Here is a 57,671-nt window from a genome sequence, read left to right on the forward strand (position 1 = left end):
CCTCGAAGCCGACCGGCCCGACCCCGATCCACCGCACCGAGCCCGTGCCGTTGGGGTCGGCCTGATCACTGTCGCGAATGCGCCTTATGGGCAACCCCACCAGCCGACCCAGGCGATTATGATCCGCCAGCAGCTGGAATACTCGGTCGCGGGGAAAGGGCAGCTGTTCGGTGAGTTCGATGCGAAATTTGGGCATTGGCAGTGGCAACCATTATTTTTGTTCGCAGGATATCCCGATTACCAGATTAGCCCGTTTGTGGCGCCAGAAAAAGCTGCATCCAGCCTTATCCCTGTCTGATATACCGTCCTACCCCGGAAATGCGCCAGTAGCACCCGGCACCCGGTGGAAATGACACCCCTCGGCCATTTCTTGCGGATTTTCCCCGGTGAGTTCCGTGACCGCTTCCGGATTAACGGTTTCAGGAAGGCCATCAATCCCGTTATTATTCTGGTTTCGTTCGTCTTCTGGGCTACATTGAACACAGTCCCGGCGATTGCCATGCCGGATCTTCCGGTTGCCGTATTCTCACAGGGCTCACCAGTCCGGGTTCAAGGCCAGGAAGTACACTGGCAAGATCGTGGGTGGTCGTCCCCGACAGTCTGTGACAGAAGAAAGGAGCTGCCTATGCTGGTGTCTGAATTACGCAGGACACCTCATGATCGTACCCGCGCCATCCAGCTGGTGGACATGCAGTCCGGTGGCGATGTCAGCCGCATTGTGACCCGTGGCGTCGGGCATTTGCCCGGTGGGTCGGTGCTGGAGCAGATGCGCTACCTCCAGAAACATGGCGATGGCTTTCGCCGCTGGCTGCTGAATGAACCCTATGGCGACCCCTTTATGTCGGTGGATCTGATCGTGCCACCGGATCACCCTCAGGCCCAGGCCGGCTATATCATCATGGAGGCCATGGGCTACCCGCTGTATTCCGGCTCCAACACCATCTGCACGGCGGCCGCGATTCTAGAGAACGGCGTGGTGCCGATGGAGGATGGCGAGCAGACCCTGGTGCTGGAGTCACCCGCTGGTCTGGCCTGGGTAACCGCCCATAACGAGAATGGCCGGGTGCAGTCGGTGACCACCCGCAGCGAGCCCGCCTTTGTTTGTGAGCAGAACATGAAAGTGGAGGTGCCCGGGTGGGGTGAAGTCCGTTTTGATCTGGTCTGGAGTGGGGCCTACTTCGCGCTGGTGGATGCCGAGTCCCTGGGCTTTGCGCTGATGCCCGGTGAAGTCAGGCGGATGGAGGAGTTCGGCCTGGCCCTGGTGGAGGCCGCGCGACCCGTGGTCACCGACCAGCACCCGGAGCTGGGCGATGTTGGGCCGCTGCCATTTGCCCACTTCATGGGGCCACTGGAACCCGTGGAAGGTGGTTACCGTTCCCGTTCCGCCACCTACGTTCACCCCGGCGTTATCTGTCGCAGCCCCACCGGCACCGGAACCACCGCGCGTATGGCGGTGATGTACGAGAATGGCCAGTTGCAGGTGGGGGAAACCCTGGAAACAGTGTCCCCCAAGGGCAGTTCGTTCCTGGGACGACTGCTGGGGGAGGCCGCGGTCAGTCATTACCGGGCGGTCAGTACCGATATCACTGGCCGCGCCTGGACCCTGGCCCGGTCAGAAGTCCTGTTGGACCTGGATGATCCGCTGGTGGATGTGTCTGACCTGGAGGGTGTGCTGAATTCCGGCCCGAGCGCCTGACTGGCCGGCCGTTGAAACTCAGCCCCAGAGAGCTCCGACTCCTGTTCGCAGTGGTAACGAATCAGCGCAGCAAGTCGGTCATCTCCAGCACCGAGCGGGCAACCTCGGTCAGTTTGCGGCCCTGGTCCATGGCCACCTTGCGCAATTGCTTGTGGGCTTCATCGTCGGAAATCTGCTGGTGCTTCATCAGCAACAGCACCGCTTTCTCCAGGGTTCGCCGGTCATCCAGCGCTTCCCGGGCGATACGCAGTTCACCGCTGAGCTGGTCGAGCCGAAGCGCCTGCTGCTGAACCAGGTCGAACACCGAGCGACCGAGTTTCCGACCCACACCATCACTTCGATACTGGCTGGTGTCACCGCCATTTTCGCTGGAACAGACGACCAGTACCGGGTCCGGTGAATGACCACTGTCATCCAGGCTTTCCATGAGGTTCTGCTCATGGGTGAGAGCGTTTCGGGCCTCGGTGTAGCGGCCGATGCAGCGACGATGAAAATGCTCCTCCAGCAAGCATTCGATGTTCTTGAGTTCGTCAATGCGCCGGGTCATCAGGTCGAACCACTGGTCGGCCAGATCGGTATCCAGTTCCCTGTAACGACCCACTGAACAGGCAAGCCCTCGCAGGTACTTCAGTTCCTGCCAGAAATCCTCCCGGTTGTGTTGTTTCCAGAGCGCCAGCATTTCTTCGTCGGCAAAGCGTTCGAATACCGGGAAGGCTCGCTCCTGTGCATCGATCAGGTGCATGATGCGCTGTGACAGTGCGTGATCAAAATGCCCCCGGGAGAACCCCAGTGACCCGGCGGCCCGCTCCTGTCCCGCCATTTCCTTGCCCTGCATCAGGTTGACCATGGCCACCATCATGCCGGCAATAGTGGGATCGACCACGGTTTCCGCCGCTTCGAACACCACTGTCAGCAGGTGCCTGATGCGCTCTATATAGGCATCAATGGCGGCTTCCGCCGAGATCGACTGATGCCGGATCTGCTGACGGATGGCCGGCAGTGACTCCAGTCCGTGCAAAGCGGCAGCCAGGCTATTGAGCAGGCTGGTGCTGGCGGGGTCCTGGGTCAGTTCGCCCTGTATCTCCATCAGTTCATGCTCGAAGGCGTCCTGCTGGCGCAGACTGCTGTCGATCATTTCCACCAGCTCCTCCGAGAATCGCCTGCCGCCAGAGCCGAGGAATACGTTGGAGGCGCCCCGTTCCCGCTGCAGCTCATGGATCAGGTTGCCAATGCTGAGCACCAGCTTGCCCATCTGCAGGAAGCGCTCCAGGTTTCTGAGTTCGCATCGTTTCGAGGCAATGAGGTAGTCGGTTGCCCGGGGTCTTTGATGGGGATGCGGGGATAGCCTGGCTGCTGACATAGTGTTTTCTCCCTGGGATCATTCCTTTGAGGGGTGGAATCCTGACGGCCGGATACCGTCTCCGGGATATCGAAACGGTTGTGCTGTCCTTTGCAATTAACAGGCCAGTGGCGTCTCTACCACCCCGTATGTACGCCCCGAACGATCGTTTGATGAGGATGCGACTTTCTGTAAAAATGTTTGAATTTCCGGGGAAAAGCGTGGAGGCTCTGCCTTCAGGTTTAAGGACACCGCAGCCAGGGAGCAATTGCCGGTATGTCGAGAATAAAATGGAGCTCCATGGGCCTTTCCGTGATATTGCTCGTGGCACTTGTCATCTGGATGGTGACCGGTGACATCCGGTCGGCGCGGGACCAGGCGCCGGACACGCCGGAAGAGCAGGTTGCGGACCTGCCATTGGTTGAAGTGGATGTCCGCCAGGCCCGCACATTCCATCCCGCCGTACGCCTGCAGGGGCAGGTGGAACCCTGGCGCAGGGTGGACGTGAGAGCCCGTATCGGCGGTGTGGTGGAAGACATCGCCGTGTCCCTCGGGGATGAGGTCAGTGAGGGAGACACATTGCTGACGCTGTCCGAGGAGGACCGGCCGGCAGCGGTTGCCGGCGCCCGGGCCCGGGTCCGCCAACTGGAGGCAGACCTGGCGGCGGCCAACCGGCTGCGCTCGCAACGGCTGGTATCGGAAACCGAACAGATGCGGCTGGAGTCGGAACTGGCGTCGGCCCGGGCCCAGCTCCGTCAGGCCAGCCTGGCCATGACCTACCTGAAACCGACGGCTCCCTTCGATGGCATGGTCAATGCCCGCCATTTGGAAACCGGCGCCTTTGTGCAGGTGGGAGAGCCTTTATTCGAGGTGGTGCAGGTGGAATTGCTGAAAGTGACCGGGTTTGTGCCCCAGAACCAGGCGGGGCGAGTCGCGCCGGGGCAGAAGGTTACGGTGAGTATGCTCGATGGCCGTGAACTGGAAGGGGAGCTGACCTTCGTCGCCAGCGCCGCCAACCCGGAGACGCGCAGCTTCCGGATCGAGGCCCGGGTAACCAATCCGGAGGGTTACCGTATTGCCGGGGGCAGTGCTTCCGTCAACATCGAGCAGCCGCCGGTGGAGGCGCTGTTCCTGTCGCCGGCCCTGCTCACTCTGGGCGACGACGGACGGCCCGGGGTCCTGCATGTGACGTCTGATGATACCGTGGCTTTTACCCGGGTCAGTCTGCTCAGTGTGGGTACCGAGGGGGCCTGGGTCTCGGGCATGAGTTTTCCGGTGCGGCTGATTACCCGCGGAGGCGGGTTCGTGGCCAGGGGCCAGAAGGTCCGCCCTGTTGCTGCGGACGCCGGGAGCTGATCAATGCGGACCCTCATTTTTGCGGCCATGGATCGCAGCCGCACCACTTTGCTGCTCCTGCTGTTCCTCTTGCTGGGCGGCGCGGCGGCATTCGTTACCATCCCCAAGGAATCCAACCCGGACGTTACCATTCCCACCATCTATGTCTCTGTCACTCTGGAAGGCGTCAGCCCCGAGGACGGGGAGCGTTTGCTGGTAAGGCCTCTGGAACAGGAGCTGCGATCCCTCGAGGGCATCAAGGAAATGCGCAGCACGGCAGCGGAGGGCTACGCCGCCGTCATCCTCGAGTTTGATGCCGGTTTCAACCCGGACAAGGCGCTGCAGGATGTTCGCGAGAAAGTGGATACCGCCCGGGCGGAACTGCCCACGGAAGCGGATGAGCCCCGGGTGCACGAAATCAACGTGTCACTGTTCCCGATACTGTCCATCGGCCTGTCCGGGCCGCTCTCGGAGCGGGAACTGATTACCATTGCGCGGGAGCTGCAGGAGGCCATCGAGGGCATTCCCGAAGTGCTGGAAGTGGAAATCGGCGGCGACCGGGAGGACCTGCTGGAAATTGTGGTGAATCCCCAGGTGCTGGAGAGCTACGGTGTCGATTATGACCAGCTGGCCAGCCTGGTGCGGCGCAACAACCAGCTGGTGGCGGCTGGCAGCCTCGACAACGGCCAGGGTCGTCTTTCCATCAAGGTTCCCGGCGTGGTGGAGAACGTCGAAGACGTCATGGCCATGCCGGTCAAGGTGAGTGGTGACCGGGTGGTGACCTTCGGCGATGTGGCCATGTTGCAGCGAACCTTCAAGGACCCCACCGGTTTCGCTCGCATCAACGGTGAGCCGGCGGTAGTGCTGGAGATTTCCAAGCGTGCCGGCGCCAACATACTGGAGACCGTGGCAAAGGTGCGCGGGCTGATGGACACTGCTGGCCCCCGTCTGCCGGAGGAACTCGAGGTCCGCTATACCATGGACCAGTCAGAGGATGTCCGGAACATTCTCTCGGACCTGCTCAACAACGTGCTCACGGCGATTGTGCTGGTGGTGATCGTGGTCATCGCGGCCATGGGTCCCAGGTCCGCAGCTCTGGTGGGTATTACCATTCCCGGTGCCTTTCTCAGCGGCATCCTGATGATCTGGGCGCTCGGTTACACCCTTAACATCGTGGTGCTGTTCAGTCTCATTCTGGTGGCCGGGATGCTGGTGGACGGGGCCATCGTGGTCTCGGAACTGGCGGATCGGAACCTGTCTCAGGGCATGCCCGCGCCGGAAGCCTGGGCCGAGGCGGCCAGCCGTATGGCCTGGCCGGTGATTGCATCGACCGCCACCACCCTGGCGGTGTTCGTGCCGCTGCTGTTCTGGCCGGATACCGTGGGCGAATTCATGAAGTACCTGCCGGCGACGGTAATTTTATGTCTGAGCGCCTCCCTGGCCATGGCACTGGTATTCCTGCCAGTGATGGGGGGTGTCAGCGGCGGCCGGCGCGCCAGGGATATCGGCGGGGAAGGAGCCTTCGTGCGGGGTTACCGGCAGGTACTGGCGACCCTGCTGCATGCGCCCTGGCTGACCCTGCTGGGGGCGCTGCTGATCATTGCGGCGATCGGTTGGAGCTACAAGGTATTCAACCATGGCCTGGAGTTCTTTCCTGAGGTGGAACCCGAATCGGCCCAGGTTCACGTGCGGGCCAGGGGAGATCTGTCGGTTCACGAGCGGGACGCCATCGTGCGGCAGGTGGAGCAACGTCTGAGTGGTCTGCCCGAGGTGGCGTCGTTGTACGCCCGGTCCATGGTCAGCACCGACCAGCAGATGGCTCCTGATGTGATCGGCACACTCCAGTTCCAGTTCGTGGACTGGGATCAGCGAAGGCCAGCGTCGGAGATTCTTGCCCAGTTCCGTGAATTGACCGCAGACATACCGGGTATCGTGCTGGAATTTCGTCAGCAGGAGGAGGGGCCTGGCGGCGGCAAGCCCATAGAGATCATGATTACCGGTGATGACTACAGTGCCCTGGAGACTTATACCACGGAGGTCCGGGAGACCATGCGGGACATGGGCGGGTTTACCGATGTGGAAGACAACCGCAGCCTGCCTGGTATCGAGTGGCGCCTGGAGGTGGACCGCGAGGCTGCGGCGCGCTTCGGAACCGACGTGGTCAGCATTGGCAGTTCGGTGAGGTTGGTCACCAATGGCCTGGTGCTGGCCACCTATCGACCGGCCGGGGTCCGCGATGAAGTGGACATTGCCGTGCGGGTACCGTCAGCCTGGCGGGAGCTGGATCAGTTTGATCGCCAGACCCTGAATACCCCCCGGGGGCAGGTGGCCCTGTCAGAGTTCGTTGAAGTGGAACCCGCTCCCAAGACCGGCACCATCGCCCGGCTGGATGGTGAACGGGCCATCACCGTGAAGGCGGATGTGGCGCCGGACACCAATGCCAATGAACAGCTGAACCAGTTAAGGGGAGGTCTGCCGGAGCGGCCGGCCGGGGTCAATGTCATGTATGGCGGCGAGGATGAAGAGCAGCGTCGTACCATGTCATTCCTGGGGCTCGCCTTCATGGTGGCAATCGGCCTGATGACCCTGATTCTGGTGACGCAGTTCAATTCTCTCTACCAGACAGCGCTGATCCTGTCCGCGGTTGTACTGTCGACCGCTGGCGTTCTAATCGGCCTGTTGCTCAATGGTCAGTCGTTTGGCGTGGTCATGGTGGGCATGGGCATCATTGCGCTGGCGGGTATTGTGGTCAACAACAACATCATTCTGATTGATACCTTCAACCGGATGCGGGCCGATGGTGCGGCGCCCCTTGAGGCAGCCCTGGAAACCGGGTGCCTGCGTCTGCGGCCGGTGTTGCTGACGGCGGTTACCACCATCCTTGGGCTGATGCCCATGGTGCTTGGCGTCAATGTCGATCTGCTGACGCCATCCCTGGGCATCAATGCGCCTTCTACCCAGTGGTGGACGCAGCTCTCCAGTGCCATTGCCGGCGGACTGGCCTTTGCCACCTTCCTGACCCTGCTGCTGACACCGGTATTACTGCTGGTGGGGGCTCGGTTCGGGCCGGCATCAAAGCGGACCGGAACCCGGGCCTGAGGTTAAACAGCAGCGGGATGGGAATGACGGGGTGCCCTTATCCGAAAGGCCGAAAGCTATGACGTAGCGACTTCAGGCCGGGAGTGAGCGATCAGTTGGTGGCTTGCTCGCCTTCGCCGGATTGCTCCCCGTCTGACTCGCCGCCGTTGGGCATCACTTCCGCATAGTCGGATGCCAGCTCCTGCTGCTTTTCCTTGCGCTGCTCCGGTGTCAGGTCCGGGTCCGCCTGGAGGGCCATCACCTCCAGAGTGTACCGCGTCAGCTGTTCCTCGCGACCGTATAGCTGGTCCGCCAGTTCGGGGCCAAGATGGGTGCGGCGCAACCGGGCAATCTGGTCGTAATCGTTACGCAGGGACTGTGGATCCCCCCGAACAGCAAGGGTGTCCGAGATTTCCCGGAAGGCATTGCTGTAGCGATAGAACTTTTCGGTGATCTGCACCGCCTGCTCGCCGGCCTGTCCCCCCAGGCCTGCTTCGATCATGGTTTTCAGTTCCTCCAGCTGCTGCTCGTTCAGGGTGGTGCCGGAATCCATAAAGGCCTGTTCCAGCACCATCTGGGCACTCTCGTTGAGCACGATATCTCCGTTCTCATCCAGCTCCACTCTGCTCAGGGCGTAGGCCACCTCTTCCAGCTTGAAGGGTATGTTGCCCCCATCGTCAGGCTTCTCCGCCTCTGCCGACTCTGCTGGCTCGTCCTCTTCTGCGGTCAGCATGGAGTCCGAAAACAGCCTGGCGTCCGGCTCATCATTGGCGGACTGCGTTTCCGTGACCGTCTGTGGCTCGTCGGCCTGCTCCACTGGCGGTGTGGTTTCGTCTGGAATCAGAGCCTTTCCGCCCGCCCAGATGGCAATGGCTACCGCGCCCAGCACCGCCGCGCCGGTGGCAAACAGTGTGGTACGGCTTTTCGAGCGGGAGTGTGGGGTATTTTTTTTCGGTTGGTTTACGCGAGTGCTCACGGCATCAGCTCCTCAATGCCCTGTCGTTCGCGAATATGGGAGATGGTCGTGCCTGACCACTTCTTCATGGCCCGACGCAGGCTGGAGGCACAGGAGAAACCGACTATTTCAGCGACCTCATCAACGCTCAGGCCGGACGACCGGAGCTGATGGGTGGCAATTTCCATCCGGACGGAGTGGAGTAGTTTGCGAAAGGATGTTTTCTCCGTCGCCAGCCGCCGCGTCAGCGAGCGGGGGGGCATCTGCATGCCCTGAGCCACCTGCTCAAGGTCGATAGCCGGATTGAAGTGCGAGCGGATGTGCCAGCGCACCCGGTCAGTAAAGGTGATGTCCACTGGCGCCTGGTTCAGCTCCTGCTCGCACTGCTGGATCAGCTTGCGATAGGCCCGTCGACGGTAGGGCCGGAAAGGCTTGATCACATAATTGTAATCTGCCGAGATGGCGGTCTGGTCGGAATCGAAGGTAACAGACTTGCAGGGAAGTTCGCTGTACAGGTCAACGTGGGCAGGCTCCGGATAGTCCAGCGTCACGTGAACGTCGGTGTCGCGGGCATCGGGGTTGCCGCAGAGGGTCCAGAGCCGTGCTGTGGTGGCGACACGAAACTCCAGCGTAAACATGCGCACATCGTCATCGTAGATCTCATCCGCAGAGTAGACCAGAGGATCCACGACGCGACGGTTGCAGTCGATATAGGTGGTTGGCTGGGAGACCATCATTGCGTAATAGGGTTGTGAAATCACCAGATATCGTCGGAAGGCTTCGCCGGCCTCTTTCAGGCTGGGGCTGGAGTGGATGGTGTACCCCAGCGTGCCCCAGAAACTCCAGTCCAGCTCCATGCCGACAATGAGGCCGATTCCGGGTTTGCGACAGTGCTGGATACCATTGCGTACCAGTGTCTGCTGCTGCATGTAGCTGATACGGATGTCCTGCATGTCGAACATGGCAGGTGAAATGCCGGTGCCCCTGAGCAGGTCGCTGAGACTGGCCCCGTGACGGACGAAAACCTCGATGAATCCGAGAGGATGCAGGTGGAGCGGGATCACTCTGGCGTTGAAGTCCATTTTGCGAGCCCCTTGATTGTCAATGTCATTATTGTGTTGGTGTTGTAACGATTGTTTACAGTGTGCCCCGATTCGCATCGGGGTAACAGGAACCCCTTAACAAAAACGGATGTCCGCAAACCTGATGAAAAAAGCCGGGCACAAGGCCCGGCTTACAGCTCGAGTTGAAAACTGCCTGATTTACAGGCCATTGCGCTCGATATCCCAGCCGCTGATGTCACAGGCGGAGCAGGGGCCCGTGAACAGCTCGGCCGCCGCTTCGTCGCCCTGCAGCTGATACAGCCACCAGGCGGTGCTCATGCCGCGGAAATCACCAAGGTCTCCCGTGGGCTCGAAGTGGCCGGCGCCGTCGAGCGTCGCCCAGAAGACCGGTACATCAACACGGTTGAACACCGGACGCTGGTTCAGTGTCGGGCCTGCAAGGTTGTCGGAACTGCCGGACAGCAGCAGCATGGGAGCGGTTTGCTCGTCCTGCGAATCGGAGTCGTGCCCCAGGCCCAGGATGTACGGCTGGACGGGCGCAGTCGCTGTGATACGGCTGTCACGTGCCGCCATCAGGGTGCCGCCACCACCCTGGGAGTGGCCGGAGGCGCCGACTTTCGAGAAATCGACATTGCTGCCATAGCTGGTGCCGCGAACAGCGTCGATGCAGTCCAGCATTTCTTCACCGGAGCCGGCGTTGGAGGTGTTGGCTGCGGCTACCACAAAGCCGTAAGAGGCCCAGTGCTCCAGGCCATCCCCGTAGGTGGACGGGCTACCACCGGTGCCGTTGCCCCACAGAATCAACGGCGCGCCTTCCGGTACGTTGCTCGGGCGATAGACCGTGCAGGAGAGACCTGCGCGATCGGATGTGGTGGCGTAGGATCCCGACGAGGCATACTGGTCCGTGGGGTCACCGCCACCAATACCGCCGCCACCGAGTGCGAAGGCGGAGCCGGAGATCAGCAGTGCGCCGGCAGCAGCCACTGATCGGGTCAGGACTGACTGTTTGGGTATCGCGAGTGTCATATTGTTTTTCCCTGATCGTCAGAAATTGATTGTTGGAGTTTGTTGCTTCGGCTGTTAGCAGGATTGGAGCCTGTGATTGTCTGGTGGCTCCATGAATCAGCCTGACTCGATGGTAGAAGGTTGCCAGAGATGTCACCCATAACAGCAAGTACAAATTGTGATCGATTCCGGGAGGTGAGGTGGAGTGACTGTGACGAGGGTCGTCCTTGTCCGGGTGTTTAATGATCAGGCAATGTTGCCGGCCGCGACCGCGGAGGCCCAGGCCCACTGGAAGTTGTGGCCGCCGAGATGACCCGTTACATCGACCACCTCGCCAATGAAGTAGAGTCCCGGAACGTCTCTCGCTGCCATGGTTCTGGAGGAAAATTGCCGTGTATCCACGCCCCCCAGGGTGACTTCCGCGGTGCGGTAGCCTTCGGTGCCGGCGGGTTGAAGCGTCCAGTGCGACAGGGTCTCTGCGGCGGATTCCAGATCATTGCTCCGGTATTCCTGCAGGGGCCCCTGCCAGCCGTGCATGATGGCAAAGGACTGGGCAAACCGTTTGGGCAGAATCCGGCTCAGGTAGCGCTCCAGGCTCAGAGATGGCTGTTGCTGCTTGAGTGTCTGCAGTTCAGCCAGTGGGTCATGCCCCGGCAGCAGGTCGATGGACAGAACATCGCCGGGTTGCCACAAGCTTGATATCTGCAGCATGGCAGGCCCGCTCAGGCCACGGTGAGTCACCAGCATGGGTTCGAGGAAATGCTCTCCGTTACAATGGACATCCACCGGGCAACTGATGCCGGCCAGGGGGGCCAGCTGCTGTTTCAGCTCCGCGTGCAGGGTAAAGGGTACAAGGCCGGCGCGGGTGGGCAGCACCGACAGCCCGAACTGGCGGGCAAGGTCATAACCAAAGCCGGTGGCTCCCATGGTGGGTATGGACAGGCCGCCGGTTGCAACAACCAGGGCTTCGCACTCTATGGCACCGCCGCTGGTCTTCAGGTGATAGCCGCCGGCTGTCTGCCTGACCGACTCGACACTGGTCTTGAGCCGAAGCTCGGCGCCGGCCCAGTCGCATTCCGTGAGCAGCATATCCAGCAGGTCTCTGGCGCTGTGGCGGCAGAACAGCTGTCCCTCGGCTTTCTCTTCATGTTCGATGCCGTGGCGCTCCACCAGATCCAGAAAATCCTGTGGTGTGTACCGCTTGAGTGCGGAGATGCAGAAATGGGGGTTGTCGGACAGGAAGTTGGCCGGCGTGCTGTTGAGGTTGGTAAAGTTGCAGCGTCCGCCACCGGACATCAGGATCTTCTTTCCGGGTTTGGCCGCGTGTTCGATGATCAGCACCCTGCGACCCCGATATCCGGCGGCGGCAGCGCACATCAGTCCCGCCGCGCCGGCGCCGACAATCACCACATCATAGGTCTGAGCCATGGTTTCGCACATCCTGTCCTGTCACAGTGTGGCGGCAGTATACCGGGCCGGGCTGGCCGGGTGATACCGGGGTGCCGTTGCCGGTGTCATCGGCGAATTTCATGGAGATGCGAAAGCTTGTCATTTCTGAAATGGCGATCCATGGAAGAAGGGGTTACCATGGCCCCGAACGACTGTTCCAGACAAGGGTGTATGTCTGGACGCGAAAATAACAAGAGCCCGGCACGACGCCTTCAGATTAAAGAAGGGCCCGGATACTGGAGGACATAATGAAAGTTGGCCTGATCGTGGATTCCGCCTGTGACCTTCCCCATGATTTTATACGGAAGCATGGCATTTTTATCCTGCCGTTGACCGCAAAAATCGATAATCAGACTTTTATCGACGACCACAATCCGGACACCACGGAAGACTTCTATCGGCAGGGCCTGCTGGGTAAGGGTCACCATGCGGAGACCGAGGCTTTTTCCGCTGCACAGATTCGCGACCTGTTTCTGGAAAAGGTCGTCCCGAACTACGATATCGCCATTTGCGAGACCGTTGACCGATCCCGCAGCCAGATCTACAGCAACGCTTCGGAAGCCATGAATATGGTCATGGCCCATGCCAAAGCGGTTCGGGAAAAGGCAGGTGTTGAAGGCAATTTCACCATGCGGGTCATCGACAGCGGCCAGCTGTTCGCCGGCCAGGGGTTATTGGCCGCTTACACCATCAGCCTGTTGGGCAAGGGGCTTTCCAAGAATGCGTTACGCCATGAGGTGGAAAAGTTTGCCCAGAACGTGTGGATCTGCGTGGTACCAAACGATCTGAGCTATATTCGCGAACGTGCCCGGCGACGGGGTGACAAGAGTGTATCCGGCCTGGTTGCCTTTCTGGGCAAGGCCCTCAACATCACCCCGATTATCTGGGGCAAGGGCGTTGTCGCCAAGCCAGCGGCCAAGACCCGGTCCAAGGATGCGGCGGTGGAGAAGGTGATGAATTACGCCGTGACTCGTGTGAAAGCAGGGCTGCTGGCGCCGGTGGTCTCCCTCTCCTGCGGCATGAGTTGGGAGGAGATCGAGGCACTGCCGGGTCTGGACCGCCTGCGCGAGGTCTGCAAGGAGCACAATGTGGAGCTGTTGCTCTCGCGTATGGGTATAACCAGCAGCATTTATATCGGCCCGGGCAGTGTCTGCCTCTCACTGGCGGCCGAAGAGCATGAGTTTGAGGGCTGACACCGACGAGAAAGGGGAGCCGTGGCTCCCCTTTTGCTTGCGCTCTCGCTGCCTCACTCCCGTTCCCGGATGATGTGTGGTTACGGGCCACCCGGTGTCGGGATGCTGGTGCCTCAGCGCTCCAGATACTGCAGCTTGTCCGGCTTGCCATCCCATTCTTCCGCGTCGGGAAGCGGGTCTTTCTTCTCGGTGATGTTGGGCCACTTGCCGGCGAGGTCCGCGTTCAGCTCGATAAAGGGCTCCTGACCCGCAGGCAGTTCGTCCTCCGAGAATATGGCCTCGGCCGGGCATTCCGGCTCACACAGAGCGCAATCAATGCACTCGTCAGGGTCAATCACCAGAAAATTGGGGCCTTCGTAAAAGCAGTCCACCGGGCATACTTCCACGCAGTCCGTGTATTTGCACTTGATGCAGTTGTCGGTAACCACAAACGTCATAGTCAGATTCCTGGTCTGGTGGTCTGTCTCATCAGTGGGGTGTTTCCGCTGCCCTCGCCGCAGACAGGCTCCGCAGTCCGAAGACCTGTTGTGGCGGGCCCGCCGTCACCCTTCGTGCTGATCTTTGGTAATTTGAGGCCGATATTGTAGGGAGGCCCCGCCCGCCCCGCAAGCGCCGCATCACTATATGCTTATGAGCTGGATCAACGGGTAGCGGAATCAGTCTTTATCCGTCATCAACTGACGTAGTTCGTAAAGCCGCTCCAGAGCCTGTCGAGGCGACAGATCATCCGGGTCCATTTCCGACAGGGCCTTTTCCACTGCACTGGGCTCCAAGCTGGCAAACATGTCGCCCTGGAAGGCCTCGTGCTGCGCCGGACTGGCCGCTTTGCGCTCCGGGGCGGGGGAGGCAGACAGGGTGACCGGTTCCCGGTTCTCGCCTTCCAGCCGCTGCAGCTGTGAACGGGCCTGGGCGATCACCGGCTGTGGCACGCCTGCCAGCTGGGCCACCTGCAGGCCGTAACTCTGGCTGGCCGGGCCATCGTGCACTGTGTGCAGGAACACAATACTGTCGTCATGCTCGGTAGCGGTCAGGTGCACATTCACCGCATGGTCGAGCTGGTCCGCCAGTTGAGTCAGCTCGAAATAGTGGGTGGCGAACAGGGTGTAGCAACCAATCTCACGGGCCAGGTGCTCCGCCGTGGCCCAGGCCAGCGACAGACCATCGAAGGTGCTGGTGCCGCGACCTACCTCATCCATTAACACCAGGCTGTGGCGGCTGGCGTTGTGGAGGATGTTGGCGGTCTCGGTCATCTCCACCATGAAGGTGGAGCGGCCACCGGCGATGTCATCGGACGATCCCATGCGGGTGAAGATGCGGTCCACCGGCCCCAGTACCGCCCGGTCCGCCGGTACGAAACTGCCGCAATAGGCGAGCAGGGCGATCAGCGCCGTCTGGCGCATGTAGGTGGATTTGCCCCCCATGTTGGGGCCGGTAATCACCAGCATCCGGCGTTGCTCGTCCATCAGTACGTTGTTGGGCACGAAAGGTTCGTCCAGAAGCTGTTCCACCACGGGGTGCCGGCCGGCATCGATATCCAGCCCGGGCGCCTCGCGGAATTCCGGGGCGGTAAATCGCAGGCTGGTGGCGCGCTCGGCAAAGTTGGTCAGTACGTCCAGCTCCGCCAGGGCCTGGGCACTGTCCTGCAACTGCGCCAGCTGTTCCGCCAGGGCTTCCAGCAGATCATCGTACAGCCCCTTTTCCCGCGCCAGGGCACGGCTTTTGGCGCTCAGGGCCTTGTCCTCGAACTCCTTTAGTTCCGGGGTGATGAAGCGCTCGGCATTCTTCAGGGTCTGGCGGCGGATGTAGTCCACCGGCGCGTGGCCCGATTGCGCCCGGCTGATCTCGATGTAATAGCCGTGTACCCGGTTGTAGCCCACTTTCAGCGTACTGATGCCGGTTCGCTCCCGTTCCCGGGTTTCCACATCCAGCAGGTACTGGCCGGCGTTCTCGCTGATGTTGCGCAGCTCGTCCAGCTCGCTATCGAAGCCCTCACGGACAACGCCACCATCGCGGATCACCACCGGCGGGTTATCAACCACCGCCCGTTCCAGCAGGTCCGCCAGTTCAGGGTATTCACTGACCAGTGTTGCCAGCCGGACCACGTGATGGGAGTTGACCGGCTTCAGGGCATGCTGCAGGTCCGGCAGGGCGGCGAAGGCATCCCGCAGGCGGGCCAGATCCCGGGGCCGGGCAGAGCGCAGGGCCACCCGTGCCAGGATACGTTCGATGTCACCCACGCGCTTGAGCAGGTCATGTACCGGTTCGTAGTGGAAACCATCCAGCAGGGCCGTCACAGCATGCTGGCGCTGGTAGACCTGCTCCGAGTCCCGCAGCGGGCGGTTGAGCCAGCGTCGCAACTGGCGCGCGCCCATGGCGGTGGCGGTACGGTCCATGACCCAGGCCAGGGTATGCTGGTGACCACCGAGCAGGTTGGTGTCGATTTCAAGGTTGCGTCGGCTGGTGGCATCCAGCACCACTGCGTCTTCCCGTCGCTCCCGGGTCAGTTTGCGGATGTGGGGCAGGGCGGTGCGCTGGGTTTCCCGGGCGTACTGGAGCAGGCAGCCGGCGGCACAGATGGCCAGGGACATATCCTCGCAGCCGAAGCCGGTCAGGTCCCGCACCTGCAGTTGCTGGGTCAGCAGGCGATGGGCGGTGTCGGCCTCGAACAGCCAGGGACCCTGGCGGCGGATGCCACTGCGGCCGCTGAGAATGTCCTCGAAAGGGAAGTCCTCGCTGATCAGGACTTCCGCGGGCTGCAGGCGCTGGATTTCTTCCTGCAGGGCGTCGATACCCTCGATTTCCGAGACCGCAAAGCGGCCACTGGAAATGTCGAGCGTCGCAATCCCGAAGTTTTCCCGGTGGTGGAAGATGGACAGCAGCAGGTTGTCCCGCCGGTCCTCCAGGAAGGCCTCGTCGCTGAGGGTGCCGGGGGTGATGATGCGCACCACCTTGCGTTCCACCGGACCCTTGGCGGTGGCCGGGTCACCAATCTGCTCACAGATGGCAATGGACTGGCCGGCCCTTACCAGGCGGGCGATATAGTTCTCGGCAGCGTGATAGGGCACACCGGCCATGGGAATCGGGCTGCCACCGGACTGGCCCCGGGCGGTCAGGGTGATGTCGATCAGCTCGGCGGTTTTCTTGGCATCATCGTAGAACAGTTCGTAGAAATCGCCCATCCGGTAGAACAGTAGTTCGTTCGGATGTTCGCCCTTGATCTTCAGATACTGCCGGATCATCGGGGTATGGCCGGATAGATCTTTCTGTGCTGCCGACATGTTGTGTGCCCAGTTGGTGGAGTCTGCGGAATCCCGGTGTAGAATCGGCAAAAATAAAGCCGGTGCCTGACGGGCTAGCGTCACGCAGTAGGTCAACGAATTAACCAGACGGGACGCCGGGGATTGTAAGAAAATATGAAGCCGGATGAAACGAGGAGGCTCTGGATGCTGAAAGACTCGACCATGGAACAGGCCGCCAACCACCTGGGAGATCTGCTTTCCCTGCGGGGGCAGACCGTGGTGACGGCCGAGAGCTGCACCGGTGGCTGGGTGGTAAAGGCGCTTACCGACCGGGCGGGCTCATCGGCCTATGTTCTGGGTGGCCTGATAACCTACAGCAACATCATGAAACGTGAACTTCTGCACGTTTCCGCGGAAAATCTGGCGCGGGAGGGTGCGGTCAGTGAATCCGTGGTCCGGCAGATGGTGACCGGAGCCGTAAAGGTCAGTGGCGCCGATTTTGCCATTGCCATCAGCGGTGTTGCCGGCCCGGGGGGTGGCAGTGACGACAAGCCGGTAGGCACGGTCTGGTTCGCCTGGGGCACACCGGCCACCGGAATCGTTGCCCACTGCTGCCACTTTGACGGCGACCGGGATGCGGTCCGGCGGCAGAGTGTGGTCTATGCCCTGCAGGGCCTGGCCGATTATGTCCAGAAGCTCTGACAGGTTGCGATCAGATGATTTGGTCATTGGGGTTGGTCTGACACCGGGACTGTGATTTAATACTGTTCAAGTATACAGTAAACGGTCCGGATGCCTGGCCGGGAACATTGAGGGTTTGCACTGATGGAAGACAAACGCAACAAAGCACTGAGCGCCGCACTTAGCCAGATCGAACGCCAGTTCGGCAAGGGCGCTGTCATGAAAATGGGCGACCAGCCCCGGGAAGCCATTCCTGCTGTTTCCACCGGTTCGCTTGGCCTGGATGTGGCCCTGGGTATCGGTGGCTTGCCCTACGGCCGGGTCTGTGAAATCTATGGGCCGGAAAGCTCCGGCAAGACCACGCTGACCCTTCAGGTGATCGCCGAAGCCCAGAAAGACGGCAAAACCTGCGCCTTTATCGATGCGGAGCACGCCCTCGACCCCATCTACGCTGAAAAGCTGGGTGTGAACGTGGACGAGCTGCTGGTCTCCCAGCCGGATACCGGTGAGCAGGCGCTGGAAATCGCGGACATGCTGGTGCGTTCCAATGCGGTAGACGTCATCATTGTGGATTCCGTTGCGGCGCTGACAAGCCACGTGGGCCTGCAGGCCCGGCTGATGTCCCAGGCCTTGCGCAAACTGACCGGTAATATCAAGCACGCCAACTGCACTCAAGTTCTATTCCTCGGTGCGCCTGGATATCCGCCGTATCGGTTCCATCAAGGAAGGCGATGAGGTGGTAGGCAATGAAACCCGGGTCAAGGTGGTGAAGAACAAGGTATCGCCGCCGTTCAAGCAGGCCGAGTTCCAGATCATGTACGGCAAGGGCATCTACCACATGGCAGAGGTGGTGGATATGGGCGTCAAGGAAGGCTTTGTGGACAAGTCCGGTGCCTGGTACGCCTACAAGGGCGACAAGATCGGGCAGGGCAAGGCCAACGCCGCCAAGTTCCTGGAAGAGAATCCGGAAGTGGCCAAAGAGATCGAAGCCGCCATCCGTGACAAGCTGATGCCCAAGCCGGTATCGAAGGACAAGGCGTCTGCGGAAGCGGCGGAAACCGCTGAAAAAGCGGAAACCAACGACGAGCTGCTCTGAGTGATCTGACTGACCGGGAGGAGCCATGGCACACGGGAAGAAACTGCTGATCGTCGCTCATGCGCCCTCTCCCAATACCCGTAAGCTCAGGGATGCGGTTGCCGAGGGTGCCAGCCATCCGGATATCGAGAATGTGGACGTCCGGGTGCTGGCGCCATTGGATGCCGGCCCGGATGACGTGCTGTGGTGCGATGCCATCGTGCTCGGTACCACGGAAAATCTGGGTTACATGAGTGGCGCTCTGAAGGATTTCTTTGACCGCAGCTACTACCCCTGCCTGGAAGAAACCCAGGGCTTGCCGTTCACCTTCTACATACGCGCCGGCCGTGATGGCACAGGCACCCACCGGGCTATTGACAGCATCACCACCGGGTTGCGCTGGCGGCAGGTGCAGGAACCCTTGTTGTGCCGGGGCGAGTTTCAGGACGCCTTTGTGGATCGGTGCCGGGACCTGGGCATGACCATGGCCGCCAGCCTGGATGCCGGGTTGCTGTAAGTCCTGATCGATGCCCTGTGTTGGGCCCGGTGTCAGGACTCATCGGTGCCCTGCCAGCATCATGCGCTGGTGCGAATGTTGCGCCCCCGGCGGTCTTCCAGGCTGGTTTCCTTGCCGGTTCGCGGGTGCAGCAGCAGGGCGCGCCGGCGACTGCTTTTCCGGCGCCGGTCGGGCCCCTTGAAAGGTTGCTGGCGGCGACGCCGGTCAGGCTGCATCCTGCGATCCCTTACCGGCTCGGCTGGCGCTGGTCGGGTGTCGTCCACCCTGACAACTTCCTTTGCCGGTGTTCTGGCCGGCCGATCAAGCGCCGACAATGAATGGGTCAGTGTCTTGAGTATGTCCACCTTATTGACCTCCCTGAAAATGATTCCCTGACCGCCCTGGTCGACTACGGAATGATGGTGCCGTGACCTGGTTCCCGGGGAACATCGTGTCTAAGTTATCGGCCCTGTTTGCACAAGCTTTAGTCATGAACTGTACAAAAAGTGTGCGCAGGCTCTCAATCAGACCACTCAGCCACACCGCAGGCGACAGCCGTTTCCGAACACCCTACAATGTCGGTTTTCCCCGGGAAGACAGTGGCGCGCCACTCGTTATCATTCATCCGGTAACCATACAGGACATTACATTGAAGGCTTTGCCCCTGAATCAGCTTTACAAGGCTTGCGTTCTCAAGGACCTCCCCTTCAAGACCACCCGACAGCTGGACCCCCTGGCTGAAATCGTCGGCCAGAACCGTGCCCAGGAAGCGGTCCGCTTCGCGCTCTCCATGCCCCATGGTGGCTATAACGTCTATGCCGTTGGCCGTAATGGGCTGGGTAAGCGAACCATGATGCTGCGCTATCTGGAACATCATCCCGACGAGACCCACAAGACCCACGACTGGTGCTATGTCGCCAATTTTGAAGACCCGCGGGTACCCCGGATGATCCGGCTGCCAGCGGGTGAGGGCGGCAATCTCAAGCAGGATATGGAAAAACTCATGTCCCGCCTGGTCAAGATGATTCCCCAGACCTTTGACAGCGACAGCTTCCTGGAGCGGGCCGAGCAGCTCAAGAATGAGTATGGCAAAAAGCAGGAAGACGAGCTGGAAAAGGTGGCCAACCAGGCCAAACGCAAGAAGGTCAGCCTGACCCTGAGCACACCGGGTGGCTACCGGCTGGTGGCCATGAACGGTGATGAGCCCCACACCGCCGAGACCTTTGCCGAACTCACCGAGGCCCAGCGGGACAAGTTTGAAGAAGATATCAACAAGCTGGAGAAGAAGCTGCGCCAGGCGGTGCGGAAGATCGCGGACTGGGAGCAGGAATACGCGGAAAAACAACAGGCTCTGAACCAGGAAACCCTGGAGTCCATCTCTGGCCACCAGTTTGATGAACTGGTCAGGCGTTACCAGAAAGAGCCGGATGTGGTCGCTTACCTGGAGTCCGTCCGCAAGGACCTGGCCGATAACCTGGACATCTTCCTTGACGACAACGAAGAGCAGGCGGCCATTGCCTACGCGTCCCTCGACAAGAAGATGCCCCGGCGTTACCTGGTGAACCTGCTGGTACACCAGAAGACCGATGAGGTTCCGGTGGTGGTGGAAGACAACCCCACTTATCACAACCTGTTCGGTTACGTGGAGAACGTGACCTTCAAGGGCACCGTGTTCACCGACTATTCCCTGATTCGCCCCGGCAGCCTGCACAAGGCCAACGGCGGTTATCTGCTGATGGATGCCATCAAGGTGCTGGAGCAACCCTTCGTCTGGGATGGCCTCAAGCGGGCGCTGCGCAGCAAGTCGATCATGATCAATTCACTGGAGCGGGAGCTGACCCTGTCCGGAACCATCTCCCTGGAACCGGAGGCGATTCCGCTGGATGTGAAGATCGTGCTGTTCGGTGACCGGGAAACCTGGATGTTGCTGCAGGAATACGACCCCGAATTCGCCGAACTGTTCCGGGTAACGGCCGACTTCGAAAACGAGATGCTAAGGACTTCGGAAAGCCAGCTGCTGTACGCCAAGTTCATCGCCAGCCTGGTCTATGAGAAAGGCCTGCTGCATTGTGATCGCAAGGCGGTGGCCCGGATTATCGAATACAGCGCCCGCACGGCAGAGCATCAGGCGCGGCTGTCGCTGCACGCTGCCGACATCGCCAACCTGCTGAGGGAGTCCGACTACTGGGCACGCCAGGCCAGGGCGCGCCTGATACACGCCGCGCATGTGGAACAGGCGCTGGACAGTGCCCGCTACCGCAGCAGCCGCATCCGCGACCAGTTCTACGACGCGGTCCGCGATGGCTCCACGCTGGTCAGTACCGAGGGCCGCCGGGTCGGACAGGTTAATGCCCTGTCAGTCCTGTCAACCGGCGGTTTCGAGTTCGGCCTGTCGAACCGGGTGACGGCAACCTGTTATTACGGTGATGGCGATGTGCTGGATATCGAGCGGGATGCCAAGCTCGGCGGCAATATCCACTCCAAGGGTGTGATGATCCTGACCGCCTGGTTGTCATCGCGGTTTGCCGCGAAGGACCCCATGCACCTGTCGGCGAGCCTGACGTTTGAACAGAATTATGGCGAGGTGGATGGCGACAGTGCCTCCGTGGCCGAACTCTGTGCCCTGGTGTCTGCCCTCTCCGGTATCCCGGTGCGCCAGGACCTGGCCATTACCGGCTCCCTGAACCAGTTTGGCGAGGTGCAGCCCATCGGCGGGGCCAACGAGAAGATTGAAGGCTTCTTCGATACCTGCAGCATCAAGGGTGTTACCGGCACTCAGGGTGTTGTCATGCCGAAGACCAACGTGCAGAACCTGATGCTGGACAACCGGGTGGTCGATGCGGTGCGGGCGGAGCGCTTTCATGTCTTTGCGGTCTCCACCGTGGAAGAGGCGATCGAACTGATGATGGGCAAGCCCGCGGGCCGTGCAGACCGCAAGGGCCATTACCCCCGTGGCACGGTATTCGGCGCCATCGCTCGCCGCCTTGCGGACATGCGGGAGCAGGAGCGGCAGGAGAGTGAAAGCCATTCCGGGGCTGCAAAGGATTCCACGATCCATTAACCTCATGGAAGTCCGGTGCATGCCGGGCTCTGGCAATCAGCTTTTTCTGGTCAGGGCAAAATAACGACAGGAGCGACAGGAATGACCGATATCCAGCAAACCGTTTACGTGGTGGAGGACGACGAAGCGGTACGTGACTCCCTCGAGTTGCTACTGAAATCCGATGGCAAGGCGGTAAAGACGTACCCCAGTGCCACGGATTTTCTTGGTGACTACTCAGAGGATATGGCCGGCTGCATTGTGCTGGATATCCGCATGCCGGGCATGGATGGCATGGAGCTGCAGAAGAAGCTCAACGCCCGGCATTCACTACTGCCGATCATCTTCGTGACCGGTCACGGGGATGTGCCGCTGGCCGTGGACGCCATGAAGGAGGGTGCGGTGGACTTCATCCAGAAGCCCTACCGGGAGGAGGCGCTGCTGGAAAAGATCGAGTCCGCCCTGGAGCAGGACCGTGAGCAGCGCAAGACCCTCGGCGAGCGCCAGGAAATTGTTCGCCGCATCAAGACCCTGACCCCCCGGGAAACGGAAATCATGGAGCGCATGATCGCCGGCCAGGCCAACAAGGTGATTGCCATCGAGCTGGACATCAGCCAGCGCACGGTGGAAATCCATCGCTCGCGGGTAATGCACAAGATGGGCACCCACTCCCTGGCGCACCTGGTGCGCATGGTGCTGTCCGTAAAGGACCTTATCGACGTCGGGTGATGCACGGCTCATCATGCCTGTTCTATCTCAACCGGCTGTAATCTATGACTGACCAGGCGAGCACCGAACCCACGGTGCTACTTGTTGACGACAATGCCCAGAACCTCAAGGTCCTCTACGAAACCCTCAAGGATCGCGGCTATCACCTGCTGATCGCCAATGACGGTGAAAAGGCGTTGACCCTGGCCAATCGTCACAACCCCGAAGTCATCCTGCTGGATATCATGATGCCGGATCTGGATGGTTATCAGGTGTGCGAGCGCCTGAAGGCTGATCCGGCCACCGCGGATTCCGCGGTCGTCTTCCTGTCGGCCCTGGACGATGTGGACGCCAAGCTGAGGGGTTTCTCCCTGGGCGGCGCCGACTATATCTCCAAGCCCTTCCAGGCCCAGGAAGTGATTGCGCGCGTGGGAACCCACGCCCGTGTCATTCGCCTCGAGCGGGCGTTGCAGGAACGCAATCGCGAGCTGGAAAGCGACCAGACCCGCATCCTCAATGCCATCAGTGAGGGTATCTACGGGCTGGATGCCCAGGGCGATATCGCCTTTGCCAACCCCGCAGCGGCCATGATCAGCGGCTGCACCGTGGAAGAACTGATTGGCACCAATTTCTTCGAACTTCATTTCCGTCAGCCACGCCCCTGTTCCGGCGCCCTCTGGCAGGACGATGAGGCCGGTACCAGCGAATCATCGCCGGGGCTACCGGTGCAGGCTACGTGCAGTCAGGGTATTTCCGAGCACCAGCGCAACGTCACCATGTATCGCGCCGATGGCTCCGGCTTTCCGGCGGAATACCGGGCGACCCCGAAAAAAGAGGGCGACCGTCTTACCGGCGCGGTGGTGGTGTTCCGTGATATTACCGCGGAGCTGGAGAGCGAGCAGGCCCTGGACGATGCCCGCGACCTGGTGCAGGAGCAGCGCGACCAGCTTGCCCATGCCTCCCGCATGGCCACCATGGGGGAAATGGCTGCCGGTTTTGCCCACGAGGTCAACCAGCCCCTGACCGCGATCACCAATTACGCGCGAGTAGCCCTGCGCATGCTTCGCGCCGAAGAGCCGGACCCGGAACTGCTATCCCAGACCCTGGAAAAGATCGAGGCCCAGTCCCATCGCGCCAGCGAAGTGGTCAGACGCATCCGTGGCTTCGTGCGCAAGCCGGCAATGGGCAAGGAAGTGCTGTCAGTGACCGGACTGCTGAATGAAACCCGCCAGTTTGCCGAAGTGGACGCCCGCAACAATGATGGTGGTGTCGAAGTGCGGGTGGCCGACGATGTGCCGGACGTGCTGGCGGATCCGATCCAGGTCCAGCAGGTGGCCCTGAACCTGATCCGCAATGCCCTGGAGTCTTCACGCGGTGCCGGCTCCCATGAACCGGTGGAAGTCAGCGCCAGCATGGTCAGCGACACCATGGTGCGCATTGAGGTGCGTGACCACGGTGAAGGGCTGCCGGACGACGCCGAACAGAAACTGTTTCTGCCTTTCTTCACCACCAAGGAAGAGGGAATGGGGATCGGGCTGGCCCTGTGCCGGTCCCTGATTCAGGCCCAGGGTGGTGAAATCGGATTCGAATGTCCTGCCGGCCCGGGCGCGGTGTTTTTCTTTACGCTGCCGGTGGCTCCGGCCACAGCGAATCAGGGCGCGGAATAAAATCCGCAAAAGTTTTCCGTAAAGCGTTGACATGACCAGCCCCATCTTTATAATGCGCCCTCGTTGTCACAGAGCAGTCACGCTGACTGGTTCTACTGATCCTCTCCTTCGGTTTCAGGTTGTTGGCAACGCCGCGCGGAGCGGTAGTTCAGTTGGTTAGAATACCGGCCTGTCACGCCGGGGGTCGCGGGTTCGAGTCCCGTCCGCTCCGCCATTTTTTCTCTTCCCTTGTTTCTTGTTGTTTTCTCTTGTCAGGCTCCCGGATTTAACGCGGCTGCCTTCTCTGTCGTCTGAAATCCGTCGTAGATATTTCCATACAAGTCTTGAGCTCTTAGCTACAAGTCTCTACTTTATTCTGCATTCGAGCTAACCTTCGTTCAGAAATTACCTTCGGGCTACTCCTCTGCTCGACGGGCGCTGATGCGGGGAACGCTTTCCGGGACCTTCAAAAACATGGACGTTTTTGAAGAGCCTACAGGGACGTATCCACGGCGTGTCCCGGAAAGCGTTCGCCGTAGCAGCGCCCTGCCACAATTGTCGATATCGAATAGCCGGTTTAGGCAAGAAATATAATGACAGAACCAGACAAGAGAGACCCCAACATGACCGCATCCCCGCAGCCGGGCAAAGCCCGCTACCCCCATTTGCTGGAACCCCTGGACCTGGGCTTCACCACCCTCCGCAACCGGACCCTGATGGGCTCCATGCACCTGGGGCTGGAAGAGCGGCCCAATGGTTTTGAACGGCTGGCGGCGTTCTATGCTGAGCGGGCCCGAGGCGGAGCCGGCCTGATCGTGACCGGCGGCATCGGTCCCAATGTGGAAGGCAGCGTGGGCCCCGGTGCCGCCAAGATGACCAACGAAGAAGAATCCGACCAGCACAAGGTGATCACCGAGGCCGTGCACCAGGCCGAAGGCACCATCTGTATGCAGATCCTTCATGCCGGTCGCTACGCCTACCATCCCCAGCTGGTGGCACCGTCTGCGGTGCAGGCGCCAATTAACCCGTTCACCCCCAATGAGCTGGACGAAGCCGGTATCGAGAAGCAGATCGAGGATTATGTCACCGCTTCTGCACTTGCCCAGAGAGCGGGTTACGATGGGGTCGAAATCATGGGCTCCGAGGGTTATTTCATCAACCAGTTCATTGTCGAGCGCACCAACAAGCGCACCGATGGCTGGGGTGGCAGTTACCAGAACCGTATCCGTCTGCCCCTGGAAATCGTACGCCGGGTGAGGGAGAAGGTTGGCCCGAACTTCATCATTATCTACCGCCTTTCCATGCTGGACCTGGTGGAAGAGGGCAGCACCTGGGACGAAGTGGTCGAGCTGGGCAAGGCCATCGAAAAGGCCGGCGCCACCATCATCAATACCGGCATCGGCTGGCACGAGGCGCGGGTGCCCACCATTGCTACCTCGGTGCCCCGGGGGGCCTTCACTGAAGTCACCGCGCGCATGAAAAAAGAAGTCAGCATTCCCCTGGTGACCACCAACCGCATCAACATGCCGGATGTGGCGGAAGAGATCCTGGCCACCGGCGAGGCAGACATGGTGTCCATGGCCCGCCCCTTCCTGGCCGACGAGAACCTGGTGAACAAGGCCGCGGAAGACCGGGCGGAAGAGATCAATACCTGTATCGGGTGCAACCAGGCCTGCCTGGATCATACCTTCAGCGGCAAACTGACCAGTTGCCTGGTCAATCCCCGGGCCTGCTACGAAACCGAACTCAACTACACCCCCGCCGGGCAGCCGAAGTCGCTGGCGGTTGTCGGCGCAGGGCCTGCCGGACTGGCGTTTGCCACCGTGGCAGCCCAGCGGGGCCACAAGGTGACCCTGTTCGACTCGGCGGACGAGATTGGCGGGCAGTTCAATCTGGCCAAGCGCATTCCCGGCAAGGAAGAGTTCCATGAGACGCTCCGCTATTACCGGGTGATGCTGGAAAAGCTCAATGTGGATGTACGGCTGGGCACGCGGGCCGATGCCGAGGCTCTGAAAACAGGTAGTTTTGATGAAGTGATCCTGTCCACCGGGGTCAGCCCCCGTATTCCAGAGATCGAGGGCATTGATCATCCCAAAGTGGTTGGCTACATCGACGCGATCAGGGGCAACAAGCCCATCGGCAATCGTGTGGCCGTGGTGGGCGCCGGCGGCATAGGCTTCGATGTGTCCGAATTCCTGGTGCATCAGGGTGAATCCGTGTCTCTGGACAAGCACGCCTTCATGAAGGAGTGGGGTGTGGACCTGTCCGTGGAGCACCGTGGCGGCGTCGAGGGCGTTACCGCGGATGTTACGCCGCCGGCCCGGGAGATCTGGCTGCTGCAACGCAAGACGTCCAAGGTGGGCAAAGGGCTGGGCAAGACCACCGGCTGGATCCACCGCTCAGCACTCAAGATGAAAGGTGTGCATATGGTGCCCGGCGTCACCTACCGCCGCATTGATGATGACGGACTGCACGTGACCATTGCCGGCAAGGATGAGAGCACCGAGGACCGGGTGCTGGACGTGGACAGCATCGTTATCTGCACGGGGCAGGAACCCCTGCGGGAATTGCAGGCAGGGCTGGAGACCGGTGGTCTGCCGGTTCACCTGATTGGTGGCGCCGATGTGGCGGCCGAACTGGATGCCAAACGGGCCATCGATCAGGGTTGCCGGCTGGCGGCCGCGCTCTGAAATCCGTAGATTCCCGGGACGGGTCAGCAATGCCGCTGCCCCGTCCCGGCGGTAGTCAATCACAATTTCTCACAGTTCTCTGGTCCCGGTGGGGCACCCCTCTGGCTAAAATGGCCACTTACCTTCACACTGATTAACCCCGATGCAATGTCGTGACGCTTCATGTGTCATGGCGTTTGGTAACTCAGGTTTCAATTCGCCGGGAGGCACCGAATGGCTCTGGCCGATCCATCCGCCGAAGGATATTCCGCCGTTTTCCTCATGGATGGGATCGAGGTTTCACGTCAGATGCGGGCCACCGAGTTTGACGCCTTTCTGGACGGTTATGTAGGTCTGTCGGACCTGGCAGATACCGATGTGCATGGAGTGTTCGTGCAGATCGGCACAGACCTTCTGGTGCGTGGGCTGGTATTTTTCCGGATTTATTTTGATGAAAGCGGGCGCGCCGATAGCCACTGGAACATTCCGGTGGAGGCGCTGGCGGGAAAAGGGTCCGCCGGACCGGATATGGGCGCCGGCCCCATCAGGTTGGTGTGTAAAAGCCTGTGCCCTGACAAACGCTTCAGATCTGAACTGTGGGATCCGGATATGACACCCGGGTCCAACCACTTCCAGTCCATTCGCAAGGCCGTGACGGCCAACCATCTCAAATTCAGGCACCGGGGCGTCTCTGCCGACGACCAGATTCCCGTACTGCGTACCGCCCTGGGCAAGCCGGATGCCGATGTGGCGGCGCGGGAGGCCACGGCCCAGCGTAACCGCCTGGCCCACATGATTCGCGAGCAGCGGCTGCGCATCAAAACCCTGCAAAGTGCCCACAGGGACTCGCTGACCGCCTTGCAGCGGGAGCACCGCCTTGAGCGACAGGCCTGGCAGGAGGAAAAGGCAGAGCTGGAGCGGGTGGTGGAGCGAAGCCGGCTCGAGTCCGGCAAGGTCCGCAAGCGCCTGGAGCGCCGGGACCTGCAGGTGGCGGAATTGCGTGAGCAGCTGGAGACGCTCCGCGCCAGTGTTGAGGAAGCCCCCCGGGGCATGGAAGAAGCCGCCCGGGCGGAAGTTGTCCTGTTGCGTGAGCAACTGGATCGCAAGCAGCGGGAACTGGACAACCTGGGCGAGATCACCCGGGAGCTGGAGCAGGCCGTTCGTGAGGCCCGCAACCAGTCGCCGGACGAGGACGGCCTGATCAGGCAACTGAAGGACCAGAAGGTCTTCCTGGTGGGCTATCACGCCGGTGTTGGTCACCTGACCCTGCCGTTCAGCGATCTGCGCCGTTATTTTGATAACCCCACTGGTTACGCCGCCGAGAAGTGCGGTATTTCCGAGCCGGATTACCGTCGCTGGCTGGAACACTACGAGAACCCTGTCTGTCGGGCCCCCGGAAAAAAGCAGGGGGAGCTCTGTGGCCAGCCGGTGATGCGGGTCAGTCAGCCTGCGGAGTTCGAGCCCGGGGTCCACGACCGTTGCGAGAAGCACGGAAACAACGGATAGCCGCCGTCGCCGGACAATCTTTTTCAGAATTGATCCGTAATTCGTTAAGATGGGTGGATAAGTCACTCGCCACTGACAGATTGAGAGATTGAATGGATCAATTCAGGAATATCGGGGTTATCGGCCGCATGGGCAGCGTCAAGGTCGTCGAGACGCTGCGGTCCCTGAAGACCTACCTGCTGAACGAGAACTACCAGGTGATCCTGGAGCAGGATACCGCCAGCATGTTGCCTGGGCATGGTCTGCAGGTGGCCAGCAAGAAGCTGCTGGGTGAAATCTGTGATCTGGTGATTGTGGTCGGTGGTGATGGCAGCCTGCTGGGCGCCGCCCGCGAGCTGGCCAAGTCCAAAATTCCCATTCTGGGGGTCAACCGCGGCCGCCTCGGTTTCCTCACGGATATATCTCCGTCCGACCTGGAAGAGCGGCTGGCGAAGGTGCTGCAGGGCGATTACATCGAGGAGACCCGCTTCCTGCTGGACGGCAACCTGGAGCGCGACGGTCAGCCACTGGGTTTCGGCAGCGCCCTGAATGATGTGGTGCTGCACCCTGGCAAGTCCACGCGGATGATCGGCTTCGATCTCTATATCGATGGTCATTTCGTGTACAGCCAGCGTTCCGATGGCCTGATCGTGTCCACGCCCACGGGGTCCACGGCCTATTCCCTTTCTGCCGGCGGCCCCATCATGCATCCCAAGCTCGATGCCGTGGTGCTGGTGCCGATGTATCCCCATACCCTCAGCAGCCGGCCGATCGTGGTAGACGGCAAAAGCGAGATCAAACTGGTCATCGGGGACACCAACGAAACCTATCCCCAGATCAGCTTTGACGGGCAGATGGACATTGCCTGCGCTCCCGGCGATATCATTCGTATCACCAAGAAGCCCTTCAAGATCCGCCTGATCCATCCCAGGGGTCACAATTTTTACGCCACCTGCCGCGAAAAGCTCGGTTGGGCCAGCGAAATAGCAGCGAGTTGATCATGGCAAGTGCACGAGCGGCCTCACGGGGCCACGACATCATTGGTGATATCCACGGCTGCGCCCGTACCCTTGAGCATCTGCTTGAACAGATGGGCTACAGGAAGCGCAATGGTATCTATCAGCACCCGACCCGGCAGGCCATTTTCATTGGCGACATCATTGACCGGGGGCCGCGTATCCGTGAGTCCCTGCATCTGGTGCGAGACATGGTGGAACATGGTTCCGCGCGTATCGTCATGGGCAACCACGAGTACAATGCCCTGGGCTATTGCACCCGGGCACGGCCGGGCAGCGGCAAGGAATTCCTGCGTGAGCACAACGCCCGCCACGACCGGCTGATCCGGGAAACCCTGGAACAGTTTGATCACTATCCTCAGGAATGGAACGAATTCCTGGAGTGGTTCTACACGCTGCCATTGTTCATCGAGGAAGAGCATTTCCGGGCGGTTCATGCCTGCTGGGATGAGCGCCTGATCCGGCAGTTCCTGGAGCGTCAGGGCAGCCCCTGTATTGATGATGATTTCCTGCATGCCTCCGCGGCCATTGAATCCTTCGCCGGCCAGGTGATGGATACCCTGCTACGGGGTACGGATCTGCCATTGCCGGACGACATGTCCATGACCGGCCGGGACGGGTACACCCGCAAGTTCTTCCGCACCAAGTTCTGGGCCGACGATCCGAGAACCTATGGTGATGTGGTGTTCCAGCCGGACCCATTGCCGGAAGAGGTCGCCCGCCGTGAACTGTCCGAGAAGGAACGGTCCGAGATTCTCCGCTATCCCATCGGCGAGCGCCCCGTCTTTGTAGGTCATTACTGGATGGAAGGCGAACCTGCCCCACTGAAGCCCAATGTAGCCTGTCTGGATTACAGTGCCGTGAAATACGGCAAGCTGGTAGCCTACCGGCTGGATGACGAACCGGAACTGTTACCGGAAAAATTCGTCTACGTAGATGTGGAACGCCCGGAACTGACCGGCTCTCCGCAAACCGAAGACAGCGTCGCGAGGTAACCGGCTTGTACCGAATCAAGGAACTGGAAACCGGGGAAGATCTCTCCGGTTTCAGCACCTGGCTGGGGCACCAGGGTGTAAAACATGAGATCACCCGGGAGTCCGGGGCGCAGGTTCTCTGGCTCGACAACCCCGAGCAGACGGAACCGGTACTGGCTGCCCTGGAGCAGTACATGAGTCGGGACGACGTGCGGCAACAGGTCAATCAGGCAAGCCGGGCGCCGGTGCGCGGCGGTCGCTGGCAGCCGGCGCCCCGGCATTCGCCGGTGGTGTTCGGGCTGATTATTGTGGCAGCGGTGGTGGCGTGGCTGACCGGGCTGGGGGAAAACCTCATGTCCGCCGTATTCATGTACGTAGATCCCCGCTACCACGAGTGGCAGTCTTTCGCGCAGCGGCTGGACGCCCTCACCGGAACCCTGGCCTCGGGGCAGTTGTGGCGTCTGATCTCGCCGGACTTCCTGCATTTCAGCGTGATGCACATCCTGTTCAATTCGGTGATGCTGTGGTTCCTGGCCAGCCAGGTGGAGTGGATGGATGGGCGCGGGCGTTTCCTGGCCCTGTTCCTGGTCACCAGCCTGGCGTCGAATACCCTGCAGTACCTGGTGTCGGGGCCGCTTTTCGGTGGTCTGTCGGGTGTGGTCTACGGTGTGCTCGGCTATTGCTGGCTCAGCCAGCAACGCCTGCCCCGTTTCCAGTTTCCCCCGGCCCTGGTCACCTTCGCGCTGGTGTGGATGATCATCGGCTTTACGCCCCTGCCGGTGTGGCTGGGTATCGGGCGTATGGCGAACGAGGCCCACCTTGGCGGTTTCCTGGGTGGTCTGTTAATGGCGGTTATCATGTCTCCGCCCGGGCCGCGCCGGACAGCCTGAGCAGTCGTTTTCCGGTGACCGAAACGAAAAAAGCCCCACCAGTGGTGGGGCATAAAAGAGCTCGGAAGCTCCTGATGAGAGAGACCAAATGAAACGACCGTGTCATTTGGTAGGTTAATGATAATCATTTACGTTTAAGGTGTCAAACCCTTTCCGGGAATTTTTTATGACTTACGAAGATTTAATCGAGCGTCTGGATCCGACGGTGTACCAGAATCTGCGCCGGGCTATCGAGCTTGGCAAATGGCCGGATGGCCGCAAGGTCTCCGACGAGCAGCGCAAGATCTGCCTGGAAGCCGTTATCCACTACGAAAAAACCCATGATATCCCCGAGTCGGAGCGCATCGGCTATATCCAGCGTCAGTCCTGTGGTTCCGGCAGTGACAGCGGCGAAGACACCATTCGCATCGTCAATTGAGGTAGCCTTGAACGAACCGATTGAACTCAGTGGCCGCCTGGTCAAGATGCCCGTGGCGGCAGCAACGCCGGTAGACTATACCCTGAAAGTGGGTGATCATCGCCTGCCACTGAATGAGCTGCTGGGCAGACAGATCGAGATCAGCTTCAGCGGGGAGATCCGCTGTGCCCACTGTAACCGGAAGACCAGCAAAAGCTTCAACCAGGGCTACTGTTATCCCTGCTTCAAGCGTCTGGCTGCCTGCGACAGCTGCATCATGAGCCCGGAAAAGTGTCATTATCATCTGGGCACCTGTCGCGAGCCGGAATGGGGTGAAACCCACTGTATGACGGATCATGTGGTTTACCTGGCGAATTCTTCCGGGCTGAAAGTGGGCATCACGCGGGCCAGCCAGGTGCCGACCCGCTGGATCGACCAGGGTGCCGTGGCGGCAGCCCCCATGCTGCGGGTGGCAACGCGCTACCTGGCCGGGCTGGTGGAAGTCGCCTGCAAGCAGCACGTTGCCGATCGCACCAACTGGCGCACCATGCTCAAAGGGGAGGCGCCGTCGGTCGACCTGCAGGCGGAGCGAGAGGCGCTGCTGGAGAAAATTGCGCCGGAGCTCGAGCAACTGGCCGCCGAGCATGGCCGGGACACCATCGAAACCGCTGATGACCCGGTCTGGTCCCTGGATTATCCGGTCGACCACTGGCCGGGAAAGATCACCACCCACAATCTGGACAAGCAGCCTGTGGCCACCGGCGTGCTTCAGGGCATCAAGGGGCAGTACCTGATCCTGGACACCGGGGTTATCAACATTCGCAAGTACACGGCTTACAACGTCCGTGTGCGGGTTTTGTCGGAGTAACTATCATCATGCGCACAAGCCAACCGAAAACCATCTATCTGAGTGAATACCAGGTGCCGGATTTCCTGGTGGATCACGTCGACCTGCGTTTCGAACTGTTTGAGGACGGCGCCCGGGTGCACAGCACGCTGACCGTGCGCCGTAACGCGGAAGCCCGTGGCAGGGCCGAGCAGCTGGAGTTGAATGGTGATTCCCTGACCCTGGAGTCCGTTCACCTGGACGGCCGCGAGTTACAGGCGGGCGAGTACGAGGACCGTGGCGAACTACTGGTGGTGCCGGCCGTGCCGGATACCTTCGAACTGCAGGTGGTGACCTGGCTCCAGCCCCATAAGAACACCCGGCTGGAGGGGCTGTACAAGTCCTCCGGCATGTTCTGCACCCAGTGCGAGGCCCAGGGCTTCCGCTGCATTACCTTCTTCCCGGATCGCCCGGATGTCATGGCGCGCTATCGCACCCGCATCGAGGCAGACAAGTCGGCCTATCCGATCCTGCTGTCCAACGGCAACGACGTGGAACGGGGTGATCTCGACGGTGGTCGCCACTTCGTCACCTGGGAGGACCCGTTCCCCAAGCCCAGCTACCTGTTCGCACTGGTCGCCGGGGACCTGGTGGAGCAAAAAGACAGCTTTACCACCATGTCCGGCCGCGACATCGACCTGCGCATCTACATCGAGCCCCGCAACGTCGAGAAGACGGCCCACGCCATGGACTCCCTGAAACGGGCCATGCGCTGGGATGAGGAAGTCTATGGCCGGGAGTACGACCTGGACATTTTCATGATCGTGGCGGTGGACGACTTCAATATGGGGGCCATGGAGAACAAGGGCCTGAACATCTTCAATTCCTCCTGTGTGCTGGCCCGGCCCGAGTCGGAAACCGACATGGCTTTCCAGCGCATCGAGTCTATCGTTGCCCATGAGTACTTCCACAACTGGTCCGGCAACCGCGTGACCTGCCGTGACTGGTTCCAGCTCAGCCTGAAGGAAGGTTTCACGGTATTCCGGGATTCACAGTTCTCCGCGGACATGGGCTCGCCCACGGTCAACCGTATCGAGAATGCCACCCTGCTGCGCACCGCGCAGTTTGCCGAGGACGCCGGCCCCATGGCGCACCCGGTGCGGCCGTCTTCCTACATGGAAATCACCAACTTCTATACCCTCACTATCTACGAGAAGGGTGCCGCAGTGGTACGCATGATCCATACCCTGCTGGGGCCGGAGATGTTCCGCCAGGGCAGTGATCTCTACTTCGGGCGTCACGATGGCCAGGCGGTGACCACCGATGACTTTGTCAAAGCCATGGAGGACGCCAGTGGGCGGGACCTGGGGCAGTTCCGCCTGTGGTATGAGCAGGCCGGCACACCGGAGTTGACGGTGGAGGACGAGTATGACAGGGCGGCGCAGGTATACCGCCTGACCGTCCGCCAGAGCATTCCCGACACGCCGGGACAGACCGACAAAAAGCCCCAGCACATCCCCTTCGCCCTGGGCCTGCTGGACACGGAAGGCAATGACATCCCGCTGACCCTGGCCGGTGAAAGCGGACCAGGCGACACCACCCGTGTGCTGGAGTTGACAGAGCGGGAGCATGTCTTTGAATTCACCGGTGTCGCAAGCCAGCCGGTGCCGTCACTGCTGCGGGATTTCTCGGCGCCGGTGCGCGTCAACTACCCCTGGAACCGCGACCAGCTCATGTTCCTGATGAGCCATGACAGCGATGGCTTCAACCGCTGGGACGCCGGCCAGCGCCTGGCGGTGGACGTTATCCGTGAGGTGGCAGGGCATGCCGAGACGGACATCGATCCGCGGCTGATCAATGCCAGTCGCACCCTCCTCAACGACCGGGAGGCGGACCAGGCGCTGGTAGCGAAGATGCTGCAGCTGCCATCCGAGGCCTACCTGATTGAACTGTCCGAAGAGGCCGATGTGCAAACCATCCATCATGCCCGTGAACGGGTCCTGAAAATGCTGGCAACCGCGTTGCGGGATGACCTGATGGCCTGCTACCAGCGCCAGCAGCCAGCTGAACGCTACCAGGTGACGCCTGAGGATGTGGCCAGCCGTAGCCTGCGCAACATGACGCTGGCCTGGCTGCTGGATCTCGGTGATGAACAGGCGCGGGATATGGCCCTGGAGCAGTTCCGTTCGGCCACCAACATGACCGACCAGTCCGGGGCCCTGCGAGCGCTGGTGAATTCTCCCTTCGAGGAAGAGCGCAGCCATGCGCTGGATACCTTCTATCAGCAGTGGCACAAGGACCCACAGGTGGTGGAACAGTGGTTCTCCATTCAGGCTTCCAGCCCGGTTTCCGGCGACCTGGCAGCGGTACGCCGGTTGCTGGAGCACGAAGCCTTCGACTGGAAGAACCCCAACAAGATCCGCCATGTGGTGGGAGCGTTCGCCGGCCAGAACCTGGTGCACTTCCACGAGCAGGACGGGTCCGGATACGAGTTCCTGGCGGATACCATTCGCCGGCTGGACGACAGCAATCCCCAGATTGCCGCCCGGCTGACAGCACCGCTGACCCGCTGGCGCAAGTTTGCCCATGTCTATAGCGAGGGCATGCGCAAGGCGTTGGAGTCGGTGCGGGACAAGGATGGCCTGTCCCGTGACGTCTACGAGGTTGTCCACAAGAGCCTGGCTGACTGAGCCGGGCGCAGATAATGACTGGATACTCAGACGGTTAGTTGGTAGCCCGGCTTTATTTTGCCGCCGATGTGGGCTATTTTTTAACAAGCTGAGTATGTGGCGTTTTGTAACGTCCGGCTGATGAGCCTCGGGAAAGGCTCTGTCTTGCATGAGCAGGCAGGGGTTTCCGGGCTCCACCAAAAACACGAATTAAGAGGGAATCGTCTATGGCTATCCGAACAGCACTGGGACTCAAAGCCTCCACCCTGGCCCTTGCGGCCTCCGTGGGTCTGGCAGCAGGCTCCATGTCGGCATCTGCACAGGAACAGCAGTTCGTGACTATCGGCACCGGTGGTGTTACCGGCGTCTACTATCCCGCCGGCGGCGCCATCTGCCGTCTGGTCAACATGGATCGCAAGGAGCACGGTATCCGTTGCTCGGTGGAAAGTACCGGCGGTTCCGTCTACAACCTCAATGCCATCAGCCAGGGCGAGCTGGATCTGGCGGTTGCCCAGTCCGACTGGCAGTACCACGCCTACAACGGTACCAGCGAGTTCGAAGGCGACAAGAACGAGAAGCTGCGCGCAGTGTTCTCTCTGCACCCCGAGCCGTTCACCGTTGTTGCCAGCAAGGGCTCCGGCATCAAGACCTTTGAAGATCTGGAAGGCAAGCGCGTTTCCGTAGGCAACCCGGGCTCCGGTCAACGGGCTACTGCGGAAGTCCTGATGGATGAGATGGGCTGGTCCCTGGACAAGTTTTCCCTGGCGGCGGAACTGAAGGCAGCGGAACAGTCGCAGGCACTGTGTGACGGCAACATCGACGCCTTTTTCTACACTGTGGGTCACCCCTCTGGAGCTATCAAGGAGGCCACCACCTCCTGTGACAGCACCATCGTCGCGGTGGACAACGAGGCTACCCGGACCCTGGTTGATGACAACCCGTATTACCGCGTTGCCACCATCCCGGGCGGCATGTACCGCGGTAACGACGACGACGTGAAGACCTTCGGTGTGGCGGCCACCTTCGTGACCTCCTCCGATGTGAGCGAAGACGTGGTCTATGAAGTGGTCAGCGCCGTGTTCGAAAACTTCGACAGCTTCAAGCGCCTGCACCCGGCGTTCAGTAACCTCAACAAGGAAGAGATGGTATCCGATGCCCTGAGTGCACCGCTGCACAAGGGTGCCGAGAAGTATTACCGTGAGGCTGGCCTGATCGAGTAATTGCCAGACCTGCAGGTAACCGCCGGAGGCCGAGTCCTCCGGCGGCTTGTGTCTGACCACTGAATTTCCGATGGAACCGGCCCATGACCGAGCGTGATCCGTCTGCTTCCGATAATGTAGATGTCTCCAGGATTCATCAGGTACTACAGACGGAAACCGGGGGCAGGGCGCTGACAGGACCTGCGTCGGTACTGTTGTTCATTGTTCCGGTGGTGTGGTCACTGTTCCAGTTGTGGATTGCCTCTCCGCTGCCGTTCATCGTCAATTTCGGCATTTTCAATTCCACGGAAGCCCGCTCCATCCACTTGGCGTTTGCGACTTTCCTGGCTTTTACGGCCTTCCCCATGTTTCGGGGGCGGCATAACGAACATATTCCCTGGTTTGACTGGATTCTGGCGCTGGCGGCGTCATTTTCCTCCGCCTATCTGTTCCTGTTTTATGACGCGCTTTCCGAGCGTCCCGGGGCGCCCATTCTTCAGGACCTTATCATCGCACTGGGCGGCCTGGTGTTGTTGCTGGAAGCGACCCGCAGGGCATTGGGCCTGCCGCTGACCGTCGTGGCGGCGGTGTTCATTACTTACTCCCTGGCTGGCCCCTGGATGCCGGATGTGATTGCCCATAAGGGCGCCAGCCTGCAAAAGCTGGCATCCCACCAATGGCTGGGTACGGAAGGCGTGTTCGGGGTGGCCCTGGGTGTCTCCACCTCGTTCGTCTTTCTGTTCGTTCTGTTCGGTGCCCTGCTGGAAAAGGCCGGTGCCGGCAACTATTTCATCAAGGTGGCCTATGCCCTCCTGGGGCACATGCGTGGCGGCCCCGCCAAGGCTGCAGTCGTGTCCAGCGGCCTGTCCGGTATCATCTCCGGCTCGTCCATTGCCAATGTGGTCACCACCGGTACTTTCACTATCCCTCTGATGAAACGGGTGGGTTTTCCGGCAACCAAGTCCGGGGCGGTGGAAGTCGCGGCGTCCACCAATGGCCAGCTGACCCCGCCAGTGATGGGGGCGGCGGCCTTCCTGATGGTGGAATACGTGGGTATTTCGTACCTGGAAGTGATCAAGCATGCCATTTTGCCGGCCATGATTTCCTACATTGCACTGATTTTCATTGTGCACGTGGAGGCCTGCAAACTGGGCATGGAGGGCATCGAGCGCCTGAACAAACCCACTCTGGCCCAGAGAATGCTGACCTGGGTGGTGCTGCTTCTGGGCCTGATCGTACTCACCCTGGCGGTCTATTATGGCATTGGCTGGATCAAGACTCTGCTGGGCGATGCCGCCGCGTGGGTACTGGGTCCGTTGTTGCTGGTGATTTATGTCGCCCTGGTGGCTTACGGGACCAGATTCCCTCCGCTGGAAATCGATGATGCTTCCACGGATATGACCCAGTTGCCGGAGGTGGGGCCGACCGTCAAGACCGGTCTTTACTTCCTTCTGCCGGTGGTGGTGTTGATCTGGTGCCTGACTGTCGAGCGCTTCTCGCCCCAGTTGTCCGCCTTCTGGGCGACCATGCTGATGATTTTCATTGTGCTTACCCAGCGCCCGCTACAGGCGTTTTTCCGCAAGCGTGGGGAGCTTGGCCGGGCCATTCGTAACGGCTGGTCAGAGCTGATCCATGGCCTGGCCACTGGTGGCCGCAATATGGTCGGTATCGGTGTGGCCACTGCCACAGCCGGTATCGTGGTGGGCACCGTGACTCTGACCGGCATCGGTCTGGTGATGACCGAATTCGTGGAATTCATCTCCGGTGGCAACCTGATGCTGATGCTGATCTTTACCGCCCTTATCAGCCTGCTGCTGGGCATGGGGCTACCCACCACGGCAAACTATATCGTGGTGTCGACCCTGATGGCACCGGTGATCGTGACCCTCGGTGCTGAAAACGGTCTCCTGGTTCCACTGATTGCTGTTCATCTGTTTGTGTTCTACTTCGGTATACTGGCGGACGACACGCCTCCGGTGGGGCTGGCGGCTTATGCGGCCGCCGCCATATCGGGAGCGGATCCCATCCGCACCGGCATACAGGGCTTTGCCTACGACATCCGCACGGCGGTGTTGCCGTTCATGTTCATTTTCAATAATCAGTTGCTGCTGATCGGGCTGACCGGGCCGGTGGACCTGATCATCACCATTGTCAGCGCGGTGGTGGCCATACTGGCTTTCTCGGCAGCAACCCAGGGCTTCTGGCTGACCCGCAGCTACAAGTGGGAATCGCTGCTGTTGATTCTGATTGCGTTCACCCTGTTCCGTCCGGGTTTCTGGTGGGACCGGGTCTACCCCGAATACGAGCAACGCCCGGGTTCAGAGCTGGTACAGCAGGTGGAGGCACTGGTCGACATGCCGCAGGTGGACTCCATCATGATGCAGGCATCGGGCCCGTCAATCACCGGCGAAGAGGAGCTGTCGACCTGGCTCAGGCTGCCGCTGTCTGAAGGCGACAGTGGAGCTGAACGGGTGATGAACATGGGTATCGAGGGGGCGCCGGATGGTGATGTCTACACCGTTGATTTCATCGCGTTTGACAGTCCTGCCGACGATGCCCGCCTGGATTTTGGCTGGACCATCGATGCCATCCGGGTGCCCCAGGAACGGCCACCCCGAGAGCTGGTCTATATTCCGGCCATTGTATTGCTGGCTCTGATTGGCTGGCTCCAGCTTCGGCGTCGCGGCCGTGGAGACCCGTCACAAGCGGCGCCGGCTACCTGACAGGCCGGCCGCTTTCCTGTTAAACTCCGCCCCGATCGAGCCGCACTGGTAGCGCGGCTCCCGTTAACACGTGGTCTCTGGTACGGATCACCGCTGAGAGGAGTTTTCCCATGCCGGTAGTAACCCTGCCTGACGGCAGTCATCGTAGTTTTCCCAACCCTGTCACCGTCCATGATGTAGCCGCTGATATTGGCGCGGGCCTGGCCAAGGCCGCCCTGGCGGGCCGGGTCAATGGCAAGCTGGTGGACACCAGTTACGAGATTGACCGCGACACCGATCTGGCCATTGTCACTGAGCGCGACGAGGACGGCGTTGATGTTATCCGCCACTCCACCGCCCACCTGCTGGCGATGGCGGTGAAGGAGCTGTTCCCGGAGGCCCAGGTCACCATTGGCCCGGTCATCGACAACGGCTTCTACTACGATTTCAAGTTCGACCGCCCGTTCACCAATGAGGATCTGGAGCGGATCGAAAAGCGCATGGGTGAACTCGCCAGCCAGGACATCCCGGTGTCCCGCTCCGTCATGTCCCGGGAGGAAGCCGTCAGGCTTTTCCACGAGATGGGCGAGGAATACAAGGTTCGGATCATCGAGGACATTCCTGGTGACGAGGACCTGTCGTTCTATCGTCAGGGCGACTTTATCGACCTGTGCCGTGGCCCCCATGTGCCCAGCACCGGCAAGCTCAAGGCCTTCAAGCTGACCAAGGTGGCCGGAGCCTATTGGCGCGGCGATACCGGCAATGAGCAATTGCAGCGGGTCTATGGCACTGCCTGGGGCAACAAGAAGGAACTGAAGGCCTACCTGCAACGGCTGGAAGAGGCCGAGAAGCGGGATCACCGCAAGATCGGCAAGAAGCTGGACCTGTTCCACATGCAGGAAGAAGCGCCGGGCATGGTGTTCTGGCACCCGGACGGCTGGTCGCTGTATCAGGAAGTCGAGCAGTACATGCGCGAGATGCAGCGTCGCCACGGCTACCAGGAAATCAAGACACCGCAGGTGGTATCGCGCACCCTGTGGGAGCGTTCCGGGCACTGGGACAAGTTCCAGGACGACATGTTTACCACCGAGTCCGAGAAGCACGATTTCGCTATCAAGCCCATGAACTGCCCCTGTCATATCCAGGTGTTCAACCAGGGCCTGAAAAGCTACAAGGACCTGCCGCTGCGGCTGGCGGAATTCGGCTCCTGTCACCGTAACGAGGCGTCCGGCGCGCTGCACGGGTTGATGCGTGTGCGCGGCTTTACCCAGGACGATGCCCACATCTTCTGTGAGGAAAACTCCATCCAGAAGGAAGTGTCCAGCTTCATCGCCATGCTCCACGATGTTTACGCGGACTTCGGCTTCGAGCAGATCCTGTACAAGCTGTCCACCCGCCCGGAAAAGCGCGTGGGGTCCGACGAGGTGTGGGACAAGGCCGAGGCGGCCCTGGAAGAGGCCCTGAATCGCGAGGGCGTCGACTGGGAGCTGCTGCCCGGTGAGGGCGCTTTCTACGGGCCCAAGATCGAGTTTTCCCTGAAAGACTGTATCGGCCGGGTCTGGCAGTGCGGTACCATCCAGGTGGACTTTTCAATGCCCGGTCGCCTTGGTGCCCAGTATGTGGCGGACAACTCCGAGCGCCGGACACCGGTCATGCTGCACCGGGCGGTGCTGGGTTCCTTCGAACGGTTTATCGGCATCCTGATCGAGGAATATGAGGGCGCTTTCCCCACCTGGCTGGCGCCTACCCAGGTGGCAATCCTCAATATTACCGACCGTCAGGGGGATTATTGCAGGAATCTCGCAGAAAAATGGCAGAATGCGGGCTATCGGGTAAATGCCGACTTGAGAAATGAGAAGATCGGCTTTAAAATCCGCGAGCATACTTTAAACAAGGTTCCGTATCTGGTCGTTATCGGCGATAAGGAAGTCGATGACGGCGCCGTTGCGGTGAGAACCCGCAAAGGGGAAGATCTCGGAACCATGTCGCCGGAAGCGCTCGAGACTCTGCTGGCAGCAGAGATCGCGCGCAAAGGCAGAACCAAGACGGAGAACTGATTATCAAACAGCGAGCGAATCGGGGTGGTCGCGCACCACGCGCACCTATCAATGACAACATTGACGCAACTGAAGTACGACTTATTGATGCTGAGGGCAACCAGGTAGGCGTTGTTCCCATCGGGGACGCCCTCAAAGCAGCTGAAGAAGCGTCTCTGGACCTGGTTCAGGTTACGGATTCCGATCCGGTCGTTTGTAAGATAATGGACTTCGGCAAGAAGGTCTTCGAAGAGAAGAAGGCCAAAGCCGCTGCCAAGAAGAAGCAGAAGCAGGTCCAGGTCAAAGAAGTGAAATTCAGACCAGGGACGGAAGAAGGGGATTATCAGGTCAAACTACGCAACCTGGTACGTTTCCTTGAAAACGGGGACCGCGGCAAAATCACTGTTCGCTTCCGTGGCCGTGAGATGGCACACCAGGAAATCGGTATGCAGCTCATGAACCGCATCGAGAAGGACATTGAAGAGCTGGCCCAGGTAGAGCAACGGCCCAAGATGGAAGGCCGCCAGATGACCATGGTGGTGTCGCCCCGTAAAAAGAAGTAATCCCGAACGCAAGTGAGGTCCCCCGCGCTGGCGGGGGATTTGTCGTTCAGGATTGCATTTATTTATTGAAAAAACGAATGCGGAGTTTCAGAAATGTCCAAGATGAAAACCAAGAGTGGAGCGACCAAGCGGTTCAAGAAAACCGCCACGGGCTTCAAGCATAAGCAGTCCTTCACCAGTCATATCCTGACCAAGAAGAGCCCGAAGCGTAAGCGTCAGCTGCGAGGCACCAAGATGATTGCAAAATCAGACGTTGCTTCCGTCAAGCGTATGATCGCCGGCTAATCAACAGGTCACTGGAGAAGGAAACAGTTTATGGCACGTGTTAAACGTGGCGTGGTAGCACGCCGTCGTCACAAGAAGATACTGAAGCAGGCCAAGGGTTACTACGGTGCCCGCAGTCGTGTATTCCGTGTAGCCAAACAGGCGGTCATCAAGGCGCATCAGTATGCCTACCGTGACCGTCGTAACCGCAAGCGCTCTTTCCGCGCTCTGTGGATCTCGCGGATCAACGCTGGCGCCCGCGCCAATGGCCTGTCCTACAGCCGGCTGATCGCCGGTCTGAAGAAGGCTGAAGTGGAAATCGATCGCAAGGTTCTGGCCGATCTGGCCATGAACGAGCAGCAGGCGTTTTCTGCTGTCGTAGAGAAAGCAAAAGCGGCGCTCTGATCGCCGGGCTCTTTCGACGAGTTTCGATCGATGGGTGACCGTGACAATGGTCACCCCTGACAGGGGAAGGGCGCGCTCTTCCCCTGTTTTTGTTTGTGGTGCCGGAAACTGGCAGCCGACGTCGCAGAAGACAGACTACCCCGAATAATTGAGGGAGCTTCCGAAAGGCAAGCAGGTGCTTTCCGGAAACTCCCTGGCCTCAATTCTGGTTTGGAGCAGGCAGCAATGGAAAACCTGGAGCAACTTGTTCAGGACGGACTGACCGCCGTCAAGAACGCGGAAAGTTTGCAGGCACTGGATCAAATCCGTGTGGAATACCTGGGCAAGAAGGGTGTCATTACCCAACAGGCAAAAACCCTTGGCAAGCTCAGCGCCGAGGAACGCCCCGCCGCCGGCCAGAAGATCAACGAAGCCAAGGGCCAGGTGGAACAGGCCATCAACGCCCGCCGCGCCAGCCTGGAGGAAGCGGTCATCGCCGACCGGCTGGCGCGGGAATCCATTGATGTCACCCTGCCTGGCCGCGGCCAGGACCTGGGCGGCCTGCACCCGGTAACCCGTACCCTGCAGCGCATCGAGCAGTTCTTCGGCAATGCTGGTTATACAGTGGAGCAGGGGCCGGAAATCGAAGACGATTACCACAACTTCGAAGCCCTCAATATTCCCGGCCATCACCCGGCACGGGCGATGCACGACACCTTCTATTTCAACCCCGGCACCCTGCTGCGAACCCACACCTCCCCGGTTCAGATTCGCACCATGGAAGCGGGTGAGCCGCCGTTCCGTATGATCTGCCCGGGCCGGGTCTATCGCTGTGATTCCGATATGACCCACACGCCCATGTTCCACCAGGTAGAGGGTCTGCTGGTGGAGAAGGATGTCAGCTTCGCCGACCTGAAAAGTACCGTCGAGGAATTCCTGCGGGTGTTCTTTGAGCGTGATCTTCAGGTCCGGTTCCGTCCGTCCTATTTTCCGTTTACCGAGCCGTCCGCCGAAGTGGACATCGAGTGGGGCCGGGAAGAGGACGGCAGCATCAAGTGGCTGGAAGTCATGGGCTGCGGCATGGTGCACCCCAGGGTCTTCGAGCACTGTGGTATCGATGCCGAACAATACCGGGGTTTTGCCTTTGGCCTGGGGGTTGAGCGCCTGGCCATGCTGCGTTACGGGGTGAACGACCTGCGTATGTTCTTCGATAACGACCTGCGCTTCCTGCGCCAGTTCCGATAATCACCAACCGTTCCAGAAACACCGCATCAGGACAAAGGCATTTACCATGAAATTTAGCGAAAAGTGGCTGCGCGAATGGGTTAATCCGGCCATTGGCTCACAGGAACTGATGGACCAGATTACCATGGCGGGCCTGGAAGTGGATGGTTTCGAGCCGGTTGCCGGTGGTTTTACCGGTGTCGTCGTGGGCGAGGTCAGGTCGGTTGCGCCGCACCCGGATGCGGACAAACTGCGTGTCTGCCAGGTCAGCGACGGTGACGAGACGGTGGCGGTGGTATGCGGCGCGCCCAACGTGCGGGAAGGACTGAGAGTACCTTTTGCCACCGTGGGCGCCGTGCTGCCGGGTGATTTCAGGATCAAGAAAGCGAAGCTTCGCGGTCAGCCTTCCAACGGCATGCTGTGTTCCGAATCCGAACTGGGTCTGTCCGATGACCACGCCGGCCTGATGGAGTTGCCGGCGGATGCACCGGTTGGCGAGGCCATTGATCGTTATCTCGGCCTCGATGATATCACCATCGATGTGGACCTGACCCCGAACCGTGCGGACTGCCTGTCCCTGCGCGGCCTGGCCCGGGAAGTCGGCGTGCTGACCGGTGAGTCCGTCCGTGAGCCCGAATTGTCCCCGGTACTGGCAAGCCACGATGAGAGACCATCCGTGGCTGTCGAGGCGCCGGCCGCCTGCCCCCGTTACCTGGGGCGCATCATCCGCAACGTGGACCTGTCCGTTGCCACTCCCTTGTGGATGGTGGAGAAGCTGCGCCGCAGTGGCGTCCGTTCGATTGACCCGGCGGTGGATATCACCAACTACGTGATGCTCGAGCTTGGCCAGCCCCTGCACGCCTTCGACCGCGCCGAAATCGAGGGCGGTATCGTAGTGCGCATGGCGAAACCCGACGAGGAGCTGGTGTTGCTGGACGGCCAGACCGTCAAACTGACCCCGGACACCCTGGTCATTGCCGACCACGCCAAGCCGCTGGCTATTGCCGGCGTCATGGGCGGCGAGCATTCGGGTGTGACCGGCAAGACCCGCGACCTGATCCTCGAATCCGCCTGGTTCGAGCCCGTGGCCATGGCCGGCAAGGCCCGGGAGTATGGCCTTCACACCGACGCTTCCCATCGCTTCGAGCGGGGTGTGGACTATGAGCTGGCCCGTACCGCCATGGAGCGGGCCACGGCGCTGTTGCTCGCCATTACCGGTGGCGAGGCCGGCGAAGTGGTGGAAGTTGCCAGCGATGAGCACCTGCCCAGGGCTGAACAGGTCACTCTGCGCGCCGATCGTCTGAATGCCGTGCTGGGCATGACTATCGACGCGGCCCGGGTTGAAGACATCCTCACCCGGCTGGGTCTGCACATTGTTGACCAGACCGGCGATCGCTGGACCGTCAGAGTGCCCAGCTACCGGCCCGATATCAGCATTGAGGAAGACCTCATCGAGGAAGTGGGCCGCATTTACGGCTATAACAACCTGCCGGTGACCGAGCCGGTGGGATCGCTCGCCCTGCGGCCGGTGAAGGAAGCGGAACGTCCGGTGTCGGCGGTTCGTAACTTCTTCGTGTCCTGCGGCTACCAGGAAGCCATTACCTACAGCTTCGTGGACCCGAAGGTTCAGGAAGTGCTTGACCCGGAACGGGAGGGTATTGCCCTGGCCAACCCCATTTCCGCAGACCTGGCGGTGATGCGCACGACGCTCTGGAGCGGCCTGGTCAAGACTCTCGAATACAACCAGAGGCGCCAGCAGCCCCGTATACGTCTGTTCGAGACCGGCCTGCGTTTCGTGAGAAGCGGTGACCGGATCGATCAGGAGCCAATGCTGGCAGGTGTTGTCACCGGCGGGCAGCTTCCTGAAAACTGGGCCAATGGCCGTCGTGATGCCGATTTCTTTGACGTCAAGGGAGAGCTGGAGTCGCTGTTCAGCCTGCTGGGTGTGGAGGTTCGATTTGCCGCCGGCCAACATCCAGCGCTGCATCCGGGCCAGACAGCACAACTGTTTCTGGGCGATCAAGCGGTTGGCTGGCTGGGCGCCATGCATCCGCAGGTGCAGAAAAAACTGGATGTGGATGGCACGATCCTGATGTTTGAGCTATTCTTGAATCCAATCGTTTCCGGATATGTGCCTAATTTCAAAGAAATTTCAAAATACCCTGAAGTTCGGCGGGATTTGGCTATTATTATCGGAAATGAGATTGCGTTTGCAGACGTTGACCGGGTTGTCCGCAACAATGCCGGTGAGCGTCTGACCGCGTTGCGTGCGTTTGATGTCTATGAAGGTGAAAAACTGGGCGAGGGCAAACGAAGCCTGGCCCTCAGCCTGTTCTGGCAGCATCCCGAGCGCACACTCAATGATGACGAAGTACATGAGTTCTTTGACAGGGTGATCAACGCCCTGCAGAAAGAGCTGGGGGCGACACTGAGGAGCTAGTAATGACGGCTTTGACGAAAGCGGAAATGGCGGAGAAGCTCTACGAGGAACTTGGCCTGAACAAGCGGGAGGCCAAGGAAATGGTGGAAGCCTTTTTCGATGAAATCAGAGACGCACTCAGCCATAACGAGCAGGTCAAACTGTCGGGTTTTGGCAATTTTGATTTGCGCGACAAGAAGCAGAGACCGGGACGGAACCCGAAAACCGGGGAAGAGATTCCTATCAGCGCACGCCGTGTGGTAACTTTCCGGCCGGGCCAGAAGTTGAAACAGAAAGTAGAGACCTATGCTGGAAGCCAGTAATAACAACGAACTACCGGCCATCCCTGGCAAGCGCTACTTCACTATCGGTGAGGTAGCTGAGCTTTGTCAGGTCAAGGCCCATGTATTGCGGTACTGGGAACAGGAGTTTCCACAGCTGTCGCCCGTCAAGCGTCGGGGTAACCGTCGCTATTACCAGCGCGCCGACGTCATCACCATTCGTCAGATTCGCAGCCTGCTTTACGAACAGGGCTACACCATCGGTGGCGCCAAGCAGAAACTGAGTGGCGAGGAAATCAAGGAAGACACCAGTCAATACAGGCAATTGATCCGGCAAACAATCACCGAGCTGGAAGATGTCCTGGACGTGCTCAACGCTCCGGTCCGATAAGGCCGTGTTGTGGCTCGTTGGTATCAAGGAACCGGCTCGGGAAGGCCGGTTTTTTTGTGTCAGGGCACAGGTTGATTCCGGCCAGGGCCGTGAAGGGCTGCCCGGGTTTGTTGAATCGACTCGCGTCCCTGACTAGTGTCTCGTCTGGTTAATTCGCTGATCTACTGAGCCACTGAGAGCCTTGAGAGCAAGGCGCGGTGGCGAAGGTTTGGTGGTTCCAAATCGAGTCAGCGCAACGCGGCTATCAAGGCTCTCAGTGGCTCCCGAAGGGCGCGACGCTGGGGCCTCTGGCCGGTGTTGCCAGCCCTTGATGTGGAACCACCACACCTGCGAACTGGCGCCTTGGCCAGAAGCACCAGCGTCACGCAGTAGGTCAGCGAATTAACCAGACGGGACACTAGATTGGCAAACAGGATGTTTATACAAAGGTACAGGCCATGACTCCGGACACACCATTCAGCCAGGATTTCAGTGAGCGTATGCAGACCCTGGGACTGCCCGTTGCTGCGGAGCCCTTCGAACATTTCCCTCGGGCCGTTTCCAATGCCTCGCAGATGGCTGCCGTGGTGGGGCTGCTGGAAGATCAGGCGTCCATGACCGAACTGGTCCGGCGTACCCTCGGCCTTGAGAAGCTGATGGTGGCGGGTAACTACAACGCCCGGGCCTACACGGCGGGGGTTATCAGCTGCCTGGCCTTTGCCTCCGGTCAGGTGCGGGCCGGTGGATCTCCCATGGGGGATCTGTTCCGGTTTACCTTCCAGCATCGGCTCCAGTTTCCGGGGTGGCAACTGGTCTTCATGATGAACCGCGCTCTGACCGATCCGGCTTCCCAGATTCCACACGCTTTTGGTAACCGGGCCCGTCAGGTCGCCTGAGTGACCGTGTCGGGTCCACCAGGGTAGACTGCTTTTGCCACAGGAACCGTTTGTGTCTGATTCCCTCCCTTTCTCCCAGGCCTGTAAGAACAACCGACAACCGATTCTGGACCAGCTCACTGACGTGGTAACCGGGCCCGCCGTCGTGCTGGAAATCGGCACAGGTACCGGTCAGCACGCCGAGTACTTTGCCGGGCAGCTGCCCCATGTGCGCTGGTTGCCAACGGATCATCCGGATAATGTCTGGATGTGCCGGCAGCGTCTGGTGCTGGCTGATCTGCCCAATGTGGCGGCGCCCATTGCCCTGAATGTCAGCGAGCGGCCCTGGCCGCTGCCCGCCTTCGATCACGCCTATTCTGCCAACACCGCTCACATCATGGCGTGGGAGGAAGTCTGTGACATGTTTGGCGGGGTTGCGGAAGGGCTGGGTGAAGGCGGATGTTTCTGCCTGTACGGGCCGTTCAATGATCAGGGCGGGTACACCAGCGACAGTAACCGGCAGTTCGACCGGCACCTGCGGGCCAGGCTTCCGCACATGGGTCTGAGAAACCTGCAGGACCTGGAGGCACTGGCCGCAGGCCTGGGAATGTCCCTGTACCGGAACCTGGAAATGCCGGCCAACAATCGTCTGCTCATATTCAGGAAGAGCGCTTCCTGACGGCCTGACATCTGGAGAACACCATGACCTGGATGCTATTGGGTGCCGGCCTGGTACTGCTTATCATCGGTGCGGAATTGCTGGTACGGGGTGCTGCCCGCCTGGCGGCGAGTTTTGGCGTGCCGGCGCTGGTGATCGGTCTGACGGTGGTGGCCTTTGGCACCAGCGCCCCGGAGCTGGCAGTCAGCATGAAATCCGCCTGGTCCGGGCAGACCGAACTGGCCATTGCCAATGTGGTGGGCAGCAACATCTTCAATGTGCTGTTCATTCTCGGGCTGGCGGCGGTGGTGTCGCCGCTGATGGTGTCGCGCCAGCTGATCCGGCAGGATGTTCCCATCATGATTCTGATCAGTGCCGTGGCTGCCGCCATGGCATGGGACGGCATTCTGGCGTTCCGGGAGGCGGTGGTGCTGTTCACCGGCCTGATCGTCTACACGGTGTTCCTGTTCATACAGGGGCGGCGTAAAGGTCCGCAGCTTGCTGATGGTGATGTGGCCGGATTGTCCGAGAAAGCGGTACCTGCCTGGCGCAATCTGCTGCTTGTTGTGGCAGGGCTGGTCCTGTTGGTCATGGGCTCACGCTGGCTGGTCCAGAGTGCGGTGACCATAGCCGGTTCGCTGGGGGTGAGCGAGGCGGTGATCGGCCTGACCATTATTGCAGCCGGCACCTCGTTGCCGGAGGTGATGACCTCGGTGATGGCCACTCTGCGTGGGCAGCGGGATATCGCTATCGGCAATGTGGTCGGCAGTAACGTGTTCAACCTGCTGTGCGTGCTGGGCCTGTCGGGGCTGGTGTCGCCGGAGCCACTGGTGGCCGGCAGCCAGATGGCGTCGCTGGATATTCCGGTCATGCTGGGCGTGGCCCTGCTGTGCCTGCCGCTGTTCTTCACCGGCGCCGCACTGACACGGTTTGAAGGCAGCCTGTTCCTGATGCTGTACGTCTGTTATGTCTGGTACATGGTGGCGCTGGCGCTGGCCGTGGATTATCTGCCGACCCTTCAGGTCACCATTGGATACGGCCTGATACCTCTGGTGGTCCTGGTGGTGGCAGGACTTCTCGGCCGTGACCTGATTGCTCGCCGCCGCTCAAACGGGGCGGCCAGTCAGTGACGGTTACCTGCGGCGCTGATCTCGCCACGCACATTGGTTTCATCTTCAGAGGATGTCAGCCTGCGTAGCCGGACGAACAGGTCATGTCTGTCTTTTCTGAGGGATGCGATGTAGCTCGGGGTAATGGACAGCAGCGAGGCCTCGAGTATGGAGCAAAGAAAGGAAAAACCAATAGAGAGAACAGCAAACAGAATCAGGAGTGTCATGCAGGCCCGGCCCAGGTAAACAAGGATGAATGGTATCGCTTCGACATGGCCATGTGAAGCATTAGCACGGCAAGTACCTCAGGACCGGGAGAAATGAGATAAAAATCGGTATAGTGCTGCAAAGTCTACGTTTCAGGATAGAAGACCATGCTATTTGCCATATTGCTCGGTGCCGCCATTGGTTATGCCTTTGGCAAGGTACCCGGAATGCTCATCGGTGCCGCCCTGGGTGCGTTCCTGCTTAACCGGCTGAAGAAGAGGCTGGTAGGGCGGCTGCGAGACATGCAGTCCGGGTTTGTGGAATCGGTGTTCGCCGTAATGGGTGCGGTCAGCAAGGCGGACGGCGTGGTTACCGACGATGAGATCCGCATGGCCGAGGCCATGTTCGACCGCTTCCACCTGAGTGCCGAGCAGCGGGAGAGCGCCAAGGCGGCTTTCAGCCGTGGCAAGTCGCCGGACTTTGATCTGGACGCTGAACTGGCGCGGTTCCGGCGCGTATGCAGTGGGCAGTCGGCCCTGCTGCAGATGTTCCTGCAGGTTCAGGTATCCGCGGTAGCCGCCGACGGCGAAGTCCACCCGGCCGAGCACGAGATGCTGGTGCGCATTGCCCGCGGCCTGGGGCTGTCGGAGAGCCTGGTTGAACAGCTGGAAGCCACCCTTCGCGGGGCCCAGGCAGGTGCCGGCGCCAACAAGTATTCCACCTCCGAGCAGATCGACAATGCCTACAAAGCCCTGGGGGTCAGCCCCTCGGCCAGCGATGCTGAACTCAAGCGAACCTATCGCAAGCTGATGAGTGAGAACCACCCGGACAAGCTGGCCGGTCGGGGCTTGCCGGAAAGCATGCGGGAAATGGCCGAGGAACGGACCCGTGAGATCAGCCACGCCTACGATGTGATCAAGGAGGCTCGCAAGCAGAGTGCCTGACGGTTCCGGTCCAGCCGCCATACCCGCAGCGGAGGCCCGCAGAAATTTCTTCCTGGTCTGCCTGGCCCTGACCTTCTGCTTTATCGTCTACTCCATGCTGATCGTGGCCGTGCCGGTGTACGGCCTGCGATTGGGCGCCTCGCCGTTGGTACTTGGTGCCATCCTCAGCAGCCAGTATCTGTTGCCGCTGCTTCTGGCCATTCCCCTTGGCGGTGTCGTCACCCGTTACGGCGGCCGGGCGACTCTTGTTGCCGGCGCCTTCATAATGGTGGCCGGCCTGTTGGCCATGCATTTCTGGTATGGCTATTCGGGGCTGGTGCTCGGGCAGTTGCTGGTGGGGCTGGCACACCTGCAGATGGTGCTCTCGGCCCAGACCATCATTTCCAACCTGGGTACCGGGCCGAGACTGGAACAGTATTTCGGCTGGTATTCCACCTGGCTGTCGGGCGGGCAGGTGGTGGGGCCGTTGCTGGCGGGTGTACTGCTGACGGCTCAGCAGGGTGTTGGCGATGTCTTCCTGGTGATGGCCCTGTTCGCACTTCTCGGTGGTGTCGCGGGCCTGTGGCTGACCGGCCAGGCCCGGGAGCGTCTGGCCATCCGCCGTCGGGAAACCGGCTTCCGTGCTCAATGGGCGCTGATGCGAACCAGCCGTGGCGTGCAATTGTCCGTTCTGGTTACTGCGGTAGGCATGTTCGCCCTGGGCGTGTACGGCAGTTATCTGCCGGTCTACCTGGAAAGCCTGGCCATGAGCCCGGTGGTGATTGGTGTGCTGGTGAGCCTGCGAGCCGGCGTCTCCATGCTGATCCGTCCCTTCATGGCCCGCATGATTGCCCTGGCCGGTGGGCGAGGGCCGGCGGTACTGCTGGCACTGGGTAGCCTGTCGGCCGGCCTTACCTTCCTTGGGTTCTCCGAGCAGATCGTTATTATTGGCATACTGGCCGTTCTGATCGGCATTGGATCGGGCCTTACCCAACCGCTGTCCATGGTGATTCTGGCGGAATCGGTCGATCGGGAAAAGCGCTCAGGCGCCCTGGGCATGCGCCTGATGGCAAACCGGGCGATCCACTTTCTGGCGCCCCTTGTGTTCGGCCTGATGCTGGAGCTGGGTGGCTTCGCGCTCGCCTTCGGTTTGTCTGGCCTTGCGGTAGCGGTGGCCATACTGGGAATGCGACGATTGCTGGAGGCAGGCCATCAGGTGCCATCGTGACTGAGGCCTGGCTCATTTGAAGGGTTGCTCTGGCAGCCAGATGCGAACACATAATCCAGGGTGACCATCGGGCCGGTCTTCGAGGGTCAGTTCGCCGCCATGGAGTTCGGCAATCCGGCGTGAGATGGCCAGTCCCAGTCCGGCCCCGGAGCCCAGCCGCTGGTCCAGTCGCCCAAAGCGGCCAAGGGCTTTTTCATGCTGGGATATGGGAATACCGGGGCCCTGGTCGCAGATGCGTATGCTGAATCCATCGCCCTCAGCCTCAAGGTGCGTGTCCACCCGGGTGCCTTCGGGGCTGTACTGTATGGCATTGGCCAGCAGGGAGCGCATAAGGGTGCTGATGAGGGCTTCCTGGCCACTGATCATCGCCTGCCCGGTCGGGTCTTCGAGAGATGGCTCAATCCCCTTGCGCAGTGCCAGGGGAGAAACATCGGCGATGCTCTGGGCGACAATATCAGAAAGGTTGACGTATTCGGGGCTGAATCCCACGCCAGCGTCCACCCGGCTCAGTAACAGCATCTGCTCCACCAGATGTCCCATCCGGTCCACGGCGGCAGTCAGTTCGCGGAATTTTTCCGGATCTGAGGATTCCAGCTTTTCCAGGTTCAGGCGCAGCGCAGTCAGCGGGGTACGCAGTTCGTGGGCGGCATCGGCGGAGAAGCGTCGTTCCCGCTCCAGCGCGTCATCCAGGCGCTCCAGCAACCCGTTGACGGCCATTACCAGGCCGCTCACTTCTCTGGGGGCGTGGTGAGTGTCGAGTGGGTGTATCCGCTCCGGCGCCATGTGTCGCACTGGCTGTTCCAGTTTCCGCAGCGGCCGGAAGCCCAGTTGAATCGCGATGGCAACCGCCACCACCAGCAGTGGCAGGGCAATCAGTAACGGCAGGATGTTGCCCATGGCCAGTTCCTGGCTCAGCTCCTGACGAATGTCCTCCCGTTGCGCGGTGCGTATCCAGTAGCCGGTTTGCGGGTCCTGCAGGGTGAAGGTACGCCACTGGAACCCCGTGGCTTCGGCCCGGGCGTAACCGGGATTCAAGGCCAGGTCGTCATTGGCGGCGAGTGTGTCCAGCAGGGGCGAGCCATCGGGTGTCCATACTTCGAAGGCGAGTTTCTTCTCGTATTTGTGGCCCGTGCCGTTCGGAAGAATCTCGTTATAATCTCCCTCTTCCAGCGCGCCTTCGGGGAGTTGCAGGGTTTCCTGAAGGGTGCCCGCCAGTTGGTCCGGTGACTGGGTGCTGGCCAGGTGATGCACCAGACCCTGAATAATCCGGGTGCTCTGGGCCAGTTCTGCATCAAACAGCTCTTCCAGTTCGTGGTTGCTTTCAATGTAACTCCAGCCGGCGGCGATCGCTGCAATAAGCATGACGGTGGAGGCTACCAGGGCAATCAGGGTGCGGGTCAGGGACATGCCGTGGCTCCGCACTGTTCCGCCTCCTTGCTGTCCAGCAGGTAACCAACGCCCCGAATGGTGCGGATGACGGTTTTACCCAGCCGTCGCCGCAGGTGGTGGATATGCACTTCCAGGGCATTGCTTTCCACGCCCTGGTCCCAGCCGTAAAGTTGCTCTTCCAGCCGGCGCCGGGTGGCTACCTGGTCCGGGTGCCGCATCAGGTAATGGAGGATCTGCAGCTCGCTTCGGGGCAGGGTGATTATCTGGTCCCCGAGGGTCAGCTGGCCGGAGTCCGGGTTCAGGTGCAAGGTGCCGACGGTCATACCAACGGTCGGGGCAGCGCTGCCCCGGCGGGTTACCGCACGGATACGGGCCTTGAGTTCGGCCATGGCGAACGGTTTGGTGAGGTAGTCATCGGCCCCGGCGTCCAGACCCTGCAGTTTTTCATCAAGGTCGGAGCGGGCGGTGAGGATGATGACCGGGGTCAGCACACCGGCGCTGCGGCTGCGGGCCATGACCTCCAGCCCATCCAGCCGGGGCAGGGTCAGGTCAAGGATGGCCAGGTCGAAATGTTCGTCCCTGAGGGCATTGAGAGCCTGCTGGCCATCATCCAGCCAGTCCACCGTGTGCTGGTCTTCCCGCAGCATGGCGAGCATGGTGTTGGCCAGCATGTGGTCGTCTTCCACAAGGAGAATGCGCATGGAGAGCCATCCTTTTCTGAATAACCAGGCCATTCTGGCACAGAAATCTTAAGCGCGGCTTAAGAAAACTCGCGGGTTTCTTTAAGGCGGGATTAAGGCTGTTTCCCTAATGTCTCGTGGTAACAGGGAGATAGCTTATGAACGATCCGTTGATTATGTCCACCAGTGTGAATCCCGCTTCCGCGGAGGTGACGCCGGTGGTTCGATGTGGCGATCACTGGCTGTGTCAGGTCCACCCGGGTACTGCCGCAGCTGAACGTGTTACGGACTTTATTCGACGCCGTTTCCTTCAGGCCTACGGCGCGCGTCCGGATATCCAGCCGCCTCCTCTGATGGCACTGACTACTGCGCATGGCACCTTGCTGGCCGCCGTCGGTGTACGGCGGGCGGCATCGGAGCGTCTGTTTCTTGAAGACTACCTGGACCATCCAGTGGAGCACTGCCTGCCTGACCCGAACTGCCATCGTCAGACCGTGATCGAGATCGCCCATCTGGCAGGTGTTGAGGCTGGGGTGAGTCGTCTGCTGTTTGCCGCAATGGCGCTCTGGCTGGAGCAGCATCAGATGAACTGGGTGGTCTGCACCGGCACGGGCCAGTTGCGTAACGGGTTTCAACGCATGGGCATCGACGTGGTGGATCTGGGCAGCGCGCGACCGGAACGCCTGGCGGATGGGGGAGAAGGCTGGGGATGTTATTACCAACACCATCCCGGGGTCATGGCCATGAATGTTCCCGGTGGCTTGAGCGGCCTCCGTTCCCGACGGCTGATGGACAGGGTGGCACTGGTGCCTACCGACAAACCACAGCACACGGCGACCAGCCGAAGCATGGAGGGGCGTTATGGCTACATTGCCTGAAGAGTTATGGGCGGCGGTTTCGGCCCACCCGGATGCCCCGGCCCTGATATCGGGCGACCGGCAACTCAGCTTCCGGCAACTGCTGGACGCGGCTGAAAGGCTGGCCGCTGTGCTCGAACAACGTGGGCTGCAACGCATTGGCCTGTGCGGCGATAACTCTCTGGCCTGGGTGATTACCGACCTGGCCAGTCTGCTGGCGGATGTGGTTTGCGTGCCGGTGCCGGTGTTCTTTTCCGCAGCCCAGACCGACTATCTGGTTGTTACCGCCGGGCTGCAGGCCCTCATGTGGTCGGAACAGAATACGGAGCGGGAGCATCTGGGAGATGGTGTCTGGCTCAGCGTTCTGGAAAAGCAGGACAATCGCATCTCCTTGCCGTCCGGCACCGCAAAAATCACCTTCACTTCTGGTAGCACCGGTACGCCCAGAGGCGTCTGCCTGTCTCAGGCACAGCTACTGGCAACGGTTGACGCACTTCGGGAAAAACTGACACCGGTTGGTCCGGCCCGTCATCTGTGCATTCTGCCCCTTGCGACGCTGTTGGAGAACATCGCTGGTGTGTATCTGCCATTGCTGATGGGCGCCACAGTGCGGGTTGAACCCACGGGCTCACTCGGACTCTCGGGCAGTAGTGGCGTGGATCCCTGGTCCCTGATCGGGGCGCTGAACCGGTGGCAGCCCGAGTCCCTGATTCTGGTGCCGGAGCTGGCCCGGCTGCTGGTCGAAGCCGCTGGCGCGGGGCTGTTGGAAACGGATCAGTATCGTTTCCTGGCCGTGGGGGGTGGCAAGGTCGTCCCGGAAATGCTGAGCCGGGGGCGGGCGCTCGGGCTGCCCCTGTATGAGGGTTATGGCCTGTCTGAATGCGGCTCGGTGGTGGCCCTGAATACTCCCGGTGATGACCGGGTCGGTTGCGGTGGCCGCCCCCTGAAGCATGTGCAAGTGCGGGTGGATGACCGCCGCCACATCTTGGTGCGGGGCAATACCCACCTTGGGTATCTGGACGAGAGCAGCCCTGATGCAGGGATGCAGGCGGACACAACGGATGAGTGGCTGGATACCGGCGATCTGGGTGAATTGTCTGGCGATGGCTTTCTACGGGTTGATGGCCGTTCCAGGAACCTGCTGATCACCAGTTTCGGACGCAACATCAGCCCCGAATGGCTGGAAGCCGAATTGATTCAGACGTTGGGTGCCCGGCAGGCGGTGGTCTTCGGCGATGGTGAGCCTTCTCTGTCGGCACTCGTGTTCCTTCCACCTGATGAGTCTGGAACTGATACCGCGTCGGCGCTTTATCAACTCAATCAGCGTCTTCCCGATTACGCCAGGCTGGAGGTGGTGTACGGCCTCGAGCAACCCCTGTCCGCAGCCGCCGGCCACCTGACCGCAAACGGCCGGCCCGTGCGGGATCGCCTCCAGCTCGACCTGCCGCTGCTGATGGCTGGCAGTCATCCTATTTATCCCGAATCAACAGGAGAACATCCCATGGCTTTTTTTGACCAACTACAGGCGGAAACCGCCGAGGCGCGTGCCCATGTCACCAGTGCTCCAGTTATTAAGGCCGTGCAGCAGGGGCAGGTAAGCGTGGAGAGTTACACCTGGTTTCTGACCCAGGCGTTTCATCACGTCAAACACACGGTACCCCTGATGATGGCCTGCGGAGGGCGGCTGCCGGACCGGCTGGAATCGGTCCGCGAGTCGCTGGTGGAGTACATCGAAGAGGAATACGGACATCATGAGTGGATACTGAACGATCTTGAGGCCTGTGGTCTGGACCGGGAAGAACGCCGGCACAGTCGACCGGACCTGTCGATTGAACTGATGGTGGCCTATCTCTATCACCAGGTCGACCGGGGCAACCCCGCCGCCTTCTTCGGCATGGTGCAGGTACTTGAAGGCACCTCCATTGAACTGGCCACGCCATTGGCCAGCCAGATTCAGGCCTCACTGGGCTTGCCGGATCAGGCCTTCAGCTACCTGTATTCCCACGGTGAGCTGGACAAGGACCACTTCGAGTTCTTCCGCGACCTGATGAATGGCATCACCGACCCCGGCGATCAACAGGCCATTATCGAGTCGGCGAGGGTGGTCTACCGACTGTACGGAGATATGCTCCATGGTGTCCCTTTGCCGGAAGTGGCGGAGTCAGCGACGGAGGCCTCAAGCCATGCAGTTGCGTGACCGTCGTTTCCTGCTCATTGGCGGCACGGGCGGCATCGGCCGTGAGCTGATCGGACAGCTGCTGGCCGAGGGCGCCCGGCTGTTGGTCGCAACGCGAAACCCGGAGAGCGCCCGCCTTCCGGAGGGTGTTGCCGGCGTGAAGCTCGACCTGGCGGCTGACGACCTCGACCGGCAATTGCTGGCTATTACCGAGACCTGGCCCGACCTGTACGGCGTTATCCACTGTGCCGGCCAGAATCAGTTTTCGGCTATCCAGCAGTCGTCGGTGTCTGACATCGATGGCCAGCTGGCAGTCAATCTTCGCAGTGCCATGCTGGTGGCCCGCCATTTCGTGCCCATGTTCACGGCGCTCGACGGCGGGGCGCTGGTTTTTGTTGGTTCCACCTTTGGCAGCATTGGTTATCCGGGTTACACCGCCTACTGCGCGACCAAGTTTGGTCTCCGTGGCTTAACCGAGGCACTTCGGAGGGAATTGGCGGATACTCCGGTCGACGTGATCTATGTGGCACCACGGGCAACTCGTACCGCCATGAACCCGAATGCCGTGGACCAGCTGAATCAGGCGCTGGGAAATGCCATGGACCCACCGCAACAGGTGGCTGCGAATATTGTCCGAGCCATGAACCGGGATCAGCGACGCTGTTTTATCGGCTGGCCGGAGAGGCTGTTTGTGGTGCTGAACGCGGTTCTGCCAAGGCTGGTGGACCGGGCAATCATCAAACAATTGCCGGTGATCCGGCGCTATCTGAATTCAGGAGTATCCTCATGAAATGGGTCACTGTGCTGCTTGTATCGCTGCTCGCATTGCCTGCCGTAGCGGGCTCCCTGGAAACCGATCTGGCCGTTATCCAGCAACGCTGGGCCGAAATCCAGTATCGCCTTCCTGCGGACGACAGGGAAAAGGCCTTCGAAAAGCTGGCCGAACAGACCGAAGCGTTCACTGAACAGTACCCGAAACGGGCCGAGTCCCACATCTGGCGAGCAATCGTACTGAGTACCTGGGCCGGCGAGAAAGGCGGACTGGGGGCCCTGGGGCTGGTGAAGGACGCCCGCCGGCAACTGGAGCATGCTCTTGAAATTGACGACAAGGCGCTGGAAGGCTCTGCCTATACGTCCCTGGGCAGCTTGTACTACCAGGTGCCGGGCTGGCCTATCGGGTTCGGTGATGACGACAAGGCGCG

The 57,671-nt window shown here is 60.5% G+C and carries 48 protein-coding genes, 1 tRNA gene and 1 pseudogene (2 of these 50 cut by a window edge); 38 read left to right on the forward strand and 12 right to left on the reverse strand.

The genetic code is table 11. The features are described 5' to 3' along the window. Window positions 1–196, reverse strand: the 5' portion of a protein-coding gene (locus IE079_RS08285; protein ID WP_189575325.1) for an SRPBCC family protein. 248 nt of this gene lie to the left of the window's left edge; 196 of the gene's 444 nt are visible here — the first part of the coding sequence; it begins with the start codon at window positions 194–196; its stop codon lies beyond the left edge, outside the window. Window positions 197–625: 429 nt separating this feature from the next. Here IE079_RS08285 and IE079_RS08290 point away from each other — a divergent pair, with 429 nt between their 5' ends. Further along, window positions 626–1,696: a proline racemase family protein gene (locus IE079_RS08290; protein ID WP_189575327.1), complete on the forward strand. Its 1,071-nt coding sequence runs from the start codon at window positions 626–628 to the stop codon at window positions 1,694–1,696. Window positions 1,697–1,757: 61 nt separating this feature from the next. Here the strand turns inward: IE079_RS08290 and IE079_RS08295 are convergent, their stop codons facing one another. Beyond that, complete coding sequence (locus IE079_RS08295) at window positions 1,758–3,056, reverse strand: nitrate- and nitrite sensing domain-containing protein (RefSeq protein WP_189575329.1); 1,299 nt, start codon at window positions 3,054–3,056, stop codon at window positions 1,758–1,760. A gap of 255 nt (window positions 3,057–3,311) precedes the next feature. On the opposite strand from IE079_RS08295, the gene IE079_RS08300 reads away from it, so the two are divergent. Then, the gene (locus IE079_RS08300; protein ID WP_189575331.1) at window positions 3,312–4,391 is read left to right on the forward strand and encodes an efflux RND transporter periplasmic adaptor subunit; all 1,080 of its coding nucleotides are present in this window, start codon (window positions 3,312–3,314) and stop codon (window positions 4,389–4,391) included. A 3-nt stretch (window positions 4,392–4,394) separates the two neighbouring features. Continuing rightward, a complete protein-coding gene (locus IE079_RS08305) occupies window positions 4,395–7,469 on the forward strand; it encodes an efflux RND transporter permease subunit (protein ID WP_189575333.1) in 3,075 nt (1,024 codons plus the stop codon). Between the two features lie 91 nt (window positions 7,470–7,560). Here the strand turns inward: IE079_RS08305 and IE079_RS08310 are convergent, their stop codons facing one another. The 4 genes from IE079_RS08310 to IE079_RS08325 form a co-directional block, all read right to left on the reverse strand. Continuing rightward, window positions 7,561–8,424, reverse strand: a complete 864-nt coding sequence (locus IE079_RS08310) for a lipase secretion chaperone (RefSeq protein ID WP_189575335.1) — start codon at window positions 8,422–8,424, stop codon at window positions 7,561–7,563. Further along, window positions 8,421–9,485 carry an AraC family transcriptional regulator gene (locus tag IE079_RS08315; protein WP_189575337.1) on the reverse strand — a complete coding sequence of 355 codons (1,065 nt, stop codon included), beginning with the start codon at window positions 9,483–9,485 and terminating at the stop codon, window positions 8,421–8,423. The genes IE079_RS08310 and IE079_RS08315 overlap by 4 nt, the downstream gene beginning before the upstream one ends. 180 nt (window positions 9,486–9,665) lie before the next feature. Then, complete coding sequence (locus tag IE079_RS08320) at window positions 9,666–10,493, reverse strand: alpha/beta hydrolase family protein (protein ID WP_227712387.1); 828 nt, start codon at window positions 10,491–10,493, stop codon at window positions 9,666–9,668. A gap of 225 nt (window positions 10,494–10,718) precedes the next feature. Next, window positions 10,719–11,900 (reverse strand): BaiN/RdsA family NAD(P)/FAD-dependent oxidoreductase, encoded by a 1,182-nt coding sequence (locus tag IE079_RS08325; RefSeq protein WP_189575340.1) that lies wholly within the window; start codon window positions 11,898–11,900, stop codon window positions 10,719–10,721. Between the two features lie 269 nt (window positions 11,901–12,169). Between IE079_RS08325 and IE079_RS08330 the strand changes: the two genes are divergently transcribed. Next, a complete protein-coding gene (locus IE079_RS08330) occupies window positions 12,170–13,114 on the forward strand; it encodes a DegV family protein (RefSeq protein WP_189575342.1) in 945 nt (314 codons plus the stop codon). A 113-nt stretch (window positions 13,115–13,227) separates the two neighbouring features. Here the strand turns inward: IE079_RS08330 and fdxA are convergent, their stop codons facing one another. Beyond that, window positions 13,228–13,551, reverse strand: coding sequence for a ferredoxin FdxA (gene fdxA / locus IE079_RS08335; protein WP_189575344.1), 324 nt, complete (start codon window positions 13,549–13,551; stop codon window positions 13,228–13,230). Window positions 13,552–13,770: 219 nt separating this feature from the next. Beyond that, entirely contained in the window at window positions 13,771–16,392 is a 2,622-nt protein-coding gene (gene mutS, locus IE079_RS08340) for a DNA mismatch repair protein MutS (RefSeq protein WP_189575346.1), read from the reverse strand. 165 nt (window positions 16,393–16,557) lie between these two features. On the opposite strand from mutS, the gene IE079_RS08345 reads away from it, so the two are divergent. From IE079_RS08345 to IE079_RS08355, 3 genes and pseudogenes are all read left to right on the forward strand, one after another. Beyond that, window positions 16,558–17,055 carry a CinA family protein gene (locus IE079_RS08345; RefSeq protein ID WP_189575348.1) on the forward strand — a complete coding sequence of 166 codons (498 nt, stop codon included), beginning with the start codon at window positions 16,558–16,560 and terminating at the stop codon, window positions 17,053–17,055. Window positions 17,056–17,178: 123 nt separating this feature from the next. Continuing rightward, window positions 17,179–18,130, forward strand: a pseudogene (locus IE079_RS08350) (recombinase RecA). A 25-nt stretch (window positions 18,131–18,155) separates the two neighbouring features. Next, window positions 18,156–18,626 (forward strand): flavodoxin family protein, encoded by a 471-nt coding sequence (locus IE079_RS08355; RefSeq protein WP_189575350.1) that lies wholly within the window; start codon window positions 18,156–18,158, stop codon window positions 18,624–18,626. A 59-nt stretch (window positions 18,627–18,685) separates the two neighbouring features. Here the strand turns inward: IE079_RS08355 and IE079_RS08360 are convergent, their stop codons facing one another. Next, window positions 18,686–18,970 carry a hypothetical protein gene (locus IE079_RS08360; protein ID WP_189575352.1) on the reverse strand — a complete coding sequence of 95 codons (285 nt, stop codon included), beginning with the start codon at window positions 18,968–18,970 and terminating at the stop codon, window positions 18,686–18,688. Window positions 18,971–19,254: 284 nt separating this feature from the next. Between IE079_RS08360 and IE079_RS08365 the strand changes: the two genes are divergently transcribed. The 25 genes from IE079_RS08365 to IE079_RS08485 all read left to right on the forward strand — a co-directional run bounded on the left by IE079_RS08365 (window position 19,255) and on the right by IE079_RS08485 (window position 49,030). Beyond that, a complete protein-coding gene (locus IE079_RS08365) occupies window positions 19,255–21,666 on the forward strand; it encodes a Lon protease family protein (protein ID WP_189575354.1) in 2,412 nt (803 codons plus the stop codon). 81 nt (window positions 21,667–21,747) lie between these two features. Beyond that, window positions 21,748–22,374 carry a response regulator FixJ gene (gene fixJ, locus IE079_RS08370; protein WP_189575356.1) on the forward strand — a complete coding sequence of 209 codons (627 nt, stop codon included), beginning with the start codon at window positions 21,748–21,750 and terminating at the stop codon, window positions 22,372–22,374. A gap of 44 nt (window positions 22,375–22,418) precedes the next feature. Beyond that, window positions 22,419–24,020, forward strand: a complete 1,602-nt coding sequence (locus tag IE079_RS08375) for an ATP-binding response regulator (protein WP_189575357.1) — start codon at window positions 22,419–22,421, stop codon at window positions 24,018–24,020. Between the two features lie 137 nt (window positions 24,021–24,157). Further along, window positions 24,158–24,234 (forward strand) — tRNA-Asp (locus IE079_RS08380). A 388-nt stretch (window positions 24,235–24,622) separates the two neighbouring features. After that, on the forward strand, window positions 24,623–26,689 hold the full coding sequence (locus IE079_RS08385; RefSeq protein WP_189575358.1) for an NADPH-dependent 2,4-dienoyl-CoA reductase: 2,067 nt from the start codon (window positions 24,623–24,625) through the stop codon (window positions 26,687–26,689). Window positions 26,690–26,902: 213 nt separating this feature from the next. Next, entirely contained in the window at window positions 26,903–28,174 is a 1,272-nt protein-coding gene (locus tag IE079_RS08390; protein WP_189575359.1) for a DNA repair protein, read from the forward strand. Window positions 28,175–28,266: 92 nt separating this feature from the next. Further along, window positions 28,267–29,151: an NAD(+) kinase gene (locus IE079_RS08395; protein WP_189575360.1), complete on the forward strand. Its 885-nt coding sequence runs from the start codon at window positions 28,267–28,269 to the stop codon at window positions 29,149–29,151. Between the two features lie 2 nt (window positions 29,152–29,153). After that, the gene (locus tag IE079_RS08400; protein WP_189575361.1) at window positions 29,154–30,164 is read left to right on the forward strand and encodes a metallophosphoesterase; all 1,011 of its coding nucleotides are present in this window, start codon (window positions 29,154–29,156) and stop codon (window positions 30,162–30,164) included. A gap of 5 nt (window positions 30,165–30,169) precedes the next feature. Then, window positions 30,170–31,033, forward strand: a complete 864-nt coding sequence (locus IE079_RS08405; RefSeq protein ID WP_189575363.1) for a rhomboid family intramembrane serine protease — start codon at window positions 30,170–30,172, stop codon at window positions 31,031–31,033. 166 nt (window positions 31,034–31,199) lie between these two features. Continuing rightward, on the forward strand, window positions 31,200–31,451 hold the full coding sequence (locus tag IE079_RS08410; RefSeq protein ID WP_189575365.1) for a YeaC family protein: 252 nt from the start codon (window positions 31,200–31,202) through the stop codon (window positions 31,449–31,451). A 46-nt stretch (window positions 31,452–31,497) separates the two neighbouring features. After that, on the forward strand, window positions 31,498–32,298 hold the full coding sequence (locus IE079_RS08415; protein WP_227712413.1) for a DUF2797 domain-containing protein: 801 nt from the start codon (window positions 31,498–31,500) through the stop codon (window positions 32,296–32,298). 8 nt (window positions 32,299–32,306) lie between these two features. Then, window positions 32,307–34,946: an aminopeptidase N gene (gene pepN, locus IE079_RS08420; protein ID WP_189575370.1), complete on the forward strand. Its 2,640-nt coding sequence runs from the start codon at window positions 32,307–32,309 to the stop codon at window positions 34,944–34,946. A 206-nt stretch (window positions 34,947–35,152) separates the two neighbouring features. Next, entirely contained in the window at window positions 35,153–36,145 is a 993-nt protein-coding gene (locus tag IE079_RS08425) for a TAXI family TRAP transporter solute-binding subunit (RefSeq protein WP_189575371.1), read from the forward strand. An 83-nt stretch (window positions 36,146–36,228) separates the two neighbouring features. Further along, window positions 36,229–38,847 (forward strand): TRAP transporter permease, encoded by a 2,619-nt coding sequence (locus tag IE079_RS08430; RefSeq protein ID WP_189575372.1) that lies wholly within the window; start codon window positions 36,229–36,231, stop codon window positions 38,845–38,847. A 110-nt stretch (window positions 38,848–38,957) separates the two neighbouring features. Then, window positions 38,958–40,883, forward strand: coding sequence for a threonine--tRNA ligase (gene thrS, locus IE079_RS08435; RefSeq protein WP_189575373.1), 1,926 nt, complete (start codon window positions 38,958–38,960; stop codon window positions 40,881–40,883). Beyond that, on the forward strand, window positions 40,880–41,425 hold the full coding sequence (gene infC / locus IE079_RS08440) for a translation initiation factor IF-3 (RefSeq protein WP_189575638.1): 546 nt from the start codon (window positions 40,880–40,882) through the stop codon (window positions 41,423–41,425). Before thrS ends, infC begins: the two co-directional genes overlap by 4 nt. A gap of 93 nt (window positions 41,426–41,518) precedes the next feature. Continuing rightward, window positions 41,519–41,710 carry a 50S ribosomal protein L35 gene (gene rpmI / locus IE079_RS08445; RefSeq protein WP_189575374.1) on the forward strand — a complete coding sequence of 64 codons (192 nt, stop codon included), beginning with the start codon at window positions 41,519–41,521 and terminating at the stop codon, window positions 41,708–41,710. Between the two features lie 30 nt (window positions 41,711–41,740). Beyond that, window positions 41,741–42,094 (forward strand): 50S ribosomal protein L20, encoded by a 354-nt coding sequence (gene rplT / locus IE079_RS08450; protein ID WP_189575375.1) that lies wholly within the window; start codon window positions 41,741–41,743, stop codon window positions 42,092–42,094. 225 nt (window positions 42,095–42,319) lie between these two features. Continuing rightward, on the forward strand, window positions 42,320–43,318 hold the full coding sequence (gene pheS, locus IE079_RS08455) for a phenylalanine--tRNA ligase subunit alpha (RefSeq protein ID WP_189575378.1): 999 nt from the start codon (window positions 42,320–42,322) through the stop codon (window positions 43,316–43,318). Between the two features lie 46 nt (window positions 43,319–43,364). After that, a complete protein-coding gene (gene pheT / locus IE079_RS08460; protein WP_189575380.1) occupies window positions 43,365–45,737 on the forward strand; it encodes a phenylalanine--tRNA ligase subunit beta in 2,373 nt (790 codons plus the stop codon). A 2-nt stretch (window positions 45,738–45,739) separates the two neighbouring features. Further along, window positions 45,740–46,039 carry an integration host factor subunit alpha gene (ihfA, locus tag IE079_RS08465; protein WP_189575382.1) on the forward strand — a complete coding sequence of 100 codons (300 nt, stop codon included), beginning with the start codon at window positions 45,740–45,742 and terminating at the stop codon, window positions 46,037–46,039. Then, on the forward strand, window positions 46,023–46,388 hold the full coding sequence (locus IE079_RS08470) for a MerR family transcriptional regulator (protein WP_189575384.1): 366 nt from the start codon (window positions 46,023–46,025) through the stop codon (window positions 46,386–46,388). Before ihfA ends, IE079_RS08470 begins: the two co-directional genes overlap by 17 nt. A gap of 437 nt (window positions 46,389–46,825) precedes the next feature. Next, the gene (locus IE079_RS08475; protein ID WP_189575386.1) at window positions 46,826–47,263 is read left to right on the forward strand and encodes a hypothetical protein; all 438 of its coding nucleotides are present in this window, start codon (window positions 46,826–46,828) and stop codon (window positions 47,261–47,263) included. A gap of 52 nt (window positions 47,264–47,315) precedes the next feature. Further along, entirely contained in the window at window positions 47,316–47,921 is a 606-nt protein-coding gene (locus tag IE079_RS08480) for a DUF938 domain-containing protein (RefSeq protein WP_189575388.1), read from the forward strand. Window positions 47,922–47,944: 23 nt separating this feature from the next. Continuing rightward, window positions 47,945–49,030 (forward strand): calcium/sodium antiporter, encoded by a 1,086-nt coding sequence (locus IE079_RS08485; protein ID WP_189575393.1) that lies wholly within the window; start codon window positions 47,945–47,947, stop codon window positions 49,028–49,030. Here IE079_RS08485 and IE079_RS08490 read toward each other — a convergent pair. After that, window positions 49,024–49,236: a hypothetical protein gene (locus tag IE079_RS08490; protein WP_227712388.1), complete on the reverse strand. Its 213-nt coding sequence runs from the start codon at window positions 49,234–49,236 to the stop codon at window positions 49,024–49,026. The genes IE079_RS08485 and IE079_RS08490 overlap by 7 nt on opposite strands. Window positions 49,237–49,383: 147 nt before the next feature. Between IE079_RS08490 and djlA the strand changes: the two genes are divergently transcribed. Both djlA and IE079_RS08500 read left to right on the forward strand, forming a co-directional pair. Then, entirely contained in the window at window positions 49,384–50,160 is a 777-nt protein-coding gene (djlA, locus tag IE079_RS08495; protein WP_189575400.1) for a co-chaperone DjlA, read from the forward strand. Next, window positions 50,153–51,367: an MFS transporter gene (locus tag IE079_RS08500; protein ID WP_227712389.1), complete on the forward strand. Its 1,215-nt coding sequence runs from the start codon at window positions 50,153–50,155 to the stop codon at window positions 51,365–51,367. Before djlA ends, IE079_RS08500 begins: the two co-directional genes overlap by 8 nt. Window positions 51,368–51,379: 12 nt before the next feature. Here the strand turns inward: IE079_RS08500 and IE079_RS08505 are convergent, their stop codons facing one another. Both IE079_RS08505 and IE079_RS08510 read right to left on the reverse strand, forming a co-directional pair. Further along, window positions 51,380–52,774, reverse strand: coding sequence for an ATP-binding protein (locus IE079_RS08505; RefSeq protein ID WP_189575401.1), 1,395 nt, complete (start codon window positions 52,772–52,774; stop codon window positions 51,380–51,382). After that, window positions 52,765–53,457 (reverse strand): response regulator transcription factor, encoded by a 693-nt coding sequence (locus tag IE079_RS08510; RefSeq protein WP_189575402.1) that lies wholly within the window; start codon window positions 53,455–53,457, stop codon window positions 52,765–52,767. The genes IE079_RS08505 and IE079_RS08510 overlap by 10 nt, the downstream gene beginning before the upstream one ends. A gap of 137 nt (window positions 53,458–53,594) precedes the next feature. On the opposite strand from IE079_RS08510, the gene IE079_RS08515 reads away from it, so the two are divergent. The 4 genes in view from IE079_RS08515 to IE079_RS08530 are tightly spaced (each overlapping or abutting the next) and all read left to right on the forward strand, a layout consistent with a single transcriptional unit that may run on beyond the window. Continuing rightward, on the forward strand, window positions 53,595–54,314 hold the full coding sequence (locus tag IE079_RS08515) for a thermostable hemolysin (protein ID WP_189575403.1): 720 nt from the start codon (window positions 53,595–53,597) through the stop codon (window positions 54,312–54,314). Next, entirely contained in the window at window positions 54,298–56,490 is a 2,193-nt protein-coding gene (locus IE079_RS08520; RefSeq protein ID WP_189575404.1) for an AMP-binding protein, read from the forward strand. The genes IE079_RS08515 and IE079_RS08520 overlap by 17 nt, the downstream gene beginning before the upstream one ends. Then, window positions 56,477–57,259 carry an SDR family oxidoreductase gene (locus IE079_RS08525; RefSeq protein ID WP_189575406.1) on the forward strand — a complete coding sequence of 261 codons (783 nt, stop codon included), beginning with the start codon at window positions 56,477–56,479 and terminating at the stop codon, window positions 57,257–57,259. Before IE079_RS08520 ends, IE079_RS08525 begins: the two co-directional genes overlap by 14 nt. After that, window positions 57,256–57,671, forward strand: the 5' portion of a protein-coding gene (locus IE079_RS08530) for a tetratricopeptide repeat protein (protein WP_189575408.1). The gene runs 217 nt beyond the window's last position; 416 of the gene's 633 nt are visible here — the first part of the coding sequence; it begins with the start codon at window positions 57,256–57,258; its stop codon lies beyond the right edge, outside the window. Before IE079_RS08525 ends, IE079_RS08530 begins: the two co-directional genes overlap by 4 nt.

This window comes from Marinobacter zhanjiangensis, from assembly GCF_014651935.1.
GTDB classification, from domain to species: Bacteria; Pseudomonadota; Gammaproteobacteria; order Pseudomonadales; family Oleiphilaceae; genus Marinobacter; species Marinobacter zhanjiangensis.

Bases quoted from the DNA above. Each gene is read 5' to 3' on its own strand.
- IE079_RS08505 (WP_189575401.1), bottom strand. From the start codon at position 52,774: ATGTCCCTGACCCGCACCCTGATTGCCCTGGTAGCCTCCACCGTCATG.
- IE079_RS08300 (WP_189575331.1), top strand. From the start codon at position 3,312: ATGTCGAGAATAAAATGGAGCTCCATGGGCCTTTCCGTGATATTGCTC.
- IE079_RS08315 (WP_189575337.1), bottom strand. From the start codon at position 9,485: ATGGACTTCAACGCCAGAGTGATCCCGCTCCACCTGCATCCTCTCGGA.
- IE079_RS08510 (WP_189575402.1), bottom strand. From the start codon at position 53,457: ATGCGCATTCTCCTTGTGGAAGACGACCACATGCTGGCCAACACCATG.
- IE079_RS08475 (WP_189575386.1), top strand. From the start codon at position 46,826: ATGACTCCGGACACACCATTCAGCCAGGATTTCAGTGAGCGTATGCAG.
- IE079_RS08320 (WP_227712387.1), bottom strand. From the start codon at position 10,493: ATGACACTCGCGATACCCAAACAGTCAGTCCTGACCCGATCAGTGGCT.
- IE079_RS08525 (WP_189575406.1), top strand. From the start codon at position 56,477: ATGCAGTTGCGTGACCGTCGTTTCCTGCTCATTGGCGGCACGGGCGGC.
- pheS (WP_189575378.1), top strand. From the start codon at position 42,320: ATGGAAAACCTGGAGCAACTTGTTCAGGACGGACTGACCGCCGTCAAG.
- IE079_RS08395 (WP_189575360.1), top strand. From the start codon at position 28,267: ATGGATCAATTCAGGAATATCGGGGTTATCGGCCGCATGGGCAGCGTC.
- IE079_RS08520 (WP_189575404.1), top strand. From the start codon at position 54,298: ATGGCTACATTGCCTGAAGAGTTATGGGCGGCGGTTTCGGCCCACCCG.
- IE079_RS08355 (WP_189575350.1), top strand. From the start codon at position 18,156: ATGGCACACGGGAAGAAACTGCTGATCGTCGCTCATGCGCCCTCTCCC.
- IE079_RS08290 (WP_189575327.1), top strand. From the start codon at position 626: ATGCTGGTGTCTGAATTACGCAGGACACCTCATGATCGTACCCGCGCC.
- IE079_RS08410 (WP_189575365.1), top strand. From the start codon at position 31,200: ATGACTTACGAAGATTTAATCGAGCGTCTGGATCCGACGGTGTACCAG.
- IE079_RS08375 (WP_189575357.1), top strand. From the start codon at position 22,419: ATGACTGACCAGGCGAGCACCGAACCCACGGTGCTACTTGTTGACGAC.
- IE079_RS08470 (WP_189575384.1), top strand. From the start codon at position 46,023: ATGCTGGAAGCCAGTAATAACAACGAACTACCGGCCATCCCTGGCAAG.
- IE079_RS08330 (WP_189575342.1), top strand. From the start codon at position 12,170: ATGAAAGTTGGCCTGATCGTGGATTCCGCCTGTGACCTTCCCCATGAT.
- IE079_RS08490 (WP_227712388.1), bottom strand. From the start codon at position 49,236: ATGACACTCCTGATTCTGTTTGCTGTTCTCTCTATTGGTTTTTCCTTT.
- IE079_RS08305 (WP_189575333.1), top strand. From the start codon at position 4,395: ATGCGGACCCTCATTTTTGCGGCCATGGATCGCAGCCGCACCACTTTG.
- rplT (WP_189575375.1), top strand. From the start codon at position 41,741: ATGGCACGTGTTAAACGTGGCGTGGTAGCACGCCGTCGTCACAAGAAG.
- IE079_RS08295 (WP_189575329.1), bottom strand. From the start codon at position 3,056: ATGTCAGCAGCCAGGCTATCCCCGCATCCCCATCAAAGACCCCGGGCA.
- pheT (WP_189575380.1), top strand. From the start codon at position 43,365: ATGAAATTTAGCGAAAAGTGGCTGCGCGAATGGGTTAATCCGGCCATT.
- fdxA (WP_189575344.1), bottom strand. From the start codon at position 13,551: ATGACGTTTGTGGTTACCGACAACTGCATCAAGTGCAAATACACGGAC.
- IE079_RS08425 (WP_189575371.1), top strand. From the start codon at position 35,153: ATGGCTATCCGAACAGCACTGGGACTCAAAGCCTCCACCCTGGCCCTT.
- thrS (WP_189575373.1), top strand. From the start codon at position 38,958: ATGCCGGTAGTAACCCTGCCTGACGGCAGTCATCGTAGTTTTCCCAAC.
- IE079_RS08325 (WP_189575340.1), bottom strand. From the start codon at position 11,900: ATGGCTCAGACCTATGATGTGGTGATTGTCGGCGCCGGCGCGGCGGGA.
- IE079_RS08430 (WP_189575372.1), top strand. From the start codon at position 36,229: ATGACCGAGCGTGATCCGTCTGCTTCCGATAATGTAGATGTCTCCAGG.
- IE079_RS08400 (WP_189575361.1), top strand. From the start codon at position 29,154: ATGGCAAGTGCACGAGCGGCCTCACGGGGCCACGACATCATTGGTGAT.
- djlA (WP_189575400.1), top strand. From the start codon at position 49,384: ATGCTATTTGCCATATTGCTCGGTGCCGCCATTGGTTATGCCTTTGGC.
- pepN (WP_189575370.1), top strand. From the start codon at position 32,307: ATGCGCACAAGCCAACCGAAAACCATCTATCTGAGTGAATACCAGGTG.
- IE079_RS08485 (WP_189575393.1), top strand. From the start codon at position 47,945: ATGACCTGGATGCTATTGGGTGCCGGCCTGGTACTGCTTATCATCGGT.
- IE079_RS08385 (WP_189575358.1), top strand. From the start codon at position 24,623: ATGACCGCATCCCCGCAGCCGGGCAAAGCCCGCTACCCCCATTTGCTG.
- IE079_RS08415 (WP_227712413.1), top strand. From the start codon at position 31,498: ATGCCCGTGGCGGCAGCAACGCCGGTAGACTATACCCTGAAAGTGGGT.
- IE079_RS08345 (WP_189575348.1), top strand. From the start codon at position 16,558: ATGCTGAAAGACTCGACCATGGAACAGGCCGCCAACCACCTGGGAGAT.
- ihfA (WP_189575382.1), top strand. From the start codon at position 45,740: ATGACGGCTTTGACGAAAGCGGAAATGGCGGAGAAGCTCTACGAGGAA.
- mutS (WP_189575346.1), bottom strand. From the start codon at position 16,392: ATGTCGGCAGCACAGAAAGATCTATCCGGCCATACCCCGATGATCCGG.
- rpmI (WP_189575374.1), top strand. From the start codon at position 41,519: ATGTCCAAGATGAAAACCAAGAGTGGAGCGACCAAGCGGTTCAAGAAA.
- IE079_RS08515 (WP_189575403.1), top strand. From the start codon at position 53,595: ATGAACGATCCGTTGATTATGTCCACCAGTGTGAATCCCGCTTCCGCG.
- IE079_RS08390 (WP_189575359.1), top strand. From the start codon at position 26,903: ATGGCTCTGGCCGATCCATCCGCCGAAGGATATTCCGCCGTTTTCCTC.
- fixJ (WP_189575356.1), top strand. From the start codon at position 21,748: ATGACCGATATCCAGCAAACCGTTTACGTGGTGGAGGACGACGAAGCG.